Origin of the sequence: Marispirochaeta aestuarii, from assembly GCF_002087085.1 — a bacterium.
Classification (GTDB): Bacteria; Spirochaetota; Spirochaetia; order JC444; family Marispirochaetaceae; genus Marispirochaeta; species Marispirochaeta aestuarii.
Genome location: NZ_MWQY01000001.1, coordinates 55407 through 113077, shown reverse-complemented (window position 1 = coordinate 113077; position 57671 = coordinate 55407). Strand labels below are relative to the sequence as shown.

At 53.4% G+C, this 57671-nt stretch carries 56 protein-coding genes and 1 riboswitch (2 of these 57 cut by a window edge); of the genes, 12 read left to right on the top strand and 44 right to left on the bottom strand.

All coding sequences use genetic code 11. The features are described from left to right. Together B4O97_RS00590 and B4O97_RS00585 are read left to right on the top strand one after the other, a co-directional pair. A protein-coding gene (locus tag B4O97_RS00590) for a RelA/SpoT family protein (protein ID WP_083047268.1) crosses the window boundary here: on the top strand, positions 1 to 1438 show its 3' portion. It extends 554 nt beyond the left edge of the window; 1438 of the gene's 1992 nt are visible here — the last part of the coding sequence; its start codon lies beyond the left edge, outside the window; the stop codon is at positions 1436 to 1438. A 3-nt stretch (positions 1439 to 1441) separates the two neighbouring features. Continuing rightward, positions 1442 to 2632 (top strand): class I SAM-dependent rRNA methyltransferase, encoded by a 1191-nt coding sequence (locus B4O97_RS00585; RefSeq protein WP_083047266.1) that lies wholly within the window; start codon positions 1442 to 1444, stop codon positions 2630 to 2632. 14 nt (positions 2633 to 2646) lie between these two features. Here the strand turns inward: B4O97_RS00585 and B4O97_RS00580 are convergent, their stop codons facing one another. The 5 genes from B4O97_RS00580 to B4O97_RS00560 form a co-directional block, all read right to left on the bottom strand. Next, positions 2647 to 2970 (bottom strand): LB_289 family protein, encoded by a 324-nt coding sequence (locus B4O97_RS00580; RefSeq protein WP_083047264.1) that lies wholly within the window; start codon positions 2968 to 2970, stop codon positions 2647 to 2649. A gap of 24 nt (positions 2971 to 2994) precedes the next feature. Beyond that, positions 2995 to 4629, bottom strand: a complete 1635-nt coding sequence (locus B4O97_RS00575) for a peptide chain release factor 3 (RefSeq protein WP_083047262.1) — start codon at positions 4627 to 4629, stop codon at positions 2995 to 2997. 139 nt (positions 4630 to 4768) lie between these two features. Next, the gene (locus tag B4O97_RS00570; protein WP_083047260.1) at positions 4769 to 6160 is read right to left on the bottom strand and encodes a D-alanyl-D-alanine carboxypeptidase family protein; all 1392 of its coding nucleotides are present in this window, start codon (positions 6158 to 6160) and stop codon (positions 4769 to 4771) included. A gap of 56 nt (positions 6161 to 6216) precedes the next feature. Continuing rightward, a complete protein-coding gene (locus B4O97_RS00565; RefSeq protein WP_083047258.1) occupies positions 6217 to 6945 on the bottom strand; it encodes an energy transducer TonB in 729 nt (242 codons plus the stop codon). An 18-nt stretch (positions 6946 to 6963) separates the two neighbouring features. Continuing rightward, entirely contained in the window at positions 6964 to 8952 is a 1989-nt protein-coding gene (locus tag B4O97_RS00560) for a TonB-dependent receptor (protein WP_083047256.1), read from the bottom strand. A gap of 158 nt (positions 8953 to 9110) precedes the next feature. Further along, a riboswitch (cobalamin riboswitch) is annotated at positions 9111 to 9226 on the bottom strand. Between the two features lie 294 nt (positions 9227 to 9520). On the opposite strand from B4O97_RS00560, the gene B4O97_RS00555 reads away from it, so the two are divergent. Beyond that, complete coding sequence (locus tag B4O97_RS00555; RefSeq protein ID WP_143305459.1) at positions 9521 to 10159, top strand: hypothetical protein; 639 nt, start codon at positions 9521 to 9523, stop codon at positions 10157 to 10159. A gap of 7 nt (positions 10160 to 10166) precedes the next feature. Here B4O97_RS00555 and B4O97_RS00550 read toward each other — a convergent pair whose 3' ends face one another. The 21 genes from B4O97_RS00550 to B4O97_RS00460 all read right to left on the bottom strand — a co-directional run bounded on the left by B4O97_RS00550 (position 10167) and on the right by B4O97_RS00460 (position 26088). After that, complete coding sequence (locus B4O97_RS00550) at positions 10167 to 10508, bottom strand: ferredoxin-thioredoxin reductase catalytic domain-containing protein (protein ID WP_083047253.1); 342 nt, start codon at positions 10506 to 10508, stop codon at positions 10167 to 10169. After that, the gene (locus tag B4O97_RS00545) at positions 10508 to 10804 is read right to left on the bottom strand and encodes a glutaredoxin family protein (RefSeq protein WP_158084076.1); all 297 of its coding nucleotides are present in this window, start codon (positions 10802 to 10804) and stop codon (positions 10508 to 10510) included. The genes B4O97_RS00550 and B4O97_RS00545 overlap by 1 nt, the downstream gene beginning before the upstream one ends. A 99-nt stretch (positions 10805 to 10903) precedes the next feature. Then, positions 10904 to 12973, bottom strand: a complete 2070-nt coding sequence (locus B4O97_RS00540) for an NHL repeat-containing protein (RefSeq protein ID WP_143305457.1) — start codon at positions 12971 to 12973, stop codon at positions 10904 to 10906. Between the two features lie 13 nt (positions 12974 to 12986). Then, positions 12987 to 13148: a hypothetical protein gene (locus B4O97_RS19400; protein WP_158084075.1), complete on the bottom strand. Its 162-nt coding sequence runs from the start codon at positions 13146 to 13148 to the stop codon at positions 12987 to 12989. A gap of 45 nt (positions 13149 to 13193) precedes the next feature. Further along, complete coding sequence (locus B4O97_RS00535) at positions 13194 to 13868, bottom strand: tetratricopeptide repeat protein (protein WP_083047248.1); 675 nt, start codon at positions 13866 to 13868, stop codon at positions 13194 to 13196. 6 nt (positions 13869 to 13874) lie between these two features. Next, complete coding sequence (gene surE, locus B4O97_RS00530; RefSeq protein ID WP_083047246.1) at positions 13875 to 14612, bottom strand: 5'/3'-nucleotidase SurE; 738 nt, start codon at positions 14610 to 14612, stop codon at positions 13875 to 13877. Continuing rightward, positions 14590 to 15756: a galactokinase gene (galK, locus tag B4O97_RS00525; protein ID WP_083047244.1), complete on the bottom strand. Its 1167-nt coding sequence runs from the start codon at positions 15754 to 15756 to the stop codon at positions 14590 to 14592. Before galK ends, surE begins: the two co-directional genes overlap by 23 nt. 194 nt (positions 15757 to 15950) lie before the next feature. After that, positions 15951 to 16157 carry a 50S ribosomal protein L31 gene (rpmE, locus tag B4O97_RS00520; RefSeq protein ID WP_083047242.1) on the bottom strand — a complete coding sequence of 69 codons (207 nt, stop codon included), beginning with the start codon at positions 16155 to 16157 and terminating at the stop codon, positions 15951 to 15953. A gap of 72 nt (positions 16158 to 16229) precedes the next feature. Then, positions 16230 to 17957, bottom strand: a complete 1728-nt coding sequence (gene rho / locus B4O97_RS00515) for a transcription termination factor Rho (RefSeq protein ID WP_083047240.1) — start codon at positions 17955 to 17957, stop codon at positions 16230 to 16232. 135 nt (positions 17958 to 18092) lie between these two features. Beyond that, positions 18093 to 18812 (bottom strand): CinA family protein, encoded by a 720-nt coding sequence (locus B4O97_RS00510; RefSeq protein ID WP_269844531.1) that lies wholly within the window; start codon positions 18810 to 18812, stop codon positions 18093 to 18095. A gap of 4 nt (positions 18813 to 18816) precedes the next feature. Beyond that, the gene (locus tag B4O97_RS00505; RefSeq protein WP_083047238.1) at positions 18817 to 19230 is read right to left on the bottom strand and encodes a bactofilin family protein; all 414 of its coding nucleotides are present in this window, start codon (positions 19228 to 19230) and stop codon (positions 18817 to 18819) included. Positions 19231 to 19249: 19 nt separating this feature from the next. Continuing rightward, a complete protein-coding gene (locus B4O97_RS00500) occupies positions 19250 to 19471 on the bottom strand; it encodes a tetratricopeptide repeat protein (protein ID WP_083047236.1) in 222 nt (73 codons plus the stop codon). Then, positions 19468 to 20214, bottom strand: a complete 747-nt coding sequence (locus B4O97_RS00495; protein WP_083047234.1) for a response regulator transcription factor — start codon at positions 20212 to 20214, stop codon at positions 19468 to 19470. The genes B4O97_RS00500 and B4O97_RS00495 overlap by 4 nt, the downstream gene beginning before the upstream one ends. Positions 20215 to 20257: 43 nt before the next feature. Then, a complete protein-coding gene (gene lnt / locus B4O97_RS00490) occupies positions 20258 to 21856 on the bottom strand; it encodes an apolipoprotein N-acyltransferase (protein ID WP_083047232.1) in 1599 nt (532 codons plus the stop codon). 28 nt (positions 21857 to 21884) lie between these two features. Further along, a complete protein-coding gene (locus B4O97_RS00485) occupies positions 21885 to 22184 on the bottom strand; it encodes an HU family DNA-binding protein (protein WP_083047230.1) in 300 nt (99 codons plus the stop codon). 52 nt (positions 22185 to 22236) lie between these two features. Continuing rightward, complete coding sequence (gene rpsT / locus B4O97_RS00480; protein ID WP_083047228.1) at positions 22237 to 22530, bottom strand: 30S ribosomal protein S20; 294 nt, start codon at positions 22528 to 22530, stop codon at positions 22237 to 22239. Positions 22531 to 22644: 114 nt separating this feature from the next. Beyond that, a complete protein-coding gene (locus tag B4O97_RS19595; RefSeq protein ID WP_096348822.1) occupies positions 22645 to 22815 on the bottom strand; it encodes a hypothetical protein in 171 nt (56 codons plus the stop codon). A 118-nt stretch (positions 22816 to 22933) separates the two neighbouring features. Further along, entirely contained in the window at positions 22934 to 23803 is an 870-nt protein-coding gene (locus B4O97_RS00475) for a PSP1 domain-containing protein (RefSeq protein ID WP_233142867.1), read from the bottom strand. 20 nt (positions 23804 to 23823) lie between these two features. After that, entirely contained in the window at positions 23824 to 24309 is a 486-nt protein-coding gene (locus B4O97_RS00470) for a YaaR family protein (RefSeq protein ID WP_158084074.1), read from the bottom strand. 8 nt (positions 24310 to 24317) lie between these two features. After that, positions 24318 to 24728, bottom strand: a complete 411-nt coding sequence (locus tag B4O97_RS00465) for a bactofilin family protein (protein ID WP_083047222.1) — start codon at positions 24726 to 24728, stop codon at positions 24318 to 24320. A 352-nt stretch (positions 24729 to 25080) separates the two neighbouring features. Beyond that, entirely contained in the window at positions 25081 to 26088 is a 1008-nt protein-coding gene (locus B4O97_RS00460; protein ID WP_083047220.1) for a M23 family metallopeptidase, read from the bottom strand. A 160-nt stretch (positions 26089 to 26248) separates the two neighbouring features. On the opposite strand from B4O97_RS00460, the gene B4O97_RS00455 reads away from it, so the two are divergent. The 8 genes from B4O97_RS00455 to lepB all read left to right on the top strand — a co-directional run bounded on the left by B4O97_RS00455 (position 26249) and on the right by lepB (position 34806). Next, positions 26249 to 27022, top strand: coding sequence for a TatD family hydrolase (locus tag B4O97_RS00455; RefSeq protein ID WP_083047218.1), 774 nt, complete (start codon positions 26249 to 26251; stop codon positions 27020 to 27022). A gap of 15 nt (positions 27023 to 27037) precedes the next feature. Further along, positions 27038 to 28030 carry a tRNA dihydrouridine synthase DusB gene (gene dusB, locus B4O97_RS00450; RefSeq protein ID WP_083047216.1) on the top strand — a complete coding sequence of 331 codons (993 nt, stop codon included), beginning with the start codon at positions 27038 to 27040 and terminating at the stop codon, positions 28028 to 28030. 101 nt (positions 28031 to 28131) lie between these two features. Beyond that, complete coding sequence (gene purF / locus B4O97_RS00445; protein WP_083047214.1) at positions 28132 to 29529, top strand: amidophosphoribosyltransferase; 1398 nt, start codon at positions 28132 to 28134, stop codon at positions 29527 to 29529. 25 nt (positions 29530 to 29554) lie between these two features. Beyond that, complete coding sequence (gene purM / locus B4O97_RS00440; protein ID WP_083047212.1) at positions 29555 to 30517, top strand: phosphoribosylformylglycinamidine cyclo-ligase; 963 nt, start codon at positions 29555 to 29557, stop codon at positions 30515 to 30517. Between the two features lies 1 nt (position 30518). Continuing rightward, entirely contained in the window at positions 30519 to 31088 is a 570-nt protein-coding gene (gene purN / locus B4O97_RS00435) for a phosphoribosylglycinamide formyltransferase (RefSeq protein ID WP_083047210.1), read from the top strand. A 74-nt stretch (positions 31089 to 31162) separates the two neighbouring features. Next, positions 31163 to 32419 (top strand): phosphoribosylamine--glycine ligase, encoded by a 1257-nt coding sequence (purD, locus tag B4O97_RS00430; protein WP_158084073.1) that lies wholly within the window; start codon positions 31163 to 31165, stop codon positions 32417 to 32419. 59 nt (positions 32420 to 32478) lie between these two features. Then, positions 32479 to 32877 carry an AIR carboxylase family protein gene (locus B4O97_RS00425; RefSeq protein WP_083047206.1) on the top strand — a complete coding sequence of 133 codons (399 nt, stop codon included), beginning with the start codon at positions 32479 to 32481 and terminating at the stop codon, positions 32875 to 32877. 66 nt (positions 32878 to 32943) lie between these two features. Continuing rightward, positions 32944 to 34806 carry a signal peptidase I gene (gene lepB, locus B4O97_RS00420; RefSeq protein ID WP_083047204.1) on the top strand — a complete coding sequence of 621 codons (1863 nt, stop codon included), beginning with the start codon at positions 32944 to 32946 and terminating at the stop codon, positions 34804 to 34806. A gap of 6 nt (positions 34807 to 34812) precedes the next feature. On the opposite strand, the gene rlmB is transcribed toward lepB, so the two are convergent. The 16 genes from rlmB to ptsP form a co-directional block, all read right to left on the bottom strand. Next, complete coding sequence (rlmB, locus tag B4O97_RS00415; RefSeq protein WP_083047202.1) at positions 34813 to 35538, bottom strand: 23S rRNA (guanosine(2251)-2'-O)-methyltransferase RlmB; 726 nt, start codon at positions 35536 to 35538, stop codon at positions 34813 to 34815. Further along, positions 35535 to 35960 carry a hypothetical protein gene (locus B4O97_RS00410; protein WP_143305455.1) on the bottom strand — a complete coding sequence of 142 codons (426 nt, stop codon included), beginning with the start codon at positions 35958 to 35960 and terminating at the stop codon, positions 35535 to 35537. Before B4O97_RS00410 ends, rlmB begins: the two co-directional genes overlap by 4 nt. Positions 35961 to 36033: 73 nt before the next feature. Further along, on the bottom strand, positions 36034 to 36558 hold the full coding sequence (locus B4O97_RS00405) for a hypothetical protein (protein WP_083047198.1): 525 nt from the start codon (positions 36556 to 36558) through the stop codon (positions 36034 to 36036). Between the two features lie 30 nt (positions 36559 to 36588). Continuing rightward, complete coding sequence (gene dnaJ, locus B4O97_RS00400; RefSeq protein WP_083047605.1) at positions 36589 to 37719, bottom strand: molecular chaperone DnaJ; 1131 nt, start codon at positions 37717 to 37719, stop codon at positions 36589 to 36591. Positions 37720 to 37796: 77 nt separating this feature from the next. After that, positions 37797 to 39737 (bottom strand): molecular chaperone DnaK, encoded by a 1941-nt coding sequence (gene dnaK / locus B4O97_RS00395; protein WP_083047195.1) that lies wholly within the window; start codon positions 39735 to 39737, stop codon positions 37797 to 37799. A gap of 16 nt (positions 39738 to 39753) precedes the next feature. Further along, a complete protein-coding gene (gene grpE / locus B4O97_RS00390) occupies positions 39754 to 40410 on the bottom strand; it encodes a nucleotide exchange factor GrpE (protein ID WP_083047193.1) in 657 nt (218 codons plus the stop codon). 107 nt (positions 40411 to 40517) lie between these two features. After that, positions 40518 to 43844: a SpiroCoCo family coiled-coil protein gene (locus B4O97_RS00385; protein WP_083047191.1), complete on the bottom strand. Its 3327-nt coding sequence runs from the start codon at positions 43842 to 43844 to the stop codon at positions 40518 to 40520. A gap of 39 nt (positions 43845 to 43883) precedes the next feature. Beyond that, positions 43884 to 44546 carry an HAD family hydrolase gene (locus B4O97_RS00380; RefSeq protein WP_083047189.1) on the bottom strand — a complete coding sequence of 221 codons (663 nt, stop codon included), beginning with the start codon at positions 44544 to 44546 and terminating at the stop codon, positions 43884 to 43886. A 13-nt stretch (positions 44547 to 44559) separates the two neighbouring features. Continuing rightward, positions 44560 to 45534, bottom strand: coding sequence for a hypothetical protein (locus B4O97_RS00375; protein WP_083047188.1), 975 nt, complete (start codon positions 45532 to 45534; stop codon positions 44560 to 44562). A 7-nt stretch (positions 45535 to 45541) separates the two neighbouring features. After that, on the bottom strand, positions 45542 to 45949 hold the full coding sequence (locus B4O97_RS00370) for an ExbD/TolR family protein (RefSeq protein WP_083047186.1): 408 nt from the start codon (positions 45947 to 45949) through the stop codon (positions 45542 to 45544). Then, entirely contained in the window at positions 45949 to 46563 is a 615-nt protein-coding gene (locus B4O97_RS00365; RefSeq protein ID WP_083047184.1) for a MotA/TolQ/ExbB proton channel family protein, read from the bottom strand. The genes B4O97_RS00370 and B4O97_RS00365 overlap by 1 nt, the downstream gene beginning before the upstream one ends. A 56-nt stretch (positions 46564 to 46619) precedes the next feature. After that, positions 46620 to 48209, bottom strand: coding sequence for a TonB-dependent receptor (locus tag B4O97_RS00360; protein ID WP_083047182.1), 1590 nt, complete (start codon positions 48207 to 48209; stop codon positions 46620 to 46622). Next, a complete protein-coding gene (locus tag B4O97_RS00355) occupies positions 48206 to 51040 on the bottom strand; it encodes a tetratricopeptide repeat protein (RefSeq protein WP_083047180.1) in 2835 nt (944 codons plus the stop codon). Before B4O97_RS00355 ends, B4O97_RS00360 begins: the two co-directional genes overlap by 4 nt. 67 nt (positions 51041 to 51107) lie before the next feature. Next, positions 51108 to 52388, bottom strand: a complete 1281-nt coding sequence (locus B4O97_RS00350) for a hypothetical protein (RefSeq protein ID WP_083047178.1) — start codon at positions 52386 to 52388, stop codon at positions 51108 to 51110. A 54-nt stretch (positions 52389 to 52442) separates the two neighbouring features. Beyond that, positions 52443 to 53774 (bottom strand): ribosome biogenesis GTPase Der, encoded by a 1332-nt coding sequence (gene der / locus B4O97_RS00345; RefSeq protein ID WP_083047176.1) that lies wholly within the window; start codon positions 53772 to 53774, stop codon positions 52443 to 52445. Continuing rightward, entirely contained in the window at positions 53740 to 55488 is a 1749-nt protein-coding gene (gene ptsP / locus B4O97_RS00340; protein WP_083047174.1) for a phosphoenolpyruvate--protein phosphotransferase, read from the bottom strand. The genes der and ptsP overlap by 35 nt, the downstream gene beginning before the upstream one ends. A gap of 69 nt (positions 55489 to 55557) precedes the next feature. Between ptsP and B4O97_RS00335 the strand changes: the two genes are divergently transcribed. Next, positions 55558 to 56334, top strand: coding sequence for a GerMN domain-containing protein (locus B4O97_RS00335; protein ID WP_083047172.1), 777 nt, complete (start codon positions 55558 to 55560; stop codon positions 56332 to 56334). Here the strand turns inward: B4O97_RS00335 and B4O97_RS00330 are convergent. Both B4O97_RS00330 and B4O97_RS00325 read right to left on the bottom strand, forming a co-directional pair. Next, complete coding sequence (locus B4O97_RS00330; RefSeq protein ID WP_083047170.1) at positions 56331 to 57425, bottom strand: DSD1 family PLP-dependent enzyme; 1095 nt, start codon at positions 57423 to 57425, stop codon at positions 56331 to 56333. The two genes, B4O97_RS00335 and B4O97_RS00330, sit on opposite strands and share 4 nt — an antisense overlap. A 95-nt stretch (positions 57426 to 57520) precedes the next feature. Continuing rightward, positions 57521 to 57671, bottom strand: partial view of a TlyA family RNA methyltransferase gene (locus B4O97_RS00325; RefSeq protein WP_083047168.1) — the final stretch only. The gene runs 659 nt beyond the window's last position; the window shows 151 of its 810 coding nt (coding positions 660–810); its start codon lies off the right edge, out of view; the stop codon is at positions 57521 to 57523.

Genomic DNA, 57671 nt, shown 5'->3' with positions numbered 1-57671 from the left:
GGCCCTCAAGAACCTGCATCCCCTGGTATACACCCAGATCAAAGAAGCGATGACGGAGAAGAAACGGAAACGGGCGGACTACCTTAAGAAAGTGGAACGGACGATCCAGCAGGAAGCCCATAAAGAGGGAATCACCATAGAGGTCCAGAGCCGGGCGAAGCACTTCTTTTCCATCTATCAGAAAATGAAGCGGAGGCAGAAGGGTTTCAGCGAGATTCACGACCTTCTGGGCCTGCGGATCCTCTGCAACACCACCGGTGAATGTTACACCCTGCTTGGACTGGTCCACAAGTTGTGGCCTCCCATCGAAGGCCGGTTCAAAGACTACATCGCCATGCCGAAATCGAATCAGTACCAGAGCCTCCATACCACGGTGATGTGCTGGGAAGGAAAGCAGCTGGAGATCCAGATCAGGACCCACCAGATGCACGCCACCGCGGAAATGGGAATTGCCGCCCACTGGTCCTACAAACGGCGACAGGGCAAGGACCGTACCCGCTCAGAGGACCTGGCTATCATCAACAAACTGAAAAGCCTCAACGGTCGGGGATACTCTTCTGCGGAGTTTCTTGCGGAAATAAAGAGCGAGCTTCTCAAGGACACGATCTACGTTTTCACCCCCCGGGGGGACATAATAGAACTGCCCAAGGGGGCCACGGCCCTGGATTTCGCCTATCACATTCATACGGAAGTCGGGAATCACTGTCTTGGAGCCAAGGCCGACGGTTCCATAATATCCCTGAGTACGGAGCTCAAGAACACCCAGGTAGTGGATATTATTACCAGCAACAGTGCCCATCCCCATGTAAACTGGCTGAAATTTGTAAAAACCGCCCGCGCCCGGGGCAAGATACGCCACTGGCTGAACCAGCACGACGACTCCCTGATAATCGACAAGAACATCATCGCCAAAAAGCGGCAGGAGGCGCAGCCTCCCCAGGGTGAGGAAGTTCCCCAGAGTCCGCCTGAAGCCGGAGAGATAATCAAGCAGATTGTCGACAGGGCCAAGGTAGCCTTCAAGATCGGGGGCGAAAAGAACATGATGATCACCATGGCGAAGTGCTGCTCCCCCGCCACGGGGGACGACATCATCGGATATATTTCCCGGGGCCGCGGGATCATCGTGCACCGCCGGGACTGTCCCAACCTGGCTCACATCAACGAGTTCGAGGAGCGCAGTGTGGAGGTCCAGTGGGAAGCCGCCACGCCCAGGGCGACCAGACGCTTCCAGATAACAGCCCGTATGACTTCGGACCTTTTTTCGGAGATCGAGGGAGCAATACGTAAATATCGCGGACATCTTATAGAAGGCAAGCTTGAAGAAAACGACCGGGGAAACCTTACAGGTTTCTTTACCATGGAACTCGACCGGAAGGAAGACTTCAAGACTGTCCTCAAGAGTATCCGCACCATTCCATCAGTAATGAGTATACAGTAACAGATGAATTACAGCACAGTAGTCCTCAAACGGGGCAAGGAATCATCCCTCAAGCGTCTTCATCCCTGGATTTTCTCCGGAGCCATAGCTCGAACCGAATCCGAACCAGCCATCGGAGATCCGGTTCAGATCCGCGGGGCCGACAATACCCTCCTCGGCACAGGCCTCTGGGAAGGAGGAAGCATTGCCGTCCGCATAATGAGCTTTGCCGGAGACCTTATCGACGAGGAACTTTTTTTCCAGCGGATAAGCGCAGCATGGAGGCTTCGTCAGGATCTCGGACTTACGGAATCACGGGAAACCAACGCCTTCCGCCTGGTTCACGGGGACGGCGACGGACTTCCGGGACTGATAATCGACTGGTACGACGGCCATGCGGTCGTACAGGCCCACTCCTACGGCATCTACCGCCTGGGAGACACGGTAGCACAAGCCCTCGCCCGGGTTACAGGAAAACGACTGAAACTGGTCTACGACAAGTCAGGCAACTGTCTGGGAGGACGCAGGCTTCCGGCCATAGAAAACCGCTACCTCTTTTGCCGTGAAAATCCCGTCGCGGAATGGGATGTGCTGGAATCCGGTCACAGATTCCATGTCAATTGGGAAGAAGGTCAGAAAACCGGGTTCTTTCTCGATCAGAGAGAGAATCGCAGACGTGTTCAGCACCTCGCCCGGGGACGGAAAGTCCTGAACGCTTTCAGTTATTCCGGCGGTTTTTCCGTATATGCCCTCAAAGGGGCAGCAGAAAAGGTTCTTTCCGTGGATTCCTCCGCCCACGCCGTTGGAATGCTGGAACGGAATATAGCGGACAACAGCGTCGGGGAAAACCACGAGACGCTGCAAAGCGAGGTCATGCCGGTGCTGAAAGAGCGGGGCAGGGACTTTGACTTTATTATCCTCGATCCCCCTGCCTTTGCCAAACATAAAAGCGCACGACACCAGGCGGTACAGGGCTACAAACGATTAAACCACGAGGCCATACGCGCCGTTCCAAGCGGAGGCTACGTCATGACCTTCTCCTGCAGTCAGGTGGTAGGGGGTGATCTTTTCGAGGGGGCGGTACGGGCGGCTGCCATCGAAACAGGGCGAAGGGTGCAGATCCTTGCCAGACTCTCCCAGGGGGCTGATCATCCGGTCAGTATCTATCAGCCTGAGGGAGAGTATCTGAAGGGTTTACTTTTACATATACGCTGAAGCACTGCCGCGGTCTATTCCAAATCATCCAGTATTGACTTCAGCTCCGTGTAGGCTTCGTCCTTCTGAGCAATCTTTGCTTTCCGGATCGCTTTTTTCAGAACATTTTCCCACTGTTTCTCCGGGATCTCCTCCCGCATATCCTCAAAGAGTTCCATAATTTCCACGTTATCCTTGAGGTTGTAGATCTTCGTGGCATCGTAGAAAAAAAGGTCATGCAGTTCATCGATAAAATCTTTTACCGAACGGGTCTCGCTGCCGCCCTTGGAAATACGTTCCGCCTTTTTCTCAGCCCGGCGCTTTTCTCGTTCCATGCGCATTATATCTGTGTGTTTCATACGAAACCTCCTTGTAGTTTGGATTCAGGGAACCAGCAGGTCCTTTTTGTCGGAAGTAAAATAGAACCTGATCTTCGGGTTCTCCTCCATTGCCCTGGAAACCGCCCAGCGGTTACGGTACAGAAAAACTCTTTCTTCATCCTTGTCCAGGGCGACATGGTTTCCGTGAAAACGCATGAACTGTTCCATGGCCCTGGAATCTTCCGCCTCGATCCACGCGGCCCCGCCGTAGTCAGCCTGTTCGAATCGTACGGAGGCTTTGTATTCTTCCTTCAGACGGTGCTGGATAACCTCGAACTGCAGCATTCCCACGACCCCGAGCAGCTTGTCAGCGGAATACTCCTTGATGAAGAGCTGGGCGACCCCCTCCTCGGTAAGCTGTTCCAGTCCTTTATTCAACTGTTTGCTGCGCATGGGTTCCAGGTTGATTACCTGCCGGAAGATCTGGGGCGCAAAGCTGGGGATTCCCGTATATTCAATATTCTCCCCTTCGGAAATCGTATCGCCGATTTTCAGGGTCCCCGTATCGTGCAGCCCGATTATATCTCCGGGATAGGCCGTATCCACAATGCTGCGTTCGCTGGCCATAAAGGCGGTAGGGTTCGCAGCACGGAAGGTCTTTCCCGTTCTCACATGATGGTACAGCTTGTTGCGCTCGAACATCCCGGAGCATATGCGCATAAAGGCGATCCGGTCCCGGTGGTTGGGATCAAGATTTGCGTGGATCTTGAAGATCAGGCCGGAAAACTTCTCTTCATCCGGAGCCACAAGACGCTCCCGGGATTCCTGTGCCCGGGGGGCCGGTGCAATATCCACGAAAGCGTCCAGGAGTTCCCGTACACCGAAATTGTTCAGGGCGGAACCGAAAAATGTGGGGGTAATGGTACCCGCCAGATATTCCTCCATGGAGAACTCAGGATAGACCCCCTGCACGAGTTCCAGCTCCTCCCGCAGCCTGTCAGCCAGAGAACCGAGTTTTTCGTCCAGCAGAGGATCATCCATATTTTCAATGGCCACGGAGCTTTCGACATTCTGAATATCGTGGGGCTTGAAGAGGATCAGGCGTTTCTCGTAAATACTGTAAACCCCTTTAAAGGATGCCCCCTGCCCTACCGGCCAGCTCATGGGACAGGCCCTGATGTTCAGCTCAGCCTCGACTTCATCAAGCAGCTCTATGGGTTCCTTGCCTTCCCGATCGAACTTGTTCAGAAAGGTGATGATGGGGGTCTTCCGCATCTTGCAGATTTCGCAGAGTTTACGGGTCCGCTCCTCCACACCTTTAACCGAGTCTATTACCATCAGAACACTGTCGACGGCCGTCAGGGTACGGTAGGTGTCCTCGGAAAAGTCGGCGTGACCCGGAGTATCAAGCAGGTTCACGGTCCTGTCACGGTAATCAAAACCCATTACCGAGGTGGAAATAGAAATCCCCCTCTCCTTTTCCATCTGCATGAAGTCGGAAACCGTCTGCCTGGCGTTCTTCTTGCTTTTGACAGCCCCTGCTATATGGATTGCCCCTCCAAAAAGAAGGAGCTTTTCGGTTATGGTGGTCTTTCCCGCATCGGGGTGAGAAATAATTGCGAAGGTGAGTCGTTTATCTATTTCCTGTTGCAGCGGCGTTTTATCCGTCGTGGCTGCTTCGGTGGCGCGATTCGGCATAATATACGTACCTATGGGATCTTAATATGAGGCCCCTTAACACTACGTTTTATACACCGCTTTGTCAATGGGCGCTGAATTTCCGACTCAGCCTGAAGCAGCGGGGATTCGTTCTGATCGCTGCCTTGATGTCCGTCTATCAGTTTCCCGGGTGAACTGCAGCTGAAGAGCGTAAATAATCATCAATCCCGGGGGGAACGGCTTCTCCCTGGAGTCTCTCCCATGCAATCAGCGCCCAGTCGGCGATCCTCTTCCACCACACAGCCTCTTCCGCTGCAATCAGGGTGCGCAGGGGGGCAGTAAGAACTTCTTCCCCGTCAGCGGTGACGACGATTTCTCCCAGTTCCGTTCCCGCAGAGACAGGGCCCCGCAGACGACGGGCTCCGCGCAGATGAGCTCTGAGCTTATCCCCGAGGCCAGCCGGGACGGCGATTTTCTCACCCTCCCCCGCCCAGGCGGCATCTATATACAGCGGGACTTCCCGGTATTCGCTCCCGTAAAGGCGGACAGATCCGGGATCCGGCAGGTCAGCTTCCACCAGGGAATACTCATTAAAGCCGTACTCCAGCAGATCCCGGGAAACCATGGCCCGCCTGTCGTTACCCTCCCGGGCACTCTCCCCCTGGACCCCCAGCACAACCGAGACCAGGCGCCTTCCGTCACGTATGGCTGTGGCGGCGAGGTTGTAACCGAAAGATGGAATCGTCCCGGTTTTCAGGCCGTCCGCCTCGGGCATGAGGCTCAGGAGGCGGTTGAAATTCTGCTGATAGATCGTATTCTCATGGTGCCCCGGGAGCATGTTCTCCGGACGCGGATAGCTGAAGGCCGGAACGGAATGGTATTTCTCCAGGGCCTCAGGGTGCCGCAGAATATACTCCCGACAGAAGCGGGCAAACTCTGCGGCGCTTGTGCTGTTATCCAGGCTGTAGCCCGAGGGCTCCACCATGCGGGTCTTTTCGTAGCCCCTGGAAGCAAGCCTGCGGTTCATGACCGCCACAAAATCCTCCACCGAGTCGTTCAGAAGAAGGGCTGCCCCCACAGCAGCGTCGTTACCGCTGGGTATGGCAAGCCCCAGCATCAGGTCGTCCAGGGAAGCCCGCTGACCCGGCCCCAGAAACATAAGGGAGGATCGGGGCGGTGCGTTCCGCGACCAGGCGGCCGGGGGAATCGGAATGTCCCCGTCGGGATCCAGTGTTCCGGAATCGACAGCATCCAGCACCGCGTCCATCACCACGAGCTTGATCAGCGAGGCGGGAGGAAGGGCATCGTCGGGATTCTTCTCGTACAGGACGGCGCCCGTCTCATAGTCCAGGAGCACCGCCGCCAGGGCATCTATTTCAGGCGGACGCGGTTGAAATGAGGAGGCTGTCCAGTCGAAGGGAGGAACATCGGCCCTGGAATCGGATACAGGCTTTTGAGGCAGAACCTCCGGAGCCGGGGTAAGGGTGCCGGCCAGCCCGAGGGCCGCAGTAAAGACAGAAACGCTTAACAGCACAGCACCGATGACAGAGGGAATGATGATTCGTCGCATTGGGCGGGATTCTACCACAGACACTGAGGGAGTGGGTAGCCCGGATTTCCGGGGCTTCAATTAAGACGGTACTCCACTGCCACGGTACAGGCAATATCCTTTCCAGGGGACAGGGAAGTTGGAAAGATTCCTGTAATCAGTTTTTCTGCAGCCCGGTCCAGACTTGAACTGCCGGAACTCCTTTCAAGTCTGTATGAATGCAGGGAGCCGTCCGCCAGAACCTGGAGAGAGAGCACTACCGTCCCCTCCGTTCCCCTGCGCCTCGCCCTGAGGGGATATTCCTGCCGCACGGCAATCTCATTCTGAAGATACACAAGAAATCTGGAACGCAGGTCATGCAGGGATTCCTCTGATGATTCGGAAGCTGAACTTCCCCGGTCCGGCGAATACGGCGTATCTGCGAAGAAGTCCTCTTCTCCGCCGCCGTCTGCTTCTGCCCTGTCAGCCTCCGCCGGGGATCTGAGCTGAATATTCTCCGGCCCGGCAGACTCCTGCAGCACCGGTTCCCGCTCCGGGACCGGTTCAGCTCGCGGAGCCTTGAGGGTATCCTGTTTTTTTTCCTCACCGGTGGATGCAGCCTCCGGCTCTCCGGAAACCTTTCCGGGCAGCCGGGCCCCTCTGCTCACGGAAGGCAGCAGACCCACCCGCAGCGGAGAAGACCGATCAATGCCGGGAGGCTCGGCGGGCATCCCGCCAGGAGCCAGGGATATGCTGATGAGAAAAAACAGATTTAGCAGCGCAGAGGCGGCGATTGCCGCCCCCATGCGCTTTCGATCACCCGTCATGGCTCTTGCGGATTGCTCCTACATTTTATAGTTGCCCGAGAGGCTTATGCTTCTGCCGGCAGCGGGGTAGTAAGAACTGGTATCTGTCCATTCATTATAGGCAACAACCTGCGAATATTCGGTATCCAGCAGATTGTCTGCGGATAAAGCAAGAGCAAGATCTCCTGAAGCAAGACTGACTCTCCAGCGTATACCTGCATTCAACAGCAGATAGGATCCCTCTTTTTTCTGGTCGTTTGCGGTATCCCCGGCCTGGTAATAATCACTGCGGAATGACGCATCCGCGGATATTTCAATATCAGCGGGACCGTACCAGGTAAATCCTCCCTCTATCTCGTGGTTTGAAACCAGAGGAATCTGATTCTCCTTATCATCACCCTTGAGAAAGGTCGGCAATACATACGCATACGAAGCGGTAATCTTCAGACTTCTGACCGGCAGAAGAGTAAGAGCTCCTTCTGCACCGATCCTGCGGGTATCCTCGATATTCTCGTTTTTGCTGGTCGCATCATTCCATGCAATCTCATCCTGCATGTCCATCAGATAAGCCCGAAGGTCAAGCCGTGCAAAGGACGCAACCCGATAAAGCCCTCCCATCTCGTACAAATACCCTCTCTCCGCTTCAAGGTCATCGAGAAAAGCATCACCGAATCCATAAAGCGATGCCTGCTCATCCGTAAAGGGATAACGGAACATCCTCTCATGACGAAGATAGACCTTTGATACGGGCGTGGGGTTCCAGCGCAGTCCCGCAGACCAGGCGGGTCCGGTGTGCAGTTTGTCATCATCCACCGATTCATCCATATTGACCGCGCTTATACCGGCGGCGTCATAACGAAAGCCTGTGTTCAGACCAAAGGAATCAGTGAAAGAAATATCCGTATTTATATATCCGCCGCCGGATAAAAGGGCCACATCAAACTCATTGGACAAGGTCTTGCGATCCTTGTCAGAGTAGTTTTCCAGTGCCAGGGTTGAACTGCGCAGATCAACTCCGCTGACCAGGGAAACAGGGAGACTAGCAATCGAAGCTTCCCAGCTGATTTTCGGCTGAAGATCGAAGGTATTATACAGTCGATTGTAAAACGCCGGATAACTCGCCATATCCGGGGCCATGTTCTTGTAGCTGTAGCCAAGCAGAGTTTCCAGGACAAGGTCATCCCCAATCAGGTACTCCCCGCTGAGGCTTGCACCGAACTCATGCTCCGTGGATTCATCTTCCCTGTTGACGGCCAGGCTTGGGTCGTCCTCAAACTGCTCCTTCGTCAGTCCCCCGGGCATCTCGTAAAAGTTCCGGTTATAATCCAGATCCAGGCGGAAACGGAGCAGATCCGTGGGGTAGAGGCTTCCCGACAGGCCGGCGGCGGCATAGTTCGATGCGCTTCTGTCCCGATAGCCGTCGGTGGAGTAATAGCTCCCCCCCACCCGCAGGGACCCCAGGGAGTTCGAGGCCCCCACGGAGGCGCTCTCCCTGTGGGTCAGGAAACTGCCCACGGACACTCCGGCTTCGACCTCCAGGGGGGCATCAGTCTCTTTGGTGATAATATTGATGACTCCGCCGACAGCTCCGCTGCCGTACAGGACGCTGCCGCCGCCGTGAAGAACTTCGATACGTTCCACCGACTCAAGGGGCACGGACATCCAGTTCAGGCCCCGCATGTCGATGTTGTTCTTCAGACGTCCGTTCACCAGAACCACTACCCGGCCGTAGGAGTTCTCCCCAAAGCCTCCCATGGAAACCTGGGCCTCTGCGGGTCCGGAATAACTCCTGAACTGCACCCCCGGCAGGGTTTCCAGCAGGTCCGTCAGGTTGGAAGCACCGCTATCCTCGATATCTTCGGCGGTAATAACACTGACGGTGGCGCTTGTTTCGGTTTCCGCTTTTTCCACCCGATCAGCGGTTACCACAACCGACAGATCCGCCGGGTCATCGGCCACAAGAAAAAGAGGAAAAAGCAAGAAAAGTACGAGACTTATTATACGTACTGACAGTTGTTTACGTTTCATTGAACCTTCCTTCGTTCTTTTGCATTCTGCAGAATCTCTGGTAAGGAAGGAACGGGTATAAAGAATTGCACAAAAGGCGGGTCTTCATAATCCCAGTTCCCCATACGTGAGAGAAATGGTAAAAACGAGCAGCTCTGCTGCCCCGGCTCCAAAAAATCGTCTTCTGGCTTACGGTTTTTTTGTCGGATCCTTCCCATCGCGCTTATGCTACAGTGGATTGATCGACCATCACCGATTACAGCGGCACGTCCGCATCTGAATTTCACAGATTTCCGTTATTTCCTGGAACCTCATAGCCGGCTTTTTCTGACCTCCTTTCGCCGCCGGGAGCAACCTGTTGATATGGATTTTACTACCTCACTAAAATACGTGTATAGTCTATTTTTGCCAAGTATTGGAGAAAAGCAGGAATATCCGTAGAAAATACCCTCGTTTAAAAATTTTTGTTAGATTTACGTTAAAATCTCCATTATTTCCATAAAGTTCCGGTAAAAACCTTGACAGGAGAAGCATGCTTTTTTAGACTGTCCCCATGTTTCGCGTTCTGCTTTCATCACTCGTATGTACAATGTTCCTCGTTGCAGGGGTATCTGCCGAGGATCTTCTGTACCATGAAACCCTGCGGGGAGATCTTACCGACTACTCCATATCGATAGACGATAAACAGGGAAATCATGAGTATACCCTGACCAAAACGAACGACTCCGCAATTCTATCCATCGAGCGAATAGTGGTAGACTCCAGCGGGGACACCCGAGAATGGGAATACAGAGATTTCTCAAAGGATCTGCATATAAGTGCCAGACGAAACGGCCGGATGATTCAGATCGAAAAGAGGGATGGTCGCCGTAGCATCAACGAAGAATGCACTATTCCCGACAGTTCGCCCTGGCACCAGCTTTTTCCCTTCGGAATGGAAAACTTCATCGTGCAGGGAGAAAAAGAACGGGCCTTCTGGTTTATACAGCCCCAGAACCTCGCCCTCAGCTCCATGAAGGCCGTACGGGGTGAGGAAAAGCTTATCAATCGTCACGGGATCATGGAGAGGGCCACGGAGGTAAAAATCTCGATAAACAACTGGCTGTCCCGTTTCTGGAAAGGTCTGTACCTGCTCAGATCAGACGACGGGCGCTATCTGTTTTATGAAGGAATCCTGAGAAAAAACCTTGCCCGCGGGACTGTCGAGCTGGTAAAGGAACAGCTCTAGGCTTCTCTCAATCCGGGTAAAGATCCTCAGGCCTCCGCTCCGGAATACCGTCGATATCATCATGGGTCTCGTAAAAATCCGGAGCGAGGTACAGGCCGCAGAAGCACTGCCCGAACTCGTCTATGTCAGCCTGGGCATAATCGCAGGGACACATAATGTCCTTGTCCTTCTCTCTCGTACCATAGGAATCGCGGCAGGGGCACTGATAGAAACCGTAACGGTTATAGTTGACCCGCAACCCTTCTATTAGATGTCCGATAAAATCTTCGTCCCGATTCAATATCCATCCTTTGTGCTCCGCCACGGAGCGTACAAAGTTTTCAGTTTCCTGTAGAGTTTTTTCTGCCATTACGCCGCCAGTTTCTGCCAGTAGAATTTAATAAAGCCCACAAGGAACTCCTCGTCATCTACTATAAGGGTCGGGAAAAGCATTTTCTTCTCGAATCTCTTTTCAAAATCCGCCTTTATTTTGTTTTTTACCTCGGAATCAATCAGATCGACAAATATATACTCGTAGTCCAGATTGTTCTCTTCAAGAAAAGCCATGGCTTTTTTACAGAAACCGCAGGTGGACAGAGCAAACAGTTTCAGCTCCCTGTCCTTGATACTGCCTTCCCTGTGCTGAAAATCAACATAGTCGAACATAATTTTCCAACTCCTCTCCCGTTCTTTCGCCATTAAAGATGCTCAATATCATCCCGGAAAGCAAGTCCGGTTGAAGCTGCAGACCAACAGATTATCCCTTCAATTATACGGCGGAGGCGCATAGTACCCCAGCTCATCTCTGCCGGTCCGGTTATAATATGCAACCTCGACCTCTACAGGAAGATACTGTTTGCCGTAGTCCGGATCCATGTTGGAGATCAGCTTAAGATAATAACGTCCAGTAGGCCGTTCCCCGTACTCACTGATTACCGGAGCAATACCCGCGGGACGGTAAAGCGGGTAAAGACCGCCGCCGCTTTCATTGGCGAGAAAAGAGTATATATCCCGACCCTCATCGTTGCCGAAGGAGAGCTGCCGTTCAAGCTGCACATAGGCGAAGCGGATTCCGTTGGTGCTCAGCAGGTTCGCCAGAACAGGGGTGGAAGGAGCGGAAGATTCATCCCGCCTCAAGGGAGCCCTGCCGCTGCCGAGGCTGATAATCAGCTTTCTTCCCCGCAGGGGTGCCAGCTCCAGAGCGGCCATGCGCATGGTCTCTGCAAAAGCAAAGCTGACACCATCATACGAGGTTCTTTGGGCAGCGGCTATATAATCGCTTCCGGCCCCTCCCGGAGGTACCTCTTTAACAGGCAGTTCCCCGGCAGTATAAAGCCGTACCGAGCTTCCCTCAGGAAGAGCTTCCAGAATATCCTCCACCGCAGCGGCGAGTTCGTCTTCCCGTCCCCGGGTATAGGCGGATTTCTCCAGAACCAGCGCTGCCTGTATTCCCTCGAGGGCATCCCCCTGGGCCAGCAATGCCGGGGAACCGGGCATTCCGTGACCTTCCGAAAGAATAAAATTACTCTCCCGCAATCCCACAATAGGATCTCCCAGTCGATCCCGGACAGAAACATCCAGATAGATATCCGGAAAACCAGTGGCGTCGATGCGTTCGATCTCCACAAAGATGCCGGAATACATGGTGGAGAGTTCACTGAGAACCCCAAGCTCGCTGCGGTTGAAATCGCTGACCAGCAGGTTGCCGTTTACATCCCGGACAGCATCCACAATCCGCCTGTTGTCTCCCTCAAAATCCGCCAGAAGCTCGAAGCTTCGGGAAACGGGTTGAAAAATCATGAGCCGCTCCCCGTCGGCAATCAGCAGCTCCCGGGCACTGAAAACAGAGATACCTTCAGGCTGAATCAGGACATCAGCTCCCGCTTCGTAGAGGAAATTCCCCGAAAGATCAAAGCAGAACACCCTCCCTTGACGGGTATCGGAGACAAAGACCTTCCCGTCATGCACGACTATACCTGAAGGGGTCCGAAATCCGTTAAAGCCGTTTCCCCGGCGTCCAAAGCTGAGGATAAAATCGCCCTCGGAGCTGAACTTGCTGACCCGCCGGTTTCCAGCTTCGGTCACATAGATGTATCCTTCCTGATCTCTGGCCAGAAACTGGGGACCAGAGAGTTCCCCTGCCCCTCCTCCGGATCTGCCGAAACGGACTATCTGGCTTCCGTCGGGTCTGCAGTAGGCAATGCGGTCCGCACCGAATTCCGAGACATAGATTCTCCGGGATGAATACCGCATTACATCGTAGGGCCGGGAAAATCCCAGGACCCCTCCCTGCAGCGTATGGAGAAGCCCGCCGTTGAGGTTGAAATGGTAAACTTCGTTATTCACAAAAGAAGTCAGAAAATAACTGCCGTCGGGCCAGGGTTCCAGTCCCAGGGGTCTGGCAAAGAGGGTATAGTCCGCCTGTCTGCCCTGGAGGACTTCCCCCAGAACGAAGCGTTCCATTGCTGAGCGCTCCCGCTCCAGGCTGTTGCGGGCGGAGATAACATCCACCCTCTGCTGCAGCAGCGCAGATCCTTCGCCGGACGAAAGAACCTCACGCCACAGGGAAAGGGCTGTGGCATCATATCCGAGACGGTGATACGTCCGTCCCAGCCACTCTTTGTAGAGGGCTTCGAGGGGAGAATAACTTAAGGCCCGCTCAAAGGATAGAAGGGCGTTATCGAAAAGTCCGCTGTTGTAGGCCTGAACGCCAAAACGAAACTCTTCGCTGCCGCGAAGAGCATCCCAGTCAAGATCCTGGGAAACAAGAAGTACGGGAAGAAGGAAGAGCAGAATAGTAATGAAAATCAGGAAAGACCAATGCTTCACGCTCAAATTATAGCCGATCTCAGGCGTATACATCTACCTCATGCTCTTCCCGGGGAAGCATAACTTCACCGCGAATTCCGAGCATCAGGATTCGCTTCATGTCCTGCATATCCATTATCGGAAGCTCTTCGGAATGGGTGACAGGGGCTGCATTAATCCCCCCGAGGGAATCAACACTCATACTGGTCCTCCTTAGCTTCATTATCGGCGTTTTCGGCTCAGACCATTAGTAATCAATAGTATCAAGAACTGTTCTTATATGTCTGGCAATAACCGGATGGCCGCCGGAAAGTTCCATGGCCCGGCGCAGATAGGTCCGAGCCTCCTCTATCCGGCCGGCTTTAAAACAGGCCCAGCCCAGGGAATCAAGACAGGCGAAACTTTCCGGCCGCAGTTTTACAGCTTCCCTGCAGTAATTCACCGCAGTCGCCGGATCCAGGCCCTTGTCCGCCATTATATACCCCAGGCTGTTCAGGGCAGTAGCATTGTCGGGATCCAGAGTCAGGGCCTTTTGCAGCATTTTGAGGCTCTCATCAATTTGTGACAGCTCATACAGGACATAACCATAGACGGTGAATACCTGGCTCGATTCGTAGCCTCCGCCAATAAGCTGGTCCAGCTCGAACTTCGCCAGGCGATACCGATCGGTTACGGCATAAATCAGACTGAGAACCATACGGCTCTGATAAATCTGCAGCAGATTCCCGTGATTTGTGACAACCTGCTCAAGATAGAGCAGGGCGTCATCATACTGCTTTAACTGGGTATAACAGAGCCCGAGGTAATATGAGATTTCCACATTGTCCGCCGGATCATCTTCCAGGGCAAGCAGAACCCGCAGGGCCTGCTCGTATCGGCGGGATTTATAGAGTCGGACTGCTTCGTTTATACTACCGGCCATGAAATCCTACTGCCTGAGCCTTTCTCCGAATTTCACCATGTCGTATTCGGGAACAGGATGAAGATAAATGGGCGAAACGGATATACGATTACGCTTGACCGCATCCCAGTCAGACCCCTGTACAGGTTCGGCATCCGGAAATGTGCCGTTAAGGAAATGGTAGGTATGTCCGTCCGGTGCGGTATAGGACTCGACTGTATCGTGGTAGATCCTTCTGGAAGGATAGGTAATCTCATACTCCAGAAGGTCTTGATCCGGATAGGGAACATTTATGTTGATAAAATGATCCTCATCCCAGACCTTCACCAGCTTCTCCAGGGTATCCGCGATAAAAGCGGCAGCGGCGCTGTAATCGATCCGGTTCTCCTTAAGTAACTGGGAGACGGCAATACCCGGAATCCCCATAAAGGCTGCCTGCCGGGCAGCTGCGGCTGTTCCGGAATAAATCAGATCGGTACCCAGATTGGGTCCGATATTTATGCCGGAGACAACTACATCGGGACTGAAATCAATAGCTCCGTGAACGGAGTAGAGCACGCAGTCCGCCGGAGTCCCGCTGCAGGCATAGCGTCCCGGACCGGCTTCGGCAAATTTAACCGGCGCTTTCAATGTAATCCGGTGTGAACTCCCTGAACGTTCGCCGTCGGGAGCGACAACACAGAGTTCATGTTCCCTAAGGGCCTCTTCGAGGGATTTGAGTCCCGGACTTTCTATTCCATCATCATTTGTCAGTAAGATTTTCATTGTTTAATACCCTGGCACCGTCGGAGACCCTGAAAGGAAAAGCCTCGGCGGCGAAACCGAAGATCCTTTCGTATTCCCCCAGACGGTCGATGTAATCATTCAAAGCTGTTTCGCGGATCAAGGTAAGAGTGCATCCTCCGAATCCCGGTCCGGTCAGACGGGAACCGTACACACCATCTATTTCGCTGGCCCGCTTTACAAGCCAGTCCAGCTCAGGACAGGAAACCTCGTAGGAATCCCGCAGGGACTCGTGGGACCTGTACATGAGACGACCGAAGGCTTCCATATCGCCCTCCGGCAGAAGTTGAATCGCTTCCTTAACCCGGGTGTTCTCCTCCACGACGTGCATGCACAACCGGCGCAGGGATTCGGGCAGAACGCCGATTCCGCTCTTGAGATCCTTGACCGTGTAGTCGCGCAAAGATATCCCGCTCCGCCTTGACTGAAGGTGCTCGACGCACTGCCGGCACTCTTCCCGGCGTTCTTCAATGTAGTCTTCAGCGTTTATATGAGGAACATGGGAGTTGGTAAGAACCAGCACAGCGTCTTTCAATTTCAGGTTTATGTGCCGGTATTCCATGGTCCGCATATCAAGAAAAACCGCTCTGTCCTGTAACGCAAGGAGGCAGGTCGCGACGTCCCCGGGCTCCTTGGGAAGACCGATGAAACGGGCTTCCGCTCCGTAGGCCACATCAATCATATCCTGATCCGACAGGCTGACTCCCAGACATCCGCACACCGCCATGGCGGTGGCGGTACACAGGGCATCGGAGGATCCCAGGCCGATATTCTGGGGGATTGTACTGCTGATAGTGAACTCGAGACCGGGAATATCAATCCCCCGTTCAGTCAGCTCTGCCAGCACCCCTTTGAGATAGTTGGCCCAGCGGTCTTCCCGCTTGTATTTCAGATTTGGAACGGAGGTCTTTTTTCGCTCTCCGGCATCGGCGGTGTAAAAACGCAGAGAGACGTCATCGCGGCGTGAAACGGCAACATCGGCGAAAAGAGGCAAGGCGGCCTGAAGTACAAAACCTTCACTGTAGTCGGTATGTTCACCCATCAGGTTAATTATCCCTGGTGCCCGGGCGATGCAGTCAGGCTTGCGCCCGAACTCCTCGACATGCAGTGCTTGCAGCTCTTTCATTCAACTTCCTTCACCAACACCCGTAGGCCGCTTCGTTTGAAAAATATACTTAACCCATATTACTGGAAAAAACCGCCCATTGCAACAAGATTCCTTCTGCAGGATCCTTGAGTCAGCGGGGAGAAAGGGGTGTCCGGGGTGCCAAATAAAAAGGCGGACATAGCCGGTCCGCCTTACAGGGAAAATTGATGGGTTTACTCGTCCTTGATGCCGTACTTCTTCTTGAAGCGTTCAACACGTCCAGCAGTATCGACAAGCTTCTGCTTTCCGGTAAAGAAGGGATGGCAGCTTGAACAGATTTCCACCTCGATGTCTTTGGAAGTAGACCGGGTTTCGATCACATTCCCGCAGGCACACTTTATAGTGGTAAACTCGTATTTCGGATGTATTCCGCTCTTCATGTTTCGTTCTCCTAAATCTATAGATACCCGATGATTACCGAACCTGGCGGTACGTCACCGGGCTAATATTTTCTAATCAGTAACGGAAGAGGTATTCATGGACCTCAGGAAGGACTCATTATTCTTGGTTTTGCTCATTCTGTCAATCATCATCTCGGTAATCTCGATATCATCCATCGGGTTTATTACCTTCCGCAGGACCCACATCTTCTGAAGTTCGGTTTCCGTGAGCAGAAGTTCCTCTTTTCGGGTTCCTGAGCGTTTTATATTGATGGACGGAAAAAGCCGCCGGTCCGCCATTCTGCGATCCAGGATAATCTCCATGTTACCGGTGCCCTTGAACTCCTCGAAGATGACCTCGTCCATACGGCTGCCTGTTTCGATCAGCGCTGTTGCAACAATTGTAAGACTGCCTCCGTCTTCAATATTCCGGGCTGCCCCGAAAAACCGTTTCGGTCTGTGCAGCGCGTTGGAATCGACACCGCCGGAGAGGATCTTGCCCGAGGTTGGAACAGTCTGGTTGTAGGCCCGGGCCAGGCGTGTTATGGAGTCAAGGAGTATAACCACGTCGTTTCCGTGTTCCACAAGACGTTTCGCCTTCTCGATAACCATTTCGGCAACCTGCACATGCCGGGTAGCCTGCTCGTCAAAGGTAGAGGCAATTACCTCGCCCTTTACGTTACGCCGCATATCCGTCACTTCCTCCGGACGCTCGTCTATCAGCAGTACGATCAGATAGACCTCCGGATGATTCGTGGTAATGGCGTTGGCTATCTGCTGCAGAAGGATTGTTTTACCTGTTCTGGGAGGCGATACGATCAGTCCCCGCTGCCCCTTTCCAATGGGACAGAACAGATTAATCATCCTCGTGGAGATCGGTCCGCCTTCCCTCTCCATATTGATCCGCGTCTCCGGGTAGAGGGGAGTCAGATTGTCAAAGGGTATCCTGGTCTGGGCTTCTGCGGGATCCCGAAAGTTAACCGAATCGACCCTGAGCATTGCAAAGAAGCGCTCCCCTTCCTTGGGGGGGCGGATATGGCCGGAAACGGTGTCGCCGGTTCGAAGGTTGAACAGGCGAATCTGAGAAGGAGAAATATAGATGTCGTCCTGGCCGGGAAGGTAACTGTTCTGGGGTGACCGGAGAAATCCATAACCGTCGGGGAGAATCTCAAGTGACCCATAGGCAGTTATTCCGCCGCCCACCGAAGTATGGGACTTGAGAATCGCGAAAATGACCTCCTGCTTTTTCATGGACCCAAGATTGTCCGGAGAGACTCCCTTGTCTATGGCAAAAGCCCGCAGATCACCCATATTCATCCGGGTGAGCTCATTTATACTCAGCTTATCTTTTTCTTTACCTGAAGAGTTCTGCCCTTTTCCGGAGCCGTGATGATTTGAATGGTCCGGATAATAGGCGGAAGCGGTGGGAGCGGCCTGTTCCTGGTTGTCGGAACTGCTTTCTTCGGACTGATTATCTTCATCCATGGGGGAATCCTTAATCAGTTCCACCCGGATTTTCTTCTTCTTGGGCCGTCTCTTTACCGGTTCCCTGGAAGACAGGTCGGAAGCATCGTTCGAAGAGGAGGAACCCTCTCCGTTGGCCGATTTTTTCCGGACCCTTCGCTTTTTAAAAGACTCCTGGTTATCCTCCGGAGACTTGCTGTTACTGTTTTCTTCTTCCTGAAACGCTGAATTCTCTGTAAGACTCAATTCATTCTGTACCGTTTCGGAGGTTTCCACTTGCGACTCCTCGTGTTCACTAGCGTTTTTCATGGTGCCACGCTTACGAAGTAAGGCCATGTATGTACTCCATGTGGTAGGGGATTAATCAATATTCACACCCTGGCAGATTTGCATGATTTTGGATTTCCGTTATACGTTATATAAGGAGGCCCGGTTTCAGATTATCGTACCGAGCATAAATGCGTGAAACAATTAATAACAAGTATAATCAGCTATCCATTCGGTGTCAAGTAAAGCCCCATCTATTTGATTTGCGAGTCCCGCCAGGGCCACGGCAGCCGCCTTGTGTCTGACCTGGCCGCGTTTTCCGCTGAACACGCATTTTAAGGTCTGCATTTTTTCGCGATACCTGAAGGCGAACCACACGGTTCCCACAGGTTTTTCCGGAGTTCCGCCCCCGGGCCCGGCAATCCCCGAGACGGCAAGAGCCGCGTCGGCACCGGATAGCTTTATAGCGCCCTCCGCCATGGCCCCGACGGTTTCTTCTGACACCGCCCCATGGTCAGGAATGCTGGAAACCCCCAGCACTCTCTCCTTGGCATCATTGGCATAGGTCACCATGGATCCCCAGAAAACATCAGAGCTTCCGGCTATACCCGTTACCATTGATCCGGCCAGCCCTCCGGTACAGGACTCTGCAAAGGCCAGCATAATCCCTGCTCTGAGAGCACTCTGAACAGTCAGCCCGGCGGGATTCATATCGCCCCTGGCGATAAAAGGGGCACAGCAACGCTCAACAAGCTTAAGATTCTCCGCTTCACGGCCGGTGGTGCTGCTTCGCAGAATGGTTCCGTATGCGCCGGAAATATAATCCACTTCAGTCAGGTTTACCCCGCAATCGTCAAGACGTCTTTCTACACCTTCAGGGGTAATTCCGAGAATATTCAATGATCCTGCATATGATCGATCCATGCTGCTAATGGGTATGAGTAAGAATCTTTTTCAGTTTATCCGGAGCAGCGGAAAAGATATCGATAGCATCACCGCCTTCGAGCATATCGCACTTACCGCGAAATGAAACACCCTCGGCTACCTTCAGCTTCGGGGTCTTTATATTGCCTATAACTGTTCCGGTGGCTTCAATCTCAAGACGCTTGGAGGCCGTAATATTGCCCACCACGGTACCGGCAACAACTACCGCCCCTACCACGATGTCTGCTTCCACATGCGCCCCGGGGGCAATGTGCAGCGTACCCCTGGACTCAATCTTTCCGGAATACCGCCCCTCGATTCTCAGAGAGGTTGTAAAGCTTAGATCTCCGGCAAAGGATGTTGCACTTCCAAGAGTGGTTGTTGGAACTTCAAGTCTGTTGGAGCTGATAATCGCCATGCTGTCTGTGCATCCGTTATTATTTTGTATTCATGACAAACACACCGTCCCAATCCTCGGGAGGTGGATTCTCAATGTAATGTTTACAACGCAGGTAGTATACCTTCGATGGACCGTCTTCAGGATCTATCTCCAGAGCCTGGGCAAAAAACTGCCTGGCTTTTTCGAACTCCATAAGCTTATACTGCTTTCTTCCCTGACCGAAAAGATCCAATACTTTTTTTTTCTCTTCCGAAATCACGAGGAAACCTCGGGAACCTCCTGGTTCTCCTTCCAGCTGGAAAAATGTCTCTGAAACCTTTTTTCCAGATCCTCAAGAAGATCGGCATCCGCATCTTCCTGCAGCTCAGGGCGCTTCTGAAGATCCCTGATCTCATCCTCCAGGCTGTGAAGGGTAACAAGCACCTGCTTGGTTTCCACCTGCACCGCCTCAACAAAGTCCTGAATTTCTTTTTTCGAGTTCACATCAAGGGTCTCTACCCGTTTCTGCAGGGACTCCACCGGTTCTTTCAGATGCTGGGTAAAATAGATAAGGGACTGATTCAGGGATTCAATGGATGCTATCTTCCGTTCTTTCTGAACTACCTGGCGCGACAGTTCCCGGCTGCGCAACACCGCACGAATCCGGGCGAGGACCTCGGAGAAATTGAAGGGCTTGGTAATGTAGTCCTCAACTCCAAGCTCAAAGCCCTCTATTTTGTCCTTCACATCATCCATGGCAGAGAACATTATTATAGGGATATCGCTGAATTCCCCGTAATCGTCGCTGGTTTTCAGAATCTTCGTCAGTTTCCAACCCGACATTTTGGGCATGATATTGTCGAGAATGATCAGGTCGGGACGATCATTCTTCAGTTTTTCCAGAGCCTCTTCGCCGTCTTCAGCTTTGTTTACCTGGAAGCCCAGTTTGCTGAGCATCACATCGAAGAAATCGCGGTTTATTGGTTCATCATCGACTATCAGAATCTTTGTCTTTGCGTTCATTATGCGTTCCTATACAATATCTTCCTATATGTCGCCCGGCTTGTCAATGTCGGCTTGGCCGTAAAAAACCGAAGACCAGTACGATTATTCCGCTCATGAGCATCAGCCAGGCAAACCAGTCGCCAAAACGGGTATACAGGGTTGTGCGGCTGTCATCGATGGGCACATCGGCGATGAGATAGTCGGCAGTGAAGGGTTCAAGACTGGAAGTAATACGCCCGTCGGGGTCAATTACGCAGGTAATGCCGCCGTTGGTACTGCGTACAACACTGCGTCTGTTCTCTACGGCACGGAAAACCGCCATCCCGGCATGCTGCATCTCCGCCGCCACGGAACCGGACCATGAATCGTTGGTCATATTGACAATGACCTGGGCTCCCCGGCGGACAAATTCACGACTCAGATACCCGAAAACATCCTCAAAGCAGATGGGAGTAGAGAACCTTACCCCCCCGGTTTCAAATACAGTATACTCCGTACCCTTCTCCCAGAAATGGGTATCCGCCTCGATCAGCATGCGATGCATACCGGGGAGAATGTTTTCGTAGGGGAAATGCTCGGTAAAAGGAACCAGATGGGTCTTCCGGTAGATTTCGACCATTTCGCCCTTCTCGAAGAGAATGGCAGCGTTGTAGTCAGCGGGAACAAGGGGCTCTCCCGGAGCAGCGCTGTTTTCAGCATGATCGTTTCCCACCACAAAGGGAACATCCTGCTCTTCCAGGTAATCCAGCAGGTCTCTTACAAGCTCATAGTGAGGTCTGGATGTCCGATAGCGGTTGTGCCACTCAATTCGGGGGACAAAGGCGGTCTCCGACCAGATAACGATGTCCGGATCCTCTTTGAGGGCCCGGTCGGAAAGCTCTGTCAGGGAATTAAGGGCGCTTTTATACGCATCTATGCTGTTCTTCCAGGGGTCCTCGTTCTGCTGGATCAGGGCAACCTTCCACTGCGGCTTATCCGTATAATCACCCATGGCCAGCGCTCCTCCGGCGACGACAAGGACCATGACCACAGCCCACACAGCGGCATCGATTCGATGTTCACGAAAAAAACGGAGAGCATACTGCGGATCGGATTTCTTCAGAGCGTTTCCGATATAGGCTGACGGAAAGATAACCAGCAGAGACACTCCCCACATTCCGGTCAGCGCAGACAATTGAATCAGAGGAACATACAGGTACTGTGAGTAGCCCAGATTCCCATAGGGGTATCCCAGAAAACCCTTGGTCCTCAGGAATTCATAGCCCATCCAGAGAAGTATCTGCACCAGGTACCCGTATCTGGGAAAAAGCCGGTCTGCAGCCTTGAGAAGGGGAAAAAGAACAAAAAAGTAGGCGGAATAGATAAGAGGGACAATAAAAATAGCCAGGGGATGAAAAATCGCCAGCCAGTAATTGAAAACAGCATACGCGGCCAGACCGTAAAACCATCCCAGAACAAAGGAGGATATCCAGCCGGTACGGTGTACAACGATAAAAGCGGGAACGATGGAGATATACGCCAGAAATCCCCAACCCCGGGTGGAGAGAAAACTTGGAAAAGAGAGAGAAAAACAGAGAGCTGATACAATCAGTAAAAACAGGTCTATTCCAAGAGACCGCAGCCTGACTGCGATACTACCAGGTGAACTGACGGTTTTCATGTTTTTTGCCTTAAGCGATGATAATCAATCAGGTTCGCAGGGGCCAGGCAATCTGTTTGAGTTCCTTACCAGGACGAAAAACTGCTACCCCGTGGGCGCTTACCGGTACGATTTCTCCGGTTTTCGGATTACGAGCCTTTTCTCGACCTTTACGGGTCCGGATTTCGAAGGTTCCAAATCCGCGCAGTTCCACAACCCGATCTTCCTGCAGACCATCCTTCAGCTGGTCGAAAAACTCGTCAAGAATCCGATGGACATCCTTGCGGTTAACGCCGGTCTTTTCGAATATACTATCGATTATTTCGGCTTTTGTGAGCTTGTTACTCACCTGCGCAGCTCCTTCCTCGAAAACCAAATTTCGGTTCGGAAACGAGGCTGCTTTAAGCCTCGCTTCCTTGCTTCAACTGTTTAAGAACTTTGTTGAGTCGAGATTTTTTTCGTGCAGCGGTGTTCTGATGATAAACACCTTTCCCTGCTGCCGTATCGATCAGTTTAACCACTGTCTGATACCGGCTTTCTGCTTCAGCTGTATCATTATCGCGAACAGCTTTTAAAAAGTTCTTTTTGGCCGTAAGAATGCTGCTTCTGCGAATTCTATTACGCATTCTGCGTTCTCGGCTCTGTCTATGCCGCTTGGCGGCGGAACCTTTTCCAGGCAACGTACTACCCCCCATGTTGGTAAAATAAGGCTGGTTTCGATCTGGTAAAGTACCAGATAAATCCTTTCCTGTCAATACAATAAAGGCCGCACGTACGTGCGGCCCGGCGTTTGTTTATATTCGCGGGGACTATCTGAAATCCCGTGGGCGCCGTTCAGTGCGTTTGCACTTTTCACACTCTGCGACGTTTCGCAATCGTCCGTTCGCAAAAATCGACTTCATCTTGACCTCGCCGCCGCAGGGGCACTCAAAACGCTGAGTTGCGGAACCTGCACGGGCGTTCTTACTAATCTGCGCCATCGCTTAACTCCTTCCCAAAAAATAACTACGCAGTCATACCAGATACTGCGGATATGGTTTTATATATCAGAAAAACGTGACTCAATCTATCATGCTCACGGAACAGAAGTCAAGGTCGCTAATCCTCGTCAATCCGAAGAATTCTCCATTTTCTGGTCTCTCCATCCCGTTCAAAGCTGGTCACCGGTACATCCGTCACCCCGCCCTCACTTGAATGGAGCTTCACAGTCTTGGACAGAACGTTGACTTCTGCGACTTTATAGGTCAGGCCGTTAAAGGGAATACGAGCCCCCTCGGGAGGAAAGGAACGCTTCTCTTCACGGTAAAAGTCATATTCATAGGACAGACAGCACAAAAGGCGACCGCAGGGACCGGAAATTTTCATGGAATTCAGACTCAGGTTCTGTTCCTTTGCCATCTTGATGGAAACAGGGTTCAGCTTGTCGGTAATTCCGTTACAGCAGAGAACCCGTCCGCACACACCGATGCCACCCAGCACCCGGGATTCATCCCGAACCCCGATCTGCCGCAGCTCTATACGGGTCTTGAAAACGGCCACCAGATCCTTGACGAGTTCACGAAAATCGACCCGGGCTTCAGCGGTAAAGAAAAAAAGCAGCTTGGACTCTTCATCCAGATAATGGGCGGATACGAGTTTCATATCGAGACCCCTGGCATCCACCTTTTCTCTGCAGACCTGCAGAGCCTCCCGCTCCCGTTCCAGGTTTTCCTCATGTCTTTTCATGTCGGAATCGTTCGCACGCCTGACGATATTGATCATCTCGCCTTTATCGCCGGCTTTCTGACAGCAGCAGGAGTTCCCCAGAACAAGCGCCAGATCCTTGCCGTAGCGGGAGTCAACGATCAGCATGTCACCTTTTACAAGGGGATCGTCCTTGGGAAAAAGAGCAAGATGGGTTTCACTCGAATGGACCACCTTTATTCTATAACAGCAGGAATCCTTATTCAGTTCCTGATTATTCTCCATAAATAAACCTCGTATTGGGATCATCCCGTCAGATCGACAAGGAGTCCCTGGATCTCTTCTACTTTTTTCAAAATTTCCAGTTTATCAGACTGATTCTGAAGAATCCCGGCGGCCAGCTGTTCAAGCTTTTTGTCAACAACCGATATAAGGGTATAGCGTTTCGGCGCCTTGAAAATGCTCAGACGGGCACCTTCCTGATGCTCAATCTGCCGGGTATTCTTTACCACATAACGAAGAAATGCCTTGACAATACGTTTATAGGCAAGAACGTTCTTCATGCCCGGATCTTCGGAAAGACGCTCACCCGCCTCATGTATCTCGTCGAGAATTCCTTCAAGATCGGCGCCGTCGGGAATATCCGGCAGGTCGAGAGCGACCTCCGCTTCATCGGCGGATTGAACAAAGGATCTGAAGTCCTTTTTTATCTCTCCCTTTTTTTCGACCCGGCGTTTTTCATTCCGATGAAAAGGTATTGGAGCGCCAGTCAGCGGATCAATCCGGTCCACACTTCTTCCTATTTCCGGGCGGCCTCAAAGGGCTGATACACCGCGGTATCGGGAGTATCAAGGGGAATCTCACGATCCCCGCTTATCCGGCATTCGCCGTTCACTATGACTCCTTCCTCCACTATAAGCCGGGGAGACCGTACATTCCCAAGCATGAGGCCGGAGGAGAGGATAACCAGTTTCTCCGTACAGGAGATATCTCCCTTTACTGCCCCACCCACAACAACAGTTCTGGCCGAAACGGACCCTTCCACTCTGCCGGATTTTCCTATGAGAACCTTTCCTTCGGTTGCGATGGTTCCCAGAAAATCTCCATCGATCCTCAGGAGCCCCGAAAGAGACAGATTCCCTTCAAAACGGGTCCCTTCGCCGATAAACGAATTAATAAAAGCGCCTTCAGCGCCAATAACATCACTCATACAATACTATGCCGCCACAAGTTTTATAATTTGCAGGGAACACCCCTGAAAACAGGCTTTTTTACCCATGGAAAAATACCGTTTGTTCACAAAGATCCCTGGGCATATACTAATCGTTCGGCGCCTGTTTTTCAAGCCAAAGCGGAAACCTCATTGAAAACATGAGAAATCAGGTCTGAGATTTCAGAGGTGCCTGGCCTTATGGGCACCTCTGATAACTACTCTTTTTCCCATATCCTGCGTCGTCAAGATTTCCCGCGGTCCTCAACTCTTGTTAGCACAAGAATCTGCGGTCGCTACAAAATCTTTCCTTCTTGACTATGGGAAAAATACCACGTTCTAAGAGGTGCCTTTATTTAATATTGAGGAATCGGGCGGGATCGACAACCTGCGATCCGATGCGGACTTCATAATGCAGGTGGGGTCCCGTGGAAAGGCCCGTGGAGTCCATGGTTCCGATACGCTGTCCCTGGGTAATTGAATCCCCTTCCCGGACAAAGACCCGTCCCATGTGGGCATATTTTGAATAAAAACCGTATTTATGCCGGATCAGTAGATAGTTCCCGAAGCCCAGGGGTTCGTACTTTCGCTCCACAACCTTGCCGTTGGCTGCGGCGATTATGGGAATTCCGTACCCGTAGGCGATATCAATACCCTTATGAAGATACCACTGCTTGGTAAAAGGGTGTTCCGCCGGACCAAAGGGGTTGGTAATTCGTCCGATACCTCCCTCGACAGGCCAGATGGAAGGCAGATCGTACAGCAGATCACCCTGGGCGGACAGCAGTTTGGAAATACTCTCCAGGGATTTCGCGGAATCGAGGAACAGGGCCCCCATGCTCTGGAGATCGCTGAGTTCCCGCATTACTCCTTCCTGCTGTTCCTCCATGCCGAGAAAGCTGGACAGGTCACCGTCTGCAGTCGGCTGCCCGGTACCCCGGTCCTGAAGACCCAGGGTGGACAGAGCCTCGTTCAGGGATGCTTCAAAGACCCTGGAGGATTTCTTCAGAGAAGCAATCTCGTCCCGGATGAGTTCCAGATTCGCCTGGGTACCTTCCAGATTGATGGAGCGGTCCTTGAGCAGGGAGGAGATTCCGGAGTAATGGGTTCCATAATAAAAGAAAAAGGTAACGACCCCCGAAAGAAGAGCGGCAAAAAAGATCATCGCGAACACGGATATTTTAAAATTGAAGATCTTTTTTTCCGAATGGGGAATGAACATTACGGTGAAGCGCTGTTTCCCTATGGCGATTATTGAGTTGAAAGACCGTCCGACAGCGGAAAACAAACGAAAAAACAGCGTGCCCACGGCAAGAAACAGTTTATTTTCCACTTTTTTGTACTGGTTAGCGGGGGACACAACCTTCTCCTCGGGGACTGAAGTATAATTCCCTGAATGAGCAAAGATTACCATGTTGATAAAACTTTGTCAAATAATTATTGACGCCGTCGATACTTCGTGATACTTTACGGTTGTATACGTAAGTATTCTGCGTAATCTTCACACAATGGAAGCCGACATGAAGTTTTTTGACACTCACGCGCATATAGGGCTTATCAATGAAGACCCCATTGATCAGCTTATTATTGTTTCTGAGGCCAGACAGGCCGGGGTTCAGCATATTGTCTCCATCTGCAATAATTTGCAGGATTTCTTTCAGGTTTACGAGAACCTGAAGACTGCAAACTATATATATCACAGTATCGGCGTTTCTCCATCAGAAGTTTCGCATCCGGGCAAAGATTGGGAAAGAAAAATCATCGAAGGCTCCGCATTCGACCGAATTGTCGCCATTGGAGAGATAGGTCTCGACTATTTCCGTAAATTCGGCAACCGGGATTCCCAGATCGAACTGTTTATCCGGCAGCTGGAACTGGCGGCCAAGCTGGATTTTCCGGTGATCATTCACAACCGCGAAGCCGGCAGTGACGTCCTCGATATTCTCACCGAGAAGCTTCCTCCCAAAGGCGGCGTCCTTCACTGTTACTCGGAGGACTGGGCCTACGCCAGACAGGCCCTGGAACTGAACCTGTACATCTCCTTCGCAGGAAACGTCACCTACCGGAACGCCAAGAACCTTCATGAAACGGCCCTGAACATGCCGCTGGACCGCATGCTCATCGAATCCGAAAGCCCCTTCATGGTTCCAGCCGCCTACCGGGGAAAACGGAACCGCCCCTCCTATATCGGCGCCACCGCCGAATTCCTGGCGGAGCTGAGGGGACTGGACTCCGAAGAGATGGCGGATATCCTCTACAATAACGCCTGCCGCTTCTTCGGCATCCAGGAGTAAGCGGAAGATCGCCACATGTCCGCCGTTCTGCTGCATCCCCTGACACTGGGCACCACAGTCCTGGAAGGGAATATACTGTGTGCCCCCCTGGCGGGGTTTACGGATGTTCCTTACCGGGAACTCGCCGTGGAAGCAGGGGCGGACCTCTGCTTTACCGAGATGGTCTCCTGTGAGGCACTGATCCGGGAAAATCTGAAAACCCGGAAGCTTCTTATCCGGGGCAGGAACGAAACCAACTACGGAATCCAGGTATTTACCTCCTCTCCAGAGAGCGCTGCAGCGGCAATGGAGTATATCATCCCCTTTACACCAACTGTCATAGATCTCAACTGCGGATGTCCGGTACCCAAGGTAATAAAAACCGGTGCCGGAGCAGCCCTCATGAAGGACCCCGTGCAGATAGGGGAGATTGTGAGGGCCATGAAAAAAACCACATCCCTTCCGGTAAGTGTAAAACTTCGTACCGGGTGGGACCATCAGAACTACACCTTTATCGAAGCCGCCCTCCGCGCCCAGGATGCGGGCGCATCGATGATAAGCCTGCATGGGCGAACCCGGAGCCAGGGTTACGGAGGCAAAGCCGACTGGGAACAGATCGCCCGGCTCAAGGAGACAGTGGAAATACCTGTTACCGGTAACGGGGACATCTTCTGCGCCGAAGATGCCCGCAGGATGCTCCTGCAGACCGGATGCGATGCGGTGATGATCGCCCGGGGAGGGTTGGGTAATCCCTTTCTGTTCCGGGAAATACGCTCACTCCTGTCCGGTCTGGAAGTCCTTTCTCCACCGACTCCCCGGGAACGGATTGAAACGGCCCTGGGCCATCTTGAACGCTGCGTGGAGGTAAAAGGCGAAGCCCTGGCTGTCAAGGAAATGAAAAAACAGCTCTGCTCCTACACGAAGGGCATCAACGGTTCCGCCGCATTCCGAAACCAGCTTGTCCACTGTGAAAGCCTGGGAGAATACCGCGGTTATTTTTCAGAATTCCTCTCTTCCCTTCAGGAGTGAAGCCGACCTGTTCAGCCGGCGGCCGAGAAATTCGGTCCTGAGCTCCTCAATACAGGCGGCGACGGTTGACCCTGCCGCTCAAAGGGTGTTATATCTTCTCAATGGAACAACAAGGCGATTCTCTCAGGCATCACTGCGGCGTTGTGGGAGTTCACAGCGCCAATCCCGACAATATTCCGGAAAAGCTCTTTTACGGGCTTTTTGCCCTGCAACACCGCGGCCAGGAGAGCGCCGGTATCTGCTACCGGAAGGAGATCCCCGAAGACGGTACCGGCCGCTTTGTGACCTACAAAGACCTCGGGATGGTCTCCACAGTCCTGTCCCGTTATCTGGAAAAACCCCATCCTTCAACCCTGGGCATCGGTCATGTCCGCTATTCAACCCGGGGAGGCAACCGGCTGGAAAACGCCCAGCCCCTGGCGGCTTCATGCAACAAGGGCTCGGCGGCCATCGCTCATAACGGAAACATATCGAATGCCTCCGCTCTGAATGCCAGACTCTCCATGGATGGTTCTATTTTCCAAAGTACATCGGATACGGAGCTTATTCTGCACATGATAGCCCGATCCAGGCAGCCGGACTTCAAATCGGCGCTTATTGAGACCCTGGGTGAGCTGGAAGGGGCCTTCAGCATGGTAATGCTCCACGAGGACCAGCTGATCGCCATACGGGATCCCTGGGGATTTCGCCCCCTCTATATCGGCTTCTCCGACACGATTACAGCAGTTGCCTCCGAAACCTGTGCCCTGGATATGCTGAAAATCAGGGACTTCAGGGAAGTCAAACCGGGGGAGATCCTCTATATAGACTCCTCGGGAGTAAAAAGTGAAACCTTCGCTCCCGGAACAGAACCGAAACGCTGTGTTTTTGAGCTCATCTATTTTGCCCGGCCGGATTCCCTGGTATTTGAAGAGTCCGTACATCTGACCCGCAAGGCCATGGGTGCAGCCCTGGCTATGGACGAATCCGCAGAGGCCGACCTGGTTATGCCGGTCCCCGACTCAGGCAACAGCGCTGCTCTGGGTTACGCGGAACAGTCCGGACTGCCCTTCGAACAGGGCCTTACCCGGAACCATTATGCCGGCCGATCCTTTATTCTTCCCACCACATCCCAGCGGGAGCTTGCGGTACGGATGAAGCTGCATCCGGTCCGGGAGGTCGTCCGCGGCAAGAGGATAATACTGGTGGACGACTCCCTGGTACGGGGTACAACAAGCCGCATTCTGATATCCCTCATGCGCGAAGCAGGAGCGAAGGAGGTACACCTTCGCCTCTCCGCACCCGAAATAAAATTCCCCTGCTACTACGGAATAGACATACCCACCCGTAAGGAATTGATTTCCAACTCCCTGAGCCCGGATGGAATTGCCGCTCATATAGGAGCGGACAGTGTGAAATTCCTGAAAATTCCCCGTCTGATGGAGTGCCTGAAAGATGGCGAAGGCTACTGTTATGCCTGTTTTACCGGGAATTACCCGGTGCAGCCCCGGGAAGTATAGATTACCCACAAGGAGAACCCCTGTTATGAGTACCTATAAGGAAGCCGGAGTCGACATCGAAGGCGGTGACCGCTTTGCCCGCTTCATAGCATCAATAAAATCCCCCGCCCTGGGTCCGGGGATAGGCGGATTCGCCGGCGGAATGGAGCTGGACCTGTCGGGATACCGGGAACCCGTAATGCTCTCCTGCACCGACGGAGTGGGAACAAAACTCCTGATCGCCCAGAAACTGAAAACCTACAACACCGTGGGCATCGATCTTGTCGCCATGAGCGTGAACGACCTGATTGTCTGCGGTGCGAAGCCGATGCTCTTTCTGGATTATATCGCCATCGGCGGACTGGATGAGTCCATTCTGCATCCCTTGGTTGAAGGTATCATAGCCGGATGCGAAGACGCGAAATGCCGCCTTGCCGGGGGAGAGACCGCCGAAATGCCGGATCTCTACGATTCAGGGGAGTTCGATCTGGCCGGTTTTGCCGTGGGTATGGTTGAAAAATCCCGGATGCTTCCCAAAAAAGAGATGATCCGCCCGGGAGATTCAATAATAGGCCTTCCCTCTTCAGGAATCCACTCCAACGGACTCTCCCTGGCCCGCAAGGCGATCCCTGAATCCGAAACCGGGCTCCTGAAGGAACTTCTGACTCCCACCAGGATATACGTACGGGAACTGACACCCCTGATCGAGTCCGGTCTTGTCCTCGGAGCGGCCCATATAACCGGCGGGGGACTGGAAGGCAATATTATCCGGGTCCTGCCCCAGGGGCTGCGTCCGGTCCTCGACCGCAACTGGCCGGTCCCGTCGATTTTTGAAGCCATACAGAGACACGGGGGAATCGATACTGAAGAGATGTACCGGGTTTTCAATATGGGAATCGGCATCGCCCTGGTCGTTCCCCGGGCGGAAGAAGCCAGCCTGCTCAAGCTCTGCGAGGACAGGAAAATTCGGGCACTCCCCATCGGACGGGTAGAGACGGAGAACCTTTAAGGTGGGGAATGTTGCGGTTTTCGCCTCCGGCAGCGGATCGAACTTCCAGGCCATCGCCGACGCTCTGAAGGAATCACCCCACAGACTGGTTCTGCTGGTCTGTGACCGAAAGAAGGCCTATGTCCGGCAGCGTGCACAGGCTGCCGGCATACCGGTGGAGGACATCAACTATTTCCGGGGCGATACCCGGGAGGATGCGGAGAGAGAGCTTCTGGAAAGGCTGAAACCCCGTTCCATAGATCTTATAGTCCTGGCAGGTTTTATGCGCCTGCTGTCGCCTCTTCTTGTGGACGCCTATAAGGACCGGATTATCAACATTCACCCGAGTCTTCTGCCCAAATACCCCGGAACCCATGGCATCGAAGAGAGTTACCGCTCCGGAGACAGGGAACTGGGGATTACAATACACCGGGTGGATTACGGACTGGACACCGGACCGGTAATCCGTCAGGGCAAGATACCCCGCATCGACGGCGAAAGTCTGGAGGACTTTGAAGCCCGCATCCACGCACTTGAACATCGCCTCTATCCTGAGGTAATCTTGGACATCCTCGAAGGGAACATCAGCTAAGGGTCGTACCTGCCCCGGGGATAAGCAGAAAAGGTATGTAATAAATCACCCACACAACAACAAGGAGCGTCTGTTTGAAGGTACTTATCGTAGGTTCCGGAGCCAGGGAGCACGCTTTAGCCTGGAAATTCAGCACCAGCAAGCGCATCTCGGCGCTGTATATAACACCGGGAAATGCCGGCACTGATGAACTGGGAGAAAACCTCCCCGACGTCGATCCGGCGGATCCTGCAGCCATTACCGAAGCGGCAGTGAACCGCAAGGTAAGTCACGTGGTGATCGGACCCGAGGTCCCTCTCGCGGCAGGCGTTGCGGACTCCCTGAAAAACGCGGGTATCGCGGTAATCGGACCTGAAAAAGCATCCGCACAGCTCGAGGCCAGTAAGCAGTTCTCCAAGAACTTCATGCTCCGAAACAAGGTGCCTACTGCTGCCTCCGTTACGATCGACAGCCCGAAACAGCTGGCCGGGGAACTCGCTGGCCGCAGCGGAAAGGTGGTACTGAAAAAAAGCGGACTCGCCGCAGGAAAAGGGGTGCTTGAATCTGACAATACCGAGGAACTGCAAAGCTTCGGGGAAGAGGTTCTGAAAGAAGACAGCCTTATTATGGAAGAGTTTCTCACCGGATTCGAGGTCTCCATCTTCGCCCTTCTGGACGGCAGGAATTATATACTTCTTCCCCCCTGTGCTGATTTCAAAAAAGCCGGTATCGATGATTCCGGGCCCAACACCGGAGGGATGGGGGCGATCTGCCCGGTTCCTACGGTCTCCAACGGCTTACTCGCCCGCATAGAAAAGGACGTCGTCGAACCGACGATCAAGGGGCTTGTGAAGGAAAACCTCATGTACACGGGGGTTCTTTATTTTGGGCTGATGATTACCGAATCCGGTCCGAAACTTCTGGAATATAATGTGCGCTTTGGAGATCCCGAAGCCCAGGTCCTGCTTCCTCTGATTGAATCCGACATCGGGAACCTTATAGATGCCATGGCACAGGGAAAACTTGAGGACTTCCCCTTGCGGATATCCGAAAAGTCGGCCCTGGGGGTAGTGGTCGCAAGCGGGGGATACCCGGGCCCCTACAAAAAGGGCGTAAGGGTGGATAATCTGCCGAAGGACAACGGAAAAGACTGTGTACTTTTCCATGCATCCACGACCCTGAGTCCGGAGGGGCAGATCCTTACCGGCGGAGGTCGCTGCTTTACCGTTGTCGGGCTGGGTTCAAGTCCGCTGAGCGCACGGGCGAAGGCTTATTCCGTGGTTCCGGAGGTCCAGTTCAAAGACTCCTGGTACAGACCGGATATCGGCAAGAAATTCTTTACCGAGAATTAAGTTCCCTAGCATTAACCGGGGCACAGGGCTTTCGCCGCCGGAAAACAGGAGATACAAGCATGAAAGACATTCTGGTTTTAATCGGTTCAGAATCGGACAAGGACTCGGTGCAGCCTGCCGTGGAGCTGATGAAGGAAAAGAAAATATCCTTCGATCTGAAGGTATATTCGGCCCATCGCAACCTGGAGGAACTTCAGAAATTTCTCAGGGAGAATGAGGACAGCTACCGTCTGATTATCGCCGCCGCAGGCCTTTCTGCAGCGCTTCCGGGGGTGGTTGCCTCCATATCCACAAAACCGGTAATCGGGGTTCCTCTTGTAGCCGGGGCTTTGAGCGGCATTGATGCCCTGCTTTCCATACTGCAGCTCCCGAAGGGCATTCCCGTAGCTACCATGGGCATAGGAAAACAGGGAGTTCTGAACGCGGTACACCTTGCCGAAAGGATTCTGAAGGTTTAGCTTCGCGATCACCGATGGTTTTTTCCGGGTTGTCATTTTTCCGGCAACCCACTACTATCCTTCTCTATGAAGACCAAAATTACCACGCTGATACAAGGGCAGCGGAATAATCCTTCCTGGTATCTGCCAGCCCTTCTGCTGATCATATGGACACTTGATTCCCTGTTCTCGATATTCTTTACCGGATTCCGCAGCGTGGATTGGGCCCTTCTGACATCCCTGGCGATAAAATTACTGATACTATCCCTGAACAGTTTTTTTCTGTACAGGCTGTTTCTCAAGGAAGATTCCCGCTGGTACAAGAAAGCAAAGACCTACGCCGGATATTTTATTGTATTTGTCTATGTTTTTTACAACCTGCCGCGGATGTCCTGGGAAATGTCCGGACTGATAAATGATACCGTATACACCCGGCTGTGGATTGCTTCCTTTGTTTCCACCCTGCTGCCGACCCTCTTTTACCTGAGTCTCTGGTATCCGCCCTTTCAAAAAGCCTGGGGAGTATATATCTCTAAAGCTGAGCAGAAGGAACTTCGGCGACAGCAGAAGGAGAAGCGTATAAAGCGTCCCCTTAAAACCGCGATATGGGAAAATGTCGATGCGGTTCTGCAGTCCATTATTATTGTAATAATTCTGCAGCATTTTATATTTCAGCTCTATGTTATTCCCACCGAATCCATGGTACCGACCTATCTGATCAAAGACCGTACCCTGGTAACGAAGTTCCAGTCCGGACCGGCCATTCCCCTGACAAAATGGCGGCTCCCGGTTCTTTCCAAACCAGAACGGGGAGATATCGTTGTATTCCAGAGTCCCGAATACACCCACAAGACCCTGGCCCGACGTGTTTTCCAGCAGTTTATCTACTATATAACCCTGACAATGGTTGATATTGACCGTGATGACAACGGAATGCCCCGCAAGCGCTTCATAGTAAAAAGACTGGTCGGGGAACCCGGTGAAAAACTGATGATGATCGACGACACACTGTATGTAAAGCGTCAGGGAACGGATTTTGTCCCCCTCGAAGAGGATAAAACCTACTCCCATGTTGATCTGTATGCTCAGCCCGAGAGGATACGTGAGAAGATTGAATATATGCCTCTGGATGCCTCGACGCGTCAGATGCTCGACTATTGGGATGCCTACAAATCGAATGCAGATATCCGCGGACTGAGCCTTGAGCTGGAACAGCTGTGGGATTCTCTAAGGCGAGACCTGGAAAGCTTTAACCCTTCGGATGTGGAATATCTTGAGAACAACCTGATCGGGCAGATGCTGCAGCGGGGAAACAATCCGGAGGATCTTCTTGAAGAGATCCATATCCGCCTGGAATCAATCGGCCTGAAGGCATTCCAGTATGCCGACTCCTACCGCTACGATATTCTCCTGCTGCTCGATGCCCTCACCGGGGACGGCAGCGACCTTGAGGACTATGTGCAGGGGGGAATCGACTCTGCGAACAGCAGCACTGAAAATGAGTTCAAGGAATCCTCCAAAAAGCTGAACCTGATTTTCAAGGTCCAGCAGGTACGGCGTCTGCAGCTTTTTGCGGACTTTGTACAAGAACGCGCAACCCCGGCGGAGATCTCGTCTTCAGTGGATTTTGCATCTGCCCAGCAGGACGCCGAAGAGCTGTTCCGCTACCTGACCGAGTTTTACGATAACCGGAATTTTCCTCCCATACCCGAAGAGAGGGATGCCTATATCCCCAGGGGAAGCTATTTTCTCATGGGAGACAATCGGTACAATTCCCTTGATTTCAGGCACTCCCACACCGGGCGGAGTCTCAGTTCCCTGGACAAGGACGACCGCGTTTCCATCATGTATTTCTCGCTGCTGGACCCTTATCTGCTGGAGTCTAAAAACATTCTTGGTAAAGCTGTAGCGACCTTCTGGCCTCCCGGAAGGATCGGACTTACCCGATAGCCGGGGCTACCAGGCCTGCTGACGTCGGATCTCGTAGAGAATGATGCCGGCGGCCACCGAGACATTCAGAGAATCCAGCCTGCCTCTCGTCGGAACCGCGACCTCCGCGTCACAGTGGGTGGCCAGATTTGCGGAAATTCCCCTCCCCTCGCTGCCGAGGACAATGGCAATCCGGCCGGTAAGATCCACCGAATGGATCGGATCCCCCCCCATGGCGGCACCGTATACCCAGAAACCATGTTTTTTCAGTTTCTCCACAGCCCGGGAGAGATTCGGTACCTGGGCAAAGGGCACATGATGGACGGCACCAGCGGAACTGTTGGCCACAACCTCAGTTTCGGAAGCGGCACGACGTTCCGGGATGCATACAAAATCGGCTTCAAACTGGTCCGCGGAACGCAGAATGGCGCCAAAGTTATGGGGATCGGTAATTCCGTCCAGCAGGAGAACCAGCAGGCTGGTCTGATTATCCCCGATGGATTCAATGAATCCTTCAAAGGAACTTTCAGGGGTATACCCTTCTATGGATAAGGCTATGCCCCGGTGCTCGCTGGAACTGAGTTCCCTGAGTTCAGGGGCGGAGAGACGCACAAGGGGTACCCCCCTCCTCGCGGCAAGTTCTTCGATCTTTTTTATCCTGGGGCCCTTTCCTGAAACATACAGCGTCCCTTTGCCCCTTCCTGCCGACTTGAGAGCCTCTTCTATTGCATGGAAACCTGTTAAAAAACTCATTCTTCGCTGAAATCTTTTACCTTGTCTATTTCGCCGTCAAAGTCCAGGTCCTGCTCATACCTGCGTATATATACGCCTTCCTCCACATGGACCCATACATCAACCTTTCCGTCGTAGTTTGAGTCGATCTCCCTCCGGATTAACACTCCCTCGGCGTAGAAATAAAAATCATCCATGTTTCCGTCATGATTGAAATCCAGCCGTTCTTCGACCATTACCTCTTCTTTGTCAAAGATATGGGCATAGTTGACATTTCCGTCAAAATTACTGTCGTAATAAATCGCTTTTCTCTTCCCATCCTCAAAAACAGTCCAGGTGTCATCACGGCCGTCACCGTTTTCATCCGAACCTACCCGTTCCGTGGAAAAAACAGTAAGAAAGGACATCAAAAAAAAGAGCAGAATTACTGCGGGAATACGCATCAGAAGCATCCTCAGTATCTTTTTTGAAGCAGCAGCTTCACCTCCACACTATCGGCATCGGTCATTTTAATCTTTACGAAACCTCTTTTTCCGCCTCTTCCAGTCTCCGAATCAGCTTGTTCACCCTGAAGGCGACCTCTCGCAGCCGGTCCTTTTCCCGGAGTTTGATCTGTATGCCCTTACTGCCCTGCAGGACTTTATCTATATCGCTGTTGATACGGAAAGCCGGCCCTGCTATGCGGTGGGAGTAGCGTATCCCGAAAATGATCATAATAATCATGATTATCAGATTATTGAGCAGAATGGCGGGCAGGACAAGTTCCCATCGTTTGATTCCAAGGATGGTTTTTGTGCCTGGAACCTTGACCACCCTCTCCACCCCCTCTTCTATAATGATCCGTTCTTCAATAACCTGACGATCGATGGTAATGAATTCCTTGAAGAGGTTCTCACCTGCCATATTCGAGACCCAGTAGTAGAGTCCCACAACCAGGGTGAAGATCACGAGGGACACCAGTACACTCAACAGAAAAGAACCCACGAATCGCAGCTGGAAGCGTCTGTCCACCACCAGCTGCCTGCGTTTATTCCTGGCCATGGGAAACCTCCTCTTTTAAATTATATCTGTTTATCTCAATTGAGAAAGAGGAACAGGCTCAGGATGAGTATTTTCTCCCTCCAGCTCTGAGAATTCCTTAAGAAGGGACTTGGCCTTTCCTGAAAGCTTTGTGGGAACGGAGACGCTGATTTTTATATAGAGATCTCCCCGGGACTGCGCATTGTGCAGATGGGGTACCCCTTCACTTCTGATTCTCAGTATTTTTCCGTTCTGTGTTCCCGCGGGAATCTTTACCTTGATCTTTTTGTCATCCAGGGTCGGAACAAAGATCTCAGCCCCCAGAGCCGCCTGGGTCATGGAAATCGGGATCACACAGTACAGGTCATTTCTGTCCCGTTCGAAGAACCTGTGGGGAGCGACGCTAATATATACGTACAGATCTCCCGGAGATCCCCCGTTTGATCCGGCATCCCCCTGTCCGGGAATGTTTATTCTTTTTCCATGTTCGATTCCCGGCGGGATGGTAACCTTGATTTTCTGATTTTTGGGCTGAACCCCGGAACCGGCGCAGGCGGAACAGGGATTTTCGATGATGTATCCCTCTCCTGAACATGTCGGACAGGGTGAAGCTATTGAAAAGAAACCGGAACTTCTGCGCACCTGCCCGGACCCCCCGCAGGTCGGACACACACGTTTGCCGCTTCCGGAGGTTGTTCCCTTGCCGCTGCATACTGAACAGGCGGCGTTCTTTCGATAGGAGATCTCCACCTTGGTACCAAAAACCGCATCCCGAAAAGGAACCTCCAGGTTATACCTCAGGTCCGCGCCGCGATTACCCGTACCCGACGATCGGCGTCGGCCGCCCCGGCTGCCGCCGCCGAAGAAGGAGTCAAATATGCCACCGAAATCACCGAAGATATCTTCAAAATCCCGGAATACGGTGGAGTAGTCGTGGGTACCGCCGCCTGCCATGCCTTCAAGTCCGGCAAAACCGAACTGATCATAGGTCTGCCGTTTCTGATCGTCTCCCAGGACCTCATAGGCCTCGGTGGCCTCCTTAAAGCGCTCCTCCGCTTCCTTATCGCCGGGATTGCGATCCGGATGGTTTTGTACCGCCAGTTTTCGATAGGCTCTTTTTATCTCTTCTTTCGAGGCGTCCTTGGACACCCCCAGGACTTCGTAGTAATCACGCTTGGCCAAAGTAGAATCCATCCTTCCTGGAGAAATTGCCCGGAGAGGAAAACCTCTCCGGGCCTTATAATCAGCTTGTCGCCGGGTTAATTATCTTTCTCGTCGTCGTCAACAACCTCGTAATCCACATCCTCCACATTGCCGCTGTCGCTGCCCTGGGAAGAGCTTTCGTCGGAGGAACCGGAGGCACCCTGTGCCTGAGCGCCGTCGCCGCCCGACTGAGCTGCGGTATTCTTGTACATCTCCTCAGCCAGCTTGTGAGACGCCTGTGTAAGGGTCTGTATCTTGTTCCGCAGATCTTCAACCGATGCAGTATCAAGGCTGCCCTTAAGATCGTCCAGAGCCGACTGTATGGCGTTCCTGTCGGAGTCTCCAACCTTGTCACCGTACTCCTTCAGGCTTTTCTCTGTAGCGTAGATCAGGTTATCAGCCTCGTTACGGACCTCGATCTTCTCCCGCTCCTTCTTGTCCTCCGCGGCATGCATCTCAGCATCCTTGACCATTTTATTGATCTCGTCCTCGGACAGGCCCGAAGAGCTCTCGATCCTGATCTTCTGCTCCTTACCGGTTCCCATGTCCTTGGCCGAAACATGGACGATACCGTTGGCATCGATATCGAAGGTTACCTCGATCTGCGGGACGCCCCGGGGTGCAGCGGGAATACCCACAAGGTCGAACCTGCCGAGGGTCCGGTTCTGGTTGGCCATTTCCCGCTCCCCCTGAAGTACATGGATGGATACCGCAGTCTGGTTGTCCGCTGCCGTGGAGAATATCTGGCTCTTCCTGGTGGGAATGGTGGTGTTCCGTTCAATGAGCTTGGTAAACACACCACCCAGGGTTTCAATTCCCAGAGAGAGAGGGGTAACATCCAGAAGCAGAACATCCTTTACGTCACCCCCGAGGATTCCACCCTGAATTGCAGCGCCCATGGCAACCACTTCGTCGGGATTGACGCCCTTGTGGGGCTCTTTCTTGAAGAGTTCCTTTACAATGGCCTGTACAGCGGGCATACGGGTTGAACCGCCCACCAGGATCACCTCGTCGATATCCTCCGGCACTACCCCGGCGTCCTTCATGGCCTTTATGCAGGGATCCTTGGTTTTCTCCACCAGGTCCGCGACCATCTGTTCGAATTTGGCCCGGGTAAGGCTGTACTGCAGGTGCTTCGGTCCTGAAGAATCGGCGGTAATAAAGGGAAGGTTGATCTCCGTCGAATGGGTGCTGGAAAGCTCGATCTTGGCCTTCTCCGATGCCTCTTTCAGTCGCTGCAGGGCCATACGGTCCTGGGTAAGATCAATACCATAATCGTTCTTGAAGTTGGAAACCAGCCAGTCTATTATCCGCTGATCGAAGTTGTCTCCTCCAAGATGGGTATCGCCGTTGGTCGATTTTACCTCGAACACGCCGTCCCCGAGTTCGAGAACGGAAATATCGAAGGTACCGCCGCCCAGGTCGTATACGGCGATCTTTTCTTCCTTTTTATCCTTGCCGAATCCATATGCCAGGGAGGCTGCGGTCGGTTCGTTGACTATACGCTTGACTTCGAGGCCGGCAATACGTCCTGCGTCCTTGGTCGCCTGGCGCTGGGCATCGTTAAAGTAAGCGGGAACGGTAATAACCGCTTCGCTTACGGTCTCGCCGAGATAGTCTTCAGCGGTCTTCTTCATCTTCTGCAGAACAGCCGCAGAGATCTCCTGGGGGGAGTACTCTTTGTCGTGGACAGCGACCCGCACCTCGCCGTTTCCGGAGTCCTTTATTTTATAGGGGACCATTCCAATCTCCGCCGGGACCTCCCCGAAACGGCGCCCCATGAAACGTTTGATCGAATAGACGGTGTTTTCCGGATTGGTTACAATCTGGTTCTTCGCAGGCTGCCCTACCAGGCGCTCACCCTTCGCGGTAAAACCCACAATTGACGGTGTTGTTCGCTGCCCCTCGGAGTTCTGAATAACTACCGGTTCTCCACCCTCCATAACTGCAACGCAAGAGTTTGTAGTTCCTAAATCGATGCCGATTATTCTTCCCATTGCGATATTCTCCTATTTATTCCTTGTTCTGGTTTTGATCGTTATCATCCGAGTTCCCGGACGGGGCTACTTTGGGTACCCCGACCTTGACCTTCGAGTGCCGTAATACGCGATCGTGAAGCATGTAGCCTTTCTGGTAATCCTCCAGGACCGTCTGATCCTGAAGGCCTTCACGCTCCTCCATGTTGATCGCTTCGTGCTTCTGTGGATCGAAGGGCTCGCCTTCGCTCTCAAAGCGTTTGAGGCCCCAGTTTCTCTCCAGCATCCCGGTAAACTGCTTCTCGATCAGTTCGATCCCGCTATGAAACATATCGAAATCCTTCGATTCCTGAGATGATTTTATAGCCCGTTCGAAATCATCGATGATGTTGATGATATCCGAGAGAAGGTTGGTATTGGCGTATTTTACCGATTCTTCCTTTTCCCGGAACATCCGTTTGCGAAAGTTGTCGAAATCTGCGCTTTTTCTGAGATACTGATCTTTGAGTTTACTGTTTTCCGCCTCAAGTTCCTGTATTCTCTTGCGGAGAACTTCCAACCCGTCATCTGCTTCTACCTGCGCTTCAGTAGTCGAGGGCTCAGTAGCGGCTGCTTCAGACCTCTCGTTTTCGGTGGATTCAACAACCTCCTGAGGTTGATTCTCGACCACCTCTTCATTCTGCTGCTTGGACATAACTACCTCTGTCAGTGATTCTTGTGAGATAATTTACTAATACACATCGGGATACGTCAAGCGTTGAGGATAACTCTCGATTAAGTTGCCGCAAATACAGCGTTGATTCAGCTCTTTTTCGGCAGGAGTTCCAGAATCAGTTCAACCTCTCCCCGGCTCAGTTTTGTCGCTCTGGCGATCTCTTCCACGCTCCATCCCTGATGAGCAAGCTTGGTAACCACTTCCCGGGCCCCGAGATTGGGAGAGCCCTTCTCCCTTGAAACCCGGCGGGTCTCTTCTTTCATGATTGATCCCAGCAGTTTAACCTGTTCCTGGGCCTGCTTGCTCACTTCCTGAAGCCTGGTTTCAGTCCGGGCCAGCCACTCCCGGGCCTGCTGAAGATTCTGACTGCGTTCCTCGACATCATTCAGTATGGAATCAAGATCCTTCAGTTTTTCCATAACCTGATCGGCCCGTTCCTTGTTCTCGGACAGTACATGGATCTCTTTCTTGACCGATTCAAACTCTTTTGGCAGAACCGACAGCTGACTACCCAGATCCTTGACCCGACCCTCGAGCTCCCTGAGGCTCTGGAAGTTCTTATCCACCCCGGAGGTTGTGGCGTCCAGGATGTTTCCCTTGCTTTCAAGGCGTTCGAATTTGACATTAACATCCTTCTCAAGCTCTTCCAGCTGACGCAGCTGGGCCTGCAGAGAGGTCAGGGTATCATTGGAGGAGGTAACATCGTTCAGTTTTACGTCAATGGCCTGGGACAGGTTGATGAGCTTCTTGAAGTCCCCTTCCATCTCCTCGATGCGTCCCCGCTCGTTCAGGAAACGGGTAAACTTGGCGGAGACCTCCTCGCCGAGCTTCTGCACCTTTATGAACTTCCGTTCCGACTCCTTGATTTCCTTGCTCATGGCATCGACCCGGGCAATTTCTGACTTGAGATCCTCAAGATTCTCCTCAAGGGATATCTTCAGAGAATCCGCACGATCAAAGATTTTAGTCTGGGTTACGAAGTTCTTCTGCCGCTTATCGATTTCCTGCAGCTTCACGGACAGTATCTTGTACTGGTCCTCTATCTTGCCGAAGAGCTTGCCCTGGGCTCCTTCAACCTTTTCCTTAATATCCGCCGCGGACTCCCGGAACTCCTTAAGCCGTACATCCGCTTCGGAAAGCAGCTCCCTGGAACGTTTCTGGAATTCCGCCAGGGAATTCTCCGTCTCACGGCTCTGACGGTCAAAGGCCTCCTCGGTACGTTTTCGCAGCTCACTCTGCAGCTCAATGACCGATTCATTGAGGTTTTTGATCTCATTGCGTATCCGGGCTCGCTCGGCCTGGCTGTTCTGTACAAGCTCTTCCTGCTCTTCCGTATAGGCCTGAACCAGAGAGGCGGTATTCTCCCTGGCAGACAGCTTGAATCCCGCCAGGTCTTCGCTTACCTGAGATTCAGCTTCTTTCAGCTGCTGAAGTATCTGAGCCTGCCAGACCGTTACGTCGGACTTGGCTGCATCAAGCAGCGACGAAAGCTCTTTTCGTCCCGCATCCAGATCATCACCCAGACGCTTTATTTCACCCTGGAACTCCCTCTCGGACTTCTTTATCTGATCCTTTATCGAGGTATCGTGCTCGGTGAAAATCGTCTCGAAGGAAGCCCTGGACTGACGCCGTGCATCCTCAACGTCCTGCCGGATTCCGTCTTCAAGGCTCTTCATGTCCGTTTCAGTAGTGGAGATCTTCTGCTCGATCCGTCCGTAGAAGGCGTTCACCTGCCCCTCGAAGTCCTTCATACCCGACTGCAGTTCGTTCCGAAGGGCAGTCAGGCGCTCCTCGAGTTCTTCCGAGTAGCGCTCCTCAAGTTCCCGTCGCTTCTGACCCGACTCTTCCCCGAGGGCATCCAGGCTGGTACGCACCTTCTCTTTCCACTCCTGGAACTGGTTCTGCATCGAGGCATTCCGCTCCCGCAGATCAGAGAAGAAATCATCTTCAAAGAGTTTAAGCTTCTCCGAAACGCTGTCATAGGCCCTGGATTTCAGTTCGTTAAGCTCATTTTCAAGCTCTCCCATGGCCGAGCGGATGGCCCCCAGATCCTGCTCCGCCTTCGCATGCTCTTCTCCCCTTTCGGCAGCGAGTTGCGCGGCAAAATCGGCAAACTCCTTCCGTATTTTCGCGGAGACCCTGTCCATGGAAGCCTTGAGGTTCTCCTCCAGCTGATCCATGTCCCGGGTAATCTCCTCTATACGGGAAAAGCGGTAGCCCGTATCTTCTTCATATTCCAGGAGCCGGGATTCAAGCTCGGAGGTCTTTTTCTGAATTCCCAGCCGGTGCCCTTCCAGGCTGTTTTCCACCTCCTGCTTCCAGGATTCACCGGCGTCACGTATCTCTTCATACTGCTCCCGCAGCTGACTCTTCAGGGTTTCAGTTGTCACGGCAGCCTGGGCAAAGGTCGTTTCCGCCTCCCGGCGGAATGCACCGAGCCTGTCGTTGAGCTCCGCCATCCGCTTCTCAAGCCCCTCCTGGAAAGATTCCAGGTTTCTGTCCGCGGAAACCTTCCAGGCGGCGGTCTCGGCCTTTACATCCCCTACCCTGCCCTCGATGTATTCCCTCAGGGAATCAAAGATCTCTCCCTCCAGGTTGCGACCGTCATCCATAATGGCCCTGATACGCCCGGTAATCTCTTCCTGCATGGCTGTTCCCAGGGATTCAATATTCGCGGAGAACTCGTTTTCAAGATTCTTGCGGGAGCTGTCCAGTTCCTGAAGCAGTTCGTCCGCGGAGGAACGGAGGGCATCGAGGGATTCCCGTTCGGTATCGCTCTGTTTCTCCTGCAGGGAAGAGATGAAGGAGGCAAACTCATCTACCTGCTCACCGGCCTGTCGGGCCTCTTTTTTGAGGCGTCCCACATCGTCGTAAACGCCTTTAATGATATCCTGTTTAAGGGCCTCGAGTATCTTCTGGGAATCCTGCTTGAGACGCTGTTCAATACCCGGGATTGACTTTTCCACCCCGTCCAGCTGCCCGGCCACCGCTTTTACCCGTTTGGCTACGGTGTCGACGAATTCGGACTCCGAGGCGATTCTCCGGAGATTCTCTTCCACCTTACCGGTCATGGTCCCCAGCTCTTTCAGGGAGGCATCATAGCCTTCGATCCTTTCCCGCACCTCGTCCAGATGCCAGCTCCGTTCCTGAAGCTGCTCCTCCGATTTCCCGAGGCGGGACAGGATCTCTTTTGCTGTCTTCTGGTGTACATCGAGTTCAATGGCCAGGTTCTGCATATCCCGGCTCTTTTCATCGACAAAGGAGCCGATATCGTCCTTCATCCTGTCGGCAAACTTCTTCAGTTTCTCCAGAGACCGGTTGTCCTTATCGAGCTGGCGATACACCGCCAGTATAATAAGAACTATTGCCAGGGTGATTATATTTCCCGCTTGAAAGAAAGAGTCGAATAGCATTGTCCCTCTCCCAGTTTTTTTTCTATTGACCCAGGGTAATTATACCCCGGAATGGGAAAAAACGAAATCCCGAAGATCACTATAGCGAAAAAAGGAGAAATCCGCCCTTGAACCGGGTACCGGGTGCTTAGTCAGATGGGCAGTACGAATCCCGACTGCACCGGCCCCCTCGATGTCGTAGGAGTAGCTGTTCCCCACATAGAGGATCTCCTCTGGGCCACATTCCAGTTCGTTTATAAGCCGCAGAAAGGGCTCGGGGTGGGGCTTCAGATAGTGGGTGTCCTCCGCCGTAAAGGCTGTGTCCCAGAGCCCGGAGAGCCCGAGGTACTCCAGTTTGCTCTGAATCGGGAAGTCCGACATGGCGGCGAGTTTGAATCCGGCGTGTTTGAAGGAATCAAGAACCGCCCTGACCCCGGGAAAGGGTTTCAGTCCGCGAAAGGAGGTCACCCAGCGTTCATACAGAAAACGTTCTGCCAGAGCAAAAGCGTGTTCGGCGCTGCAGCCCATATGGTCTGCAAGCATCCGGGCCTGGAGGTGCCGAAAGTTCTCCACCGGCCGAACTTTGCGTATTTCCTTCCGCACCCGGCCGAAATTCAGGGCCAGGATCGGATGCTTCAGGGCCGGAATCAGGGAGTAGAGGTACATACGGTAATTCGGGTACAGCGTCCCGTCTATATCGAAAGCTATTGCGCGAAATTTCATTATCCATCGCTTATCAGTTGGATTTGACGACTAGTTCAAGATCTTTGACCTGCTGCCGCAGGTTGCCGTACTCCTCGGGCAGAGGGGCAAAGCTGAGAACCTCCGGCAGATTCTTCTTCAAGAATGCGTCCAGGGCAGGATAGCCCGAAGAAGCTGAGGTTTGCAAGTCTTCCACTATTCCATCGGGAGAAATAGTAAAGGAGATGTCCACCCTCAGTACGCTGAGTTTTTTTGAAGCCAGTTCCGCCGCGACTGCGGAATCAAGATCAGGCAGTCCGTCATACTGAGCATTGCGGTAACTCATTAAATCTTCGATACTCTCGATGCTGCCGAGGTTCTCCACCTCCACGGTGACAGGACCCTGCCCCCGGGAGGATCCGCCCCCCCGGCCGGCTCCTGCCAGGGTCGTATCAAGTTCCGCCAGCTGTCCGGAGCTCAAGACCCTGGAAGCCCTGTCTGCTGAGTCTGACCTTATGATTACCGGATCATCACCCTCTTCATCCCCGGACTGGAACTCCGTTTCGCCGAATCTGGTTCTGCTGTCGCTGGGCTGGCTGGTAGTGACACGGCCCCCCTCGCGGCTTGTTTGTGCGCTGCTTGAGAAGCTCTTCTGGAAATTCTGCGCAGGCTCCGGTGTCCAGGGCTCGTATTCCGGTTCGGCGCTTGCCGCCGCCGGAGCGGAGGCCCGGGGCGCCGGTCGGGGTTCGGGTTTCGGAACCGGCTTCACCCGGGGCTGCCGGGGAAGCGGTTCCGGCTGCCTGACAGGTTCAGGCATCTCCGGTGCCTTCGGTTCCACCGCCTTCGGCTCCGGAACAGGCGGTTCGGGCAGGGTAAAACTGACCTGTATGGGAAGGGATTTCGGACGCTCCGGAACCAGGTCCGCCCCAGGCAGCAGCAGCATCACAAGAAAAAAGACAAGATGCATGGCCAGGGATATGAGCAGGGCAATAAGAGAGCGCTCTTTTTCAGCCGCTGAAAGTCGGGTCATCTGCTGGTCAACCTCCGCCGGGCTCCAGGGTCCTCAGGTTGGCACCGGAAAAGCCTGCGGCCCGGAGTCTGTCCAGGACCTGTATCAGCATGGCATAGGGAACCTGACGGTCTCCTTCGAGGACGACATTCCCGATATCCGAGGATTCACGCATCCCCTGAAGTATCGGCACCAGACCGTCCAGGGTAACCCGTTCCTTGTTTATGTAGATCTCCTCCTCCCCGGCTACGGTAATAACAATTCGGGAGGCCGCAACGGGTTCTGCGGTACTTGATTCGGGCAGGGAAAGGTTTATCCCGGGGGTCAGTATAAAGGTGGTGGAGACCATGAAAAAGATAACCAGCTGAAAAACCACGTCGATCATTGGAACCAGATCCACCGTGGCATTGGTTTTCAGTCTCCTTCTGAACTGCATCAGGCACCTCCCAGAAAAAGTACCAGTTCGTTGACCCTGTTCTCCAGTCGAATGATGATATGATTCACACGGCTCACCAGATGGTTATAGAAAACGATGGCCGGGATCGAGACAATCAGACCCGCCGCAGTGGTGATCAGGGCCTCAGCGATTCCCGATGCCAGCAGGGCGGGATCTCCCACGGCGCCGAATTTTCCCAGAATTCCGAAGGCTTCAATATTCCCCGTTACCGTTCCCAAGAGACCCAGAAGGGGCGAGATGTGGGCGATGGTGCCCAGGGCATTGAGGGAACGTTCAAGATGGGGTATTTCCAGATTCGCAGCGCTTACCACCAGATCCCGTATATCCCCGGGGGCTTTATGTCTGTTCTCGATCCCTACCTTCATGAGATTGGTCAGAGGCGACGGATTGCCTTCGCAGATACTCAAGGCCTCGTCGTGGTGTCCTTTTTCCAGGGTGGCTTTCAGACGGGCTATGAGGGTGTCCTCGTCGACCCGGATGCGACGAAAGAAGAGAAAGCGTTCAATAATAATTGCTCCCGCCGCCAGAGACAGCAGCATGATAATCCAGAGGATCGGCCCTCCGTCGCGCAGCAGACTTGTTAAACCATCCATATTCCATCCTTACAGTTAATTGTATTCACAGTGAAGCCTCCGGCGGTCAGTCCGCTTCAGAGGCTGATTTCCGTGGCGAAGCGTATAACAAAACCGGGCACCTCGAGACCGCTGTCATCCTTTCTGCCTCCGGTGTCCAGAAGCCCCAGGGCATCGTCAATGCCCAGAATAAAGCGGATGCTCTCAAGAGGTTCGTACCAGACTTCGCTGCCGAGAACCGGAGTCTGATCATTATCCGACAGGTCCCAGTCGCCCTGCAATCGAAGTCCCAGCCGGGAGGTCAATCCTTCACTCTCCACACCCAGCCCGACATCAAAGGCCTCCATGCTGGACTCCTCGTAATCATATCGCAAACCCGCGGAAAAACTGCCGAAAAAGGTTTTTCCCAAAGGAAACTCCAGGTTTCCCCGGGGACCCAGTTCCCGGACATCTTTTTCCGCCACCGGAAGAAGGCTCGAAGCAGGCTCCGGAGCATCCCCGGCCCTGTAACGGGTACCGGCGGTAAGGGAACTCCCCAGGCGAAGGTAGAGATCATGACCGAGACGCAGCCTCAGGGAGAGGTCTCCTTCCCAGCCCTCCTCTGCAGCCAGAGGCTCCTCAGGAATACGCAGGAAGGGATACATTGACAGAAGGGCGGCGTAGTCGCCAAGACTGTGATAGTATCCCCCCGATGCCTCCATGCTCACATTCTCGCTGAGTCCTGCACTGAGAAGCAGGGAAAAGGGAAAACGTACGTCCCCGTCCACAATATACGCCACCCCAGCCTCGGCGATGAATCCGACCCGGGGACTCAGATCCCCCTCGGCATTGAGATCCAGACGCAGATACTGGATATAATCCCCCTCAGACCCGGAGCGGAAACTGTAGCGCCCTTCGGCTCCGAGCATGAAGGAGGACCAGGCATAGCCCCCCCGCATGACGGGGCTGAGGGTAAAATGGCTGGTATCCTCAGGGGAGGTTCCGGAAAGGTTCTGATACGCCCCGGAAACATCGAAACCGGGACCTCCGTACCAGCCCCTGTCGGGGGGAAGCTCGTACCCGCCCTCGGCTCCCATTGTCCGGTAGAGGGTGGAGGAAAAGGGTGATTCTCCCTGCAGCCCCCGCTCCTCTTCAATAAAGGAGCCGGAAAAAAAGGCATCAGCCCCGGTTCCTGAGTAGTCAACCTTCACCCGGGCTTCCTCGCGGCGAAAGGTATAGCCCTCGCCGGGGGAATTGCCGCCGAAACCGTCCAGTGAGCTGTGGGAATAGGAGAGGCCGAAACCGGGATCAGCCCCCAGGGTCGCTATTTCGATCTCTCCCATAAGGGAATTCGAGCTGCCCAGACCGATATAACCCCGGCCGTAGAGGGGTGCGGAATCGCTGCCGTAGGGAAGGGCATCGAATACCGGTGAGGGAAGATCGATCGAATGAGGCCGGACCTGAAGGACCCCTTCCGGTTCCGAAAGCTCGGGCAATCCCGGTGCCAGGGCTTCTTCAAGCTGCAGCTCCACAAGGGGAAGATCCTCCCCAAAAACATCCTCAAAACTCAGGCTCAGCTCCGGAAGCTCCACGTCAGGTTCAGAATCCTGCGGAGTCTCCTGGGTAAAAAGCGAAAATGACAGCAACGGAAGGATCAGCAGCAGGAACAGGTTTCTGGTATGCATCATCTTTTCTCTCCCAGGGATTCCGCGGACTCAAGCCAGGGGCTGGCCGGAAAATTGCGTCGCAGTCGTTCCAGAACCTCGTTATAGCCGCTTCGGTCACCGGCATACAGGGACATCTGGGCGGAACGATAGAGCGCCTGGGCGGTAAAATCCGGGTCGCCGCTCATCGACAGCGCAGCACTGAGATACCTGGAAGCGGCCTCGGCGTACTCGTTGCGCCGGAAGGCATACTCGCCGGCGACAAAAAAGATCCTCCCCTGTTCACCTTTGTCCCCGGGCAACGTATTCAAAAGCTGCCGGACAAGCCTTCCCGCATCGTTAAAATCCTCCGCCCGGCCCTCGGCTATGGCGCTCTGAATGGCCCGGATCAGGAGGGTCCGGCCTTCACGACTCTCTGCACCTCCGGCTGACTCGGCCTCTGTCAAAAGACGTCGATATTCGGAACCTGGAGAAACCAGCAGGGATTCAAGCCGGGAGACCTCCTTCCGGATACCGAGGCGTTCCGCCTGGGCCGGATACTCCCGCAGCAGTACGGCATAGCTCTCCAGGGCATCCTTGTATTCCCCGAGTCCGGCCAGGGTTTCGCCCCGCAGGGACAGAGCCCGAGGCCGCAGGGGACTTTCCGGGTACTCCCGAATCAGGCGTTCCCACAACAGAAGGGCCAGGCGGGTTTCTCCCATGGCGGCCGAGGCCTCTGCCCGGTAAAAGAAGGATTCTTCCGAGTACTCCCCGGAGGGAAAAAGTCTCCGGTAGGAATCGAACCCGGCAGCCGCGCTGCGGAAATTTCCTGCCTCAAGATCGCTTCTGGCCTGCCGGTAGAGAGCACGGGAGGTCCAGGGGCTCTCCGGGTACTCCTGACGCAGCCGTGACAGGGCTTCGGAACTGTCATCCCGATTAGCGCCTTCCAGATGGATTTCAAAGATAAGGTAGAGGGCTTCATCACCACCCAGGCGGGCATATTCGCCGAGATAGCTCTCTGCAAGCAGAATGGCTTCCCCTCTGCGCCCATCCGCGGCAAGAGCCCGGGCCCGGGCCAGAAGGGCTTCCCGGCCCCTGGGTCCTGAAGGGTCACAGGCACCGAAGAGTTCCGCTGCGGACCCGTAGTCTTTAAGGGAGAATGCCGACCAGCCCCCGTACCAGGCCGCTTCCGACGCCAGGGATGAATCCGGATAGTCCCTGCGAAAATCCCGGAAACTGCGCAAAGCCCGGGGATAATCCCCCAGACGATAGAGACTCCAGGAAAGGTAATAATCCCTGAACTGCCGGTACTCGGCAGGAATATCCCGGGAAGACAGGGAGGACAGGGTGTCCCGGGCCTCGCCGTACTCCTGGATACCGATCAGGGCCATTCCCCGAAGCAGTTTTGCCTCCCAGGACTCAGCCTCGGAACTCCCCCGGCGCACCACCTGATTATACAGCCCGGCGTTGAAAAGGAGCCGCAGGTATTGCAGATCCCCGGTATCGTCGGGTTCCCCCAGAAGACGTTTATACTGAGAATATGTCTTGACCGCCTCTCTGTACTCCCCTGCCGCTGCCAGAAGCTGCCAGCTTACCTTGAGAAGTCCGCGCTGCCATTCCGTGGCGGGCTGTTCTTCAAGGGCCGCCGATGCCACGGAAAGACCCGCGGGATACTCCTTCAGACGCAGGTGGGCCTGGGCCAGCAACAGGGAGGCAGGAGCATCCAGGGACTGATCCCCGGAAGACAACAGATCTCTGACTCCGGACCAGTCATTCAGTCGGGAATAAGCAGCGGCCAGCCTGTAGCGAATTCTTCCGGCATCGCCCATACCTTCATCGAGAGCGCTTTCCAGAATTTCAACAGCTGCCTCCGTCTCATCCATGGACATAAGGGCCTGGGCATAAAATATCGGGAGCGTTCCCGGCGGCTCCGCCTGATGACGGATGTCCCAGGCACGTTTCAGATAGGCGATACCATCGGCGGACGATCCCCGGGAAGAAAGAACAGCTCCAGCGCGGAACCAGAAAGCCGCCAGTGCGTCCCTGTCTCCCGCCAGCTGATTTTCCGCATCCAGAACCACACCCTCCATCTCCGACAGACGATTGGAGGCTTCATAGAGAGAAAAGAGCCGGCCGTACGCAGAGGCCCGCAAATCCGGAGAACCGGACCCCGCAACCCTGCGGAAGAGCTCTTCGGCTACAGCTGTATCTTCCTGTTGGCGGTAGGCCTCGCCCAGGGTGAGAAGAAAAGCCGGCGGGAGGTCTTTTACGGAACCGGAATCAATACGTTCAGCCAGTTCTATTATCCTGCCGAAGGATCCGGCAGCCCTGTATATCTCCGCGAGGAGGACCAGACCGCCTTTTTCGATGAAGAAATCTCCGTCATAATCCTCAAGCACGAGCAGCAGTTTCTCCGCAGCCTCCGGCCTGCCGCTTTCGGTGTATGTGTATGCCGCGGCCACCAGGGCCTCCCTGCGGTATGCCGTATCTTCCCCGGCGATATACCGGTCCCAGGAGGAAAGAGCTCTCTCTGAATCCCCCAGGGCTTCATACCCGATACCGAGCCAGAATGCCGTCCTGAAACGGCCGCCGGGATAACGGGCCTCAAGACGCTGAAGCAGCTCAATTCCCTCCCCGTACTCCCCGATCTTGATGGAGGAGATCCCCAGGCGGTAAAGAGCATCGGGGTACGACTCATTCTGCGGGTATCGCCGTACAAAATTCCGGTACCTTTCGGCAGCTCCGGAATAGTCACCCCGTTCAAAGCGTGCGCTTCCTTCACGAAAAAGAAGATCCGCAGAATCCACAGCCGAAAGCGAAACCGTGAATATCAGCATCAGGAGAATACTGGAGAGACGTGTTACGGCATTTCTCATACAGGCTAAATGTACCTCATTTCGTTACAGGATTCAAAACCTTTCCAGGAGCGAAGAGCAGGAACTCTTAATGGTCCTCATCCGGAAGGGGCGGAAGGACATAGCTTGAGCCTCCTTCTATTCGGGTAAGGTGGATGCTTTCTCCCGGATAGCGTCGGAGCAGGGATTCCACGCTGGTTTCCCTGTTCCGTTCGAAAACGGCAGCAACCAGATCGCCCATGGTATTAATGTAGGGCATAAGAACGACAACATGTATGTGCTGCCGCAGCACCGGATCCTTGCCGAACTGGGCGTTAACCGATCCCAGGTAGAAGGATCCGGGATATTCCAGGGCCAGATAATAAAGAACAGCCTTGAGTCTCTCCATCGGGTATCCCACATCCTCAATATAGCCGGCAAGAGGAACATCCCTCACATCCATATCCTCGTAATCGATATCTGGTTTTTCTGCCAGGGTAAAGGCTATGTTCCGCGTCCAGTCCAGTCCGAAGAACGGGTCCCGCTCATCTTCAAAGCGGTTCGACCAGGGATCTCCCCGCAGGTCGGGATGCTTCAGCTTCAAGGGCTCAACCGGCATCGGCCGCCCATGGCGGGCATAGTAGATCCCGTCTGCGACATACTTGGCGAAACCGGAGCAGTTGAACCCTCCTCCGCTTTCCCGTTCACCGGATTCGATATAGACAAAGCGGCCCGAGTCATCCATGGCTCCATCGTCCATATCGGGAAGCAGATCGATCTTTTCCCTGAGAACATCTATCATCCCGGCAATCCCCGAATTACCTTCCGGCAACTCCGGCAATACCAGCGGCCAGTCAATTCTTCCGGAACTCAGAGAAACCAGACGACTGAAAGGAGAGAAAAGAAGTTCTTCGAAGGAGACCGGCAGTATCAGATCCCGGTGAAGGGGGGTCCCGTAGAGGTAGAGTTCGAGCTTTGCCCTGTCCCCAAAGGGAAAGAGGCGGATAAAGGTATCGGGATCGTTTTTCAGGAAGATTTTCGCCTGAACAAAGCTCCCGTCCTCAAGACTGCGTTTGATGATATAGGTTCCGGCGCCGTACAGGGGATAGGTGCCGCCGAAACTGTTTATCAGCAGAATATAGAAGGCATCATTCTGCTGCAGGACCTGGAATTTTACCCTGACAGAGGCTGTTTCGCTGGTGTAGTACTCTGCCGGAAGACGCTGCACTGCCCAGGAAGACCCGGTAATGGATGAGCGAAGGGAGGTCCTGACGTCAACGGCATCGGGAAAAGGAGCCCTCCCCTGTACAGATGACGAAAAAAAGCCCTGCCCGAACAGTAAAGATACCGCCGCGGCCAGCAGAATAAAGATATGAATTATCTTTTGCATCCCGGAACCTAGAATACCCACGTATAGGTACTATCGGCAAGAATCAGTCTTTTATTATCCCTTCAGATGGATATCCAGGGGTATCGAATTGAAACCGAGGTCCTTTCTCAGTCTGTTCTTCAAGTACTGAAGATATCCGGCAGGAAACCCCTTCGGCCGGTTTACGAAAAGGGTAAAACTGACGGGGTTGGTTCTGACCTGGGTCATGTATTTTGTTCTGAACTGACCGCGCCGGTCCCGGGGAGGATCATAGTGTTCTGTCCATTCAGCCAGCTTGCGGTTCAGCTCTCCGGTATCAACCCGCTTGTTCAGCTGCTTCCAGACCTTATAGGCGGTATTCAGCAGATTGTCGATACCCTCCCCTTCCCTGGCGGAGATTCTCACCAATGGCGCGAACTCGAGCATGGGAAACAGAAACCGGACCCGGTCCTCCACGGCCTGACCTTCATTTGCTATTCCGGACATGAGGTCCCACTTGTTCAGGACCAGAACAACTCCGCGGCCGCGCTTTACGATCAGGTTGGCGATCTTCTTATCCTGATCGCTAAGCCCTGTGAGGGCATCGATTAAAAGGAAAATAATGTCCGCCCTTTCGATGGCGGCAATTGCCCGGTTCACCGAGTAGTACTCAACCTGGTCGGTAACCTTTACCCGCCGACGTATTCCTGCGGTATCCAGTACCTTATAGAGGGTTTTCCGGTAGAGAAAGGTTCCCTCCACCACGTCGCGGGTGGTACCGGGAATATCGGAAACAATGGAACGCTCATCATTACAGAGTCTGTTCAGCAGAGTGGATTTTCCTGTATTCGGTTTTCCCAGAATAGCGAGACGAATGGCCGGATCTTCTCCCTGAAAAACGGAACCTTCGGGAATAATTTCAGTAATCCCGTCGACAAGGTCCTGAATTCCCAGTCCGTGGGCGGAGGATATTCCGATAACCCGGGAAAAACCGAGACTGTGGAAGTTATACACCAGGGCTTCCCTGGTTTCATGGTCCACCTTGTTGACCGCCACGATGACCCGTTCCGTGTAGGGCCGCAGATGCTCGATAAAGGATTCATCCTCGGGAGTAATCTCCGTTACATCCAGAACAAGCACAATGCAGTCCGCATCATTGAGGGTCCGCAGGCTGCGGAGGGTTACAAGTTCATCCAGGTCCTTATGATCCAGCTTGTATCCGCCGGTATCTATAAGCATTACCGGGCCTGCCTCCCGGTCCCAGCGGGCCTCCACGGGATCACGGGTAACCCCGGGGGTAGGATCAGTTATCGCGACCCGGTGACCGATGAGTCTGTTAAATAGGGTTGATTTTCCAACATTTGGCCGTCCAACAATAACGACCCGGGGCAGACTATCCGGTGTAGCCTTCGAGATTATATCCTGCATTCATCCATCCGCGAACATGTTCGTCAATTTCTCTATACGACTTCATTTCCATAATCTCCCCCACCAGCTCTTCCGCTTCCATCATCGAAGTCGAACGAATGATCTGCTTAACCTCGGGAATGCTGAAGGAGGACATACTAAAAACATCGAGGCCCATGCCCAGCAGAATTACTGTAGCGATGGGGTCCCCCGCCATCTCACCGCACATATTCACAGGGATTCCTGCGCTGTGGGCATTATCTATAACCATTTTAATCAACCGCAAAACCCCTGGGTGAAAAGGTTCATAGAGATAGGCGACTCTCTCATTTCCCCGGTCGACGGCGATGGTATACTGAATAAGGTCATTGGTCCCTATGGAGAAAAAATCAACCTTCCGGGCCAGAATGTCCGATGTCAGCGCCGCCGAAGGGACCTCTATCATGATACCCACAGGGATATCTTCATTGAAAGGCTGGCCCTTCTCACGACATTCGCTCCTGGCCTCTTCAAGAAGTTCCAGGGCACGGTCCACCTCCTCCACTCCGGAGATCATGGGAAACATGATCCGGAGGTCGCCGTGCACCGAAGCGCGCAGGATTGCACGCAGCTGAATTTTAAAAAGATCGGTGCGGGAAAAACAGAACCTGACGGCCCGCCAGCCCAGGATGGGGTTCTTCTCGCTGTGCTGTTCAAAACCCGGTATGGCTTTATCTCCCCCCACATCGAGGGTCCTGATGGTAACAGGCTTTCCCTCCACAGACTTGACAACCCTGGTATAAGCCTCGTACTGCTGCTCCTCGTCAGAGACACCTCCGGGCTGCATAAAAAGGAACTCCGAACGGAATAAGCCGATACCGTCTGCTCCATGGGCTATAACCGCGTCAGTCTCTTCCGGGACCTCAATATTTGCTCCCAGGAGGATGTGCTTGCCGTCCTGGGTTTCAGCGGGAAGCTGATTCAGGGTTGCAAGCTGGACCTCCCGCTGCTGCCACTTCTGAAGAATCTCCTCGTAGGTCTTCAGGGTCTCTTCATCGGGATCAACGATTACCTTGCCTCGGTTTCCGTCAATGATAATCGTATCCCCGGTCCGGGCAATACTCGTAACAGCAGAGAGACCCAGAACCGCGGGGATCTCGAAGGCCCGGGCAAGAATAGCCGTGTGAGAGGTCTTGCCTCCCGCATCCATGGCAATTCCCTTCACCTTTCGTGTATTCATGGCCAGAGCGTCCGAGGGCAGCAGGTTGTGAGTTACGAGAATAACCTCCGCACTAAGGTCCGCCAGGGAAATCCGCTCGCGATACATAAGATGATTCAGGACACGCTTGGAAACATCATGGAGATCAATAGAGCGTTCGCTTATATAACTGTCCTGGGAACTTGAAAGCTTGTTAATTACGCCTTCAATAGTCTGCTGCAGGATCCACTCTACGTTCTTTTTTTTCCCTTTCAGGTTTTGTTTAATCTGATCGGCAAAATCCGGATCCTGTATCATAAGGATATGGGCATCGAGAAAATTGTTCTCGTTACCGCCCACGGAAGATGAGGTTTGATCCTTGAGTTCTATGATTTCCTGTGTGGCCTTCTCCAAGGCTTCTTCGAAGCGCTCGTACTCCCGTTCCAGATCAGACTCGTCTACATCATAGCGTGGAACTGTGAAGGCGTCGTCGATGTACAGGAAAGCAGTACCGATCGTGATACCCGGAGATGCCGAAATACCCGTCAGCTCTCTCATGCCGGGATCACTATACGCTCTTTTCAGGGTACTGTCAAATATCATAAACTGGTGGTCGATAATGAGCCTATGAAGAGAAAACGAAAAGCGTCCCTTGGATGTCTGTTCTGGATCGCCCTGATCCTGCTTATACTAGTAATATTCCTCTTTAACCGCAGCCGTATTGAACAGGTTCTGGAAGCAACGGGTTTTATCGATGTTCTGAGTACTGTTCAGGAAAAGCCGGAAATAAAGACTGATGAGCCGGAAACTGAAGAGCCGGCGGTGCCGCCTTCAGAGGAACCTCAATCTGAACAGAGGGAACCCGAAACCGCAGGAGAAGAAGCGGTGGATGAAGATGACTCCTTTGTGGCCCTCGAACTTGTACCCCGGGAATCTGCGCCGCAGGAAGAGGATACTCCCCCTGCAGCGGAAACTCAGACAAAGAGACTTCGCAGAGCCACCCTCTACTTCGTGTTTCTTGACGGAACATCCGGAGAGCTGAGGAGGGTTGTCCGCCCGATTTATTATACCGACTCCCCCCTGACGGACACCCTGAAAGCCCTGCTTGACGGTCCTTCCGCCTCGGAACTGAACCAGAACCTCCTCAGTCTCGTTCCCCAGGACGCAACGATACGCTCCGTCGCCGTAAAAGACGGTGTCGCCTTCATCGATATGACCGAGGCATTTCGCTTTAACTCCTTTGGCTATGAAGGAGCTGTCCTGCAGCTTAAACAGCTCATTTACACTGCCACGGAGTTTCCCACTGTAGACCGGGTCCAGTTCCTGATTGAAGGTGTAAAACAGCAGTACCTCAACCCGGAAGGCCTGTATATAGGAAAGCCCCTGGGAAGAGACGATCTTTAGTGAACTCCCCGCGCGCTAACGGGCAACACAGCTTCGACGTGCCGGTTCCGTACAAGGAAGATACGGTCATGAAGATTGACAGTGGTACAGCAGTGGCTCGGAATCAGGGAGACCTTCTCACCTCTCAGGGGCGATTTCCCGGAAGGATCGACGCGGGCCAGGGCATGTTCCTCTGCGAGTTTAAAAACCTCCATACCGTCATATCCGCGGGCGCGGGGCATCTCCCGTTCAACGGATATTGACTTCATACCGCAGTCCAGGACTACGGTTTTCTGATCCGGGCGACTGATTACCGTGGAGAGAACCGTCAGGGAAATTTCAAAGGGCAGTCCCAGTTTCTCGTAGGCAAGATCCATGAAGATATAGGAACCGGCCTGAATTTCTGTTATTCCTTCCATCCCGGCAGCGATATCGTAGGTTCCGGTTCCCGCAGCGCTTACAATCTCCACGGGGATACCTCGTGCCCTCACGGCATTCACGCTCTCCATAAGCAGATGATTTGCCGCAAGCCCGGTTCTCCTTCTGTCGGTTCTGTCGCCGATAAAGACCGCGTGTCCTTCGTATCCCATAAGCCCTCTGAATCTGAGGCCGTCCCGCGCAACAGTCTCGTCTGCAAGAGCCACAGCTTCGCCGGCAGACCGTACTCCGCAGCGCCCCATACCCACATCAACCTCGATAACAATGCCGATGGTGGAGCCCCGGGACAAGGCAGCCTCTGAAAGCTCAGCTATATTTTCCCTGCAGTCTGCGGCTATACTGATATCCGCATCCGCCGCAATAGAAGCGAGGCGCTGCAGTTTATCAGCTTCTGCCACCTGGCTGGTTATAAGGATGTTGTTGAGTCCTCCTTGAACCATTGCCTCCGCTTCGGCAAGCGTGGCGCAACAGAGACCAATAGCTCCTGTCTTCATCTGAATCTGTCCGATATAGGGGGACTTGTGGGTTTTGGCATGGGCCCTCAGGGATACGCCTTTTTCCGACAGATAGCTTTGCATCTTTTCAATGTTGGCTTCAAGAATATCCGCATCCACAATCAGTGCAGGTGTAGAGATTGAATCCTCCGGGATTCCGATAAGATCCGATTCTTGCATAGCTTCCGGGCTCCTTTATTTCCTTCGAATTCCTGCCATCGCGGCGATCAATCATATTTTCGGTCAGTTCCCGGACATTTACCACGTCACAGAGCTCAAAATCCCGAAAACTCTTCCCGAATCAGGTCTCTTATTCTCCTCCGTTCTTCCTTCAGGCTGAAGGAACTGCCTGATCTCAACAGGACAAGATACTCCTGATTGCCTTTTCTTCCTTTTATTCCAGCCCTGCAGATCTTCTCAGTCAGC

Excerpts from the sequence above, each read along its gene's own strand:
- B4O97_RS00585 (WP_083047266.1), top strand. The coding sequence starts at position 1,442 with ATGAATTACAGCACAGTAGTCCTCAAACGGGGCAAGGAATCATCCCTC.
- B4O97_RS00580 (WP_083047264.1), bottom strand. The coding sequence starts at position 2,970 with ATGAAACACACAGATATAATGCGCATGGAACGAGAAAAGCGCCGGGCT.
- B4O97_RS00575 (WP_083047262.1), bottom strand. The coding sequence starts at position 4,629 with ATGCCGAATCGCGCCACCGAAGCAGCCACGACGGATAAAACGCCGCTG.
- B4O97_RS00570 (WP_083047260.1), bottom strand. The coding sequence starts at position 6,160 with ATGCGACGAATCATCATTCCCTCTGTCATCGGTGCTGTGCTGTTAAGC.
- B4O97_RS00565 (WP_083047258.1), bottom strand. The coding sequence starts at position 6,945 with ATGACGGGTGATCGAAAGCGCATGGGGGCGGCAATCGCCGCCTCTGCG.
- B4O97_RS00560 (WP_083047256.1), bottom strand. The coding sequence starts at position 8,952 with ATGAAACGTAAACAACTGTCAGTACGTATAATAAGTCTCGTACTTTTC.
- B4O97_RS00555 (WP_143305459.1), top strand. The coding sequence starts at position 9,521 with ATGTTCCTCGTTGCAGGGGTATCTGCCGAGGATCTTCTGTACCATGAA.
- B4O97_RS00550 (WP_083047253.1), bottom strand. The coding sequence starts at position 10,508 with ATGGCAGAAAAAACTCTACAGGAAACTGAAAACTTTGTACGCTCCGTG.
- B4O97_RS00545 (WP_158084076.1), bottom strand. The coding sequence starts at position 10,804 with ATGTTCGACTATGTTGATTTTCAGCACAGGGAAGGCAGTATCAAGGAC.
- B4O97_RS19400 (WP_158084075.1), bottom strand. The coding sequence starts at position 13,148 with ATGAGTGTTGATTCCCTCGGGGGGATTAATGCAGCCCCTGTCACCCAT.
- B4O97_RS00535 (WP_083047248.1), bottom strand. The coding sequence starts at position 13,868 with ATGGCCGGTAGTATAAACGAAGCAGTCCGACTCTATAAATCCCGCCGA.
- surE (WP_083047246.1), bottom strand. The coding sequence starts at position 14,612 with ATGAAAATCTTACTGACAAATGATGATGGAATAGAAAGTCCGGGACTC.
- galK (WP_083047244.1), bottom strand. The coding sequence starts at position 15,756 with ATGAAAGAGCTGCAAGCACTGCATGTCGAGGAGTTCGGGCGCAAGCCT.
- rpmE (WP_083047242.1), bottom strand. The coding sequence starts at position 16,157 with ATGAAGAGCGGAATACATCCGAAATACGAGTTTACCACTATAAAGTGT.
- rho (WP_083047240.1), bottom strand. The coding sequence starts at position 17,957 with ATGGCCTTACTTCGTAAGCGTGGCACCATGAAAAACGCTAGTGAACAC.
- B4O97_RS00510 (WP_269844531.1), bottom strand. The coding sequence starts at position 18,812 with ATGGATCGATCATATGCAGGATCATTGAATATTCTCGGAATTACCCCT.
- B4O97_RS00505 (WP_083047238.1), bottom strand. The coding sequence starts at position 19,230 with ATGGCGATTATCAGCTCCAACAGACTTGAAGTTCCAACAACCACTCTT.
- B4O97_RS00495 (WP_083047234.1), bottom strand. The coding sequence starts at position 20,214 with ATGAACGCAAAGACAAAGATTCTGATAGTCGATGATGAACCAATAAAC.
- lnt (WP_083047232.1), bottom strand. The coding sequence starts at position 21,856 with ATGAAAACCGTCAGTTCACCTGGTAGTATCGCAGTCAGGCTGCGGTCT.
- rpsT (WP_083047228.1), bottom strand. The coding sequence starts at position 22,530 with ATGGGGGGTAGTACGTTGCCTGGAAAAGGTTCCGCCGCCAAGCGGCAT.
- B4O97_RS19595 (WP_096348822.1), bottom strand. The coding sequence starts at position 22,815 with ATGGCGCAGATTAGTAAGAACGCCCGTGCAGGTTCCGCAACTCAGCGT.
- B4O97_RS00475 (WP_233142867.1), bottom strand. The coding sequence starts at position 23,803 with ATGGAGAATAATCAGGAACTGAATAAGGATTCCTGCTGTTATAGAATA.
- B4O97_RS00465 (WP_083047222.1), bottom strand. The coding sequence starts at position 24,728 with ATGAGTGATGTTATTGGCGCTGAAGGCGCTTTTATTAATTCGTTTATC.
- B4O97_RS00455 (WP_083047218.1), top strand. The coding sequence starts at position 26,249 with ATGAAGTTTTTTGACACTCACGCGCATATAGGGCTTATCAATGAAGAC.
- dusB (WP_083047216.1), top strand. The coding sequence starts at position 27,038 with ATGTCCGCCGTTCTGCTGCATCCCCTGACACTGGGCACCACAGTCCTG.
- purF (WP_083047214.1), top strand. The coding sequence starts at position 28,132 with ATGGAACAACAAGGCGATTCTCTCAGGCATCACTGCGGCGTTGTGGGA.
- purM (WP_083047212.1), top strand. The coding sequence starts at position 29,555 with ATGAGTACCTATAAGGAAGCCGGAGTCGACATCGAAGGCGGTGACCGC.
- B4O97_RS00425 (WP_083047206.1), top strand. The coding sequence starts at position 32,479 with ATGAAAGACATTCTGGTTTTAATCGGTTCAGAATCGGACAAGGACTCG.
- lepB (WP_083047204.1), top strand. The coding sequence starts at position 32,944 with ATGAAGACCAAAATTACCACGCTGATACAAGGGCAGCGGAATAATCCT.
- rlmB (WP_083047202.1), bottom strand. The coding sequence starts at position 35,538 with ATGAGTTTTTTAACAGGTTTCCATGCAATAGAAGAGGCTCTCAAGTCG.
- B4O97_RS00410 (WP_143305455.1), bottom strand. The coding sequence starts at position 35,960 with ATGCGTATTCCCGCAGTAATTCTGCTCTTTTTTTTGATGTCCTTTCTT.
- B4O97_RS00405 (WP_083047198.1), bottom strand. The coding sequence starts at position 36,558 with ATGGCCAGGAATAAACGCAGGCAGCTGGTGGTGGACAGACGCTTCCAG.
- dnaK (WP_083047195.1), bottom strand. The coding sequence starts at position 39,737 with ATGGGAAGAATAATCGGCATCGATTTAGGAACTACAAACTCTTGCGTT.
- grpE (WP_083047193.1), bottom strand. The coding sequence starts at position 40,410 with ATGTCCAAGCAGCAGAATGAAGAGGTGGTCGAGAATCAACCTCAGGAG.
- B4O97_RS00385 (WP_083047191.1), bottom strand. The coding sequence starts at position 43,844 with ATGCTATTCGACTCTTTCTTTCAAGCGGGAAATATAATCACCCTGGCA.
- B4O97_RS00380 (WP_083047189.1), bottom strand. The coding sequence starts at position 44,546 with ATGAAATTTCGCGCAATAGCTTTCGATATAGACGGGACGCTGTACCCG.
- B4O97_RS00375 (WP_083047188.1), bottom strand. The coding sequence starts at position 45,534 with ATGACCCGACTTTCAGCGGCTGAAAAAGAGCGCTCTCTTATTGCCCTG.
- B4O97_RS00370 (WP_083047186.1), bottom strand. The coding sequence starts at position 45,949 with ATGCAGTTCAGAAGGAGACTGAAAACCAATGCCACGGTGGATCTGGTT.
- B4O97_RS00365 (WP_083047184.1), bottom strand. The coding sequence starts at position 46,563 with ATGGATGGTTTAACAAGTCTGCTGCGCGACGGAGGGCCGATCCTCTGG.
- B4O97_RS00360 (WP_083047182.1), bottom strand. The coding sequence starts at position 48,209 with ATGATGCATACCAGAAACCTGTTCCTGCTGCTGATCCTTCCGTTGCTG.
- B4O97_RS00355 (WP_083047180.1), bottom strand. The coding sequence starts at position 51,040 with ATGAGAAATGCCGTAACACGTCTCTCCAGTATTCTCCTGATGCTGATA.
- B4O97_RS00350 (WP_083047178.1), bottom strand. The coding sequence starts at position 52,388 with ATGCAAAAGATAATTCATATCTTTATTCTGCTGGCCGCGGCGGTATCT.
- der (WP_083047176.1), bottom strand. The coding sequence starts at position 53,774 with ATGCAGGATATAATCTCGAAGGCTACACCGGATAGTCTGCCCCGGGTC.
- ptsP (WP_083047174.1), bottom strand. The coding sequence starts at position 55,488 with ATGAGAGAGCTGACGGGTATTTCGGCATCTCCGGGTATCACGATCGGT.
- B4O97_RS00335 (WP_083047172.1), top strand. The coding sequence starts at position 55,558 with ATGAAGAGAAAACGAAAAGCGTCCCTTGGATGTCTGTTCTGGATCGCC.
- B4O97_RS00330 (WP_083047170.1), bottom strand. The coding sequence starts at position 57,425 with ATGCAAGAATCGGATCTTATCGGAATCCCGGAGGATTCAATCTCTACA.